Origin of the sequence: Paenibacillus fonticola DSM 21315, from assembly GCF_000381905.1 — a bacterium.
In the GTDB taxonomy this organism is placed as follows: domain Bacteria; phylum Bacillota; class Bacilli; order Paenibacillales; family Paenibacillaceae; genus Fontibacillus; species Fontibacillus fonticola.
On sequence record NZ_KB907283.1, the window covers coordinates 1 to 52223 of the forward strand.

Genomic DNA, 52223 nt, shown 5'->3' on the forward strand with positions numbered 1-52223 from the left:
AATATGCGTGATTCGTTTGCACTAGGTTTGCCAAGAACTGAACGTGCGTTTCTAGCTTGCAAAAGCTCTCCTTGACGAAGGCATAACATGTGGTACCCAACCCACGGATAGCAGCGTGCCGACCGTCGCTCGCATTTTTGCTCTCGCGCCACGTGCTCAGGCAGAAAAAATAGAGGGTTTGACAAAAACGTTCATAGCAACGAATCTCAGACACTCTATTTGCGGTTTATCCTCTGTTTGGAGCAGTAGAGACTGAAATAACGTTACCCAGCTTCGTTACATTTTGAGAAGGGTTATTTTTACACAGATAGCGATCATCAGCTTCGTTATAAAATTTCGTTCACGTTCTGAGTCACATTTTGGCAACAGGGGGTTATACCCCAAGAGCAAACCACCCGTTGGACGGATGGTCATGATTGATATAAGAAAGTAGAAAATCCGATGCCTCCGCTTCCTTATATCGTAAGAAAAACAATCACTATATCGCAACAAAACTATCACTAGTGGCGGTCTGTCTTCCTAGAAAAAACGCCAATAGACGTTTTTCTTACGGCTATTTTTCTTATCCAGAAAATTTAGCCCCATTGTTTTTTAACGATCATAAAAGGTGTATAATGGATACAGAGTAGTACAGATTTGAACGGGAGGTGTAACAGTTGCAAGGGCATGAGGAAAGCGTAACGAAGCACGAACAACTGCTACAGTATATCGAAGGACTGAAAATCGGCACGAAAATTTCCGTTCGCAAGCTGGCAAAAAGCATGGGGGTCAGTGAGGGAACAGCTTATCGTGCGGTAAAGGAAGCGGAAAATCTCGGGATCGTTATTACGAAAGAGCGGATCGGTACGGTGCGGGTAGAGAAGAAGCCGCGTAACATTTCGGATCAGCTGACGTTTGGCGATGTCGTAGAAATTGTGGAAGGCCACGTGCTGGGCGGGGGAGAAGGACTGGACAAGACGCTGCATAAATATGTGATCGGAGCGATGAAGATCGATGCGATGGCCAGGTATATCGATGCAGGCAGTCTGCTCATTGTCGGGAACCGGGAGGATGCGCATTCCCTGGCACTGGAGCAGGGATCCGGCGTGCTTATTACCGGGGGCTTCGGCACAAGCCGTGAAGTTAAGGCGCTCGCTGACCGCCTTAACTTGCCGATTATTTCCTCCAGGCATGATACATTTACGGTGGCCTCGATGATTAACAGGGCGCTGTTTGACCGTCTGATTAAGAAAAAAATTATGCTCGTAGAAGATATTATAGCGGCTAAGCCAAGGCCGAATATGCTTAAAGTGAACAGCAATATTTCCGATTTTGACCAGTTGTCCCTGGAAACCGGGATGCAGCATTTTCCGGTCGTGGATGAATGGAACCGGGTCATCGGCATCGTCAGCCGGAGAAATGTCGAAGAAATCGGCGGAGGTGACCACCATATTGAGAAGTGTATGGTACGCCATCCGATTACGGTCGGGCTGCAGACCTCCCTCGCTTCCGCTGCGCAAATTATGGTGTGGGAAGGCATTGATTTCTTGCCGGTCATCGATCGCAACCGGAAGCTTGTCTCCTCCGTAACTCGAAAGGAAGTGCTGCAGGCGATGCGGGACGCGCGCAATGAGCCGCAGCTTGGAGAGACGTTCGAGCATTTGATGTGGAACGGCTTTGTAGAGGAACGGGACGATGAAGGGCGGCTGTTTTTTCATGGCATAATTACACCGCAAATGTCGACGGATATCGGAACGATATCCCATGGGGTGCTAACCTCAATTATGACTCACGCGGCATTAAGCGCTGCGAAGGATGTCGGTGGCGGGGATTATGTGGTCGATCATTTGACGACTTATTTCGTCCACCCGGTTCAGATTGAGAATGCGATCGTCATTACTCCGGTCGTTCTGGAAACGAGCCGCCGCGCTTGTAAAATGGAAATTATTATTACCCACCAGGAGATGCTCATCTCCAAAGCCGTCATGACGCTCCAGTCGATCGACCATGCTTAGTTTGCGTCCGGTTTCGGCTCGCTGCGTACTAAGACGAGAAGAGACGAGAAGAGACGAGAAGAGCAGAGCAGAGCGAGAGTGGGATAAGAACGAAAAGGTAAAGGTAAAGATTAAGATAAAGGCAATAGTTAATTGGGAACGGGAGCAAGAACTTGAGCAAGAACAGGAGCAAAAAAAGCAGCAGGAACAAGTACAGGTGCAGGGCCGATAATAGTAATGGGTATGAGTGCAATTAAGGAAATAGGGATGGGGATCATGCAACAGAATTATTGGCGATAAACAGAAAAGGACAGTTTCCTGGCGTTTTATACGCAGGAATGTCCTTTTTTTCGTTATCATCTTTGCTTATGATTTATTAGATTCCGTCTTGTGACGTGCCCATAGTCCGAGATTGCGTATACCAGCAAAAATATTAAAAGCACCCAGCACCATAAACAGTGCGCCGATGACGACACGGATAGATGAACCGCTAAATATGAACATCTGGATTATAGCGAGAATAAGCAGCATACTGCCCATGCTAATATTCATTTTGGCCGAGGAGAGTCCGCGGACTTTGCCATCCAGGGAACGCCTGGATTTAATGCTGAAAAACACGGAAAAAATGCAAGAAATGATGAGTCCGGCATACAACACATACTGAATGCTTTCAATCATGGAACGGGAACAGCTCCTTTTCACAATAAGCTTGAAATTTTAAGGAAAAACATAGCTATTTGTAAGCAATATCATGGAAAATCGCTAATATCAAACTATGCAATATTATTGTATACGTATCGTCTTGAAAAGTCAGCCCCTCATGTCCAGTCCCTAAACGTGCTCTTGATATGACTCCAGATATGACTTCAGATATCCAGTTCTTGATATAACACCAGATATCCGGTTCCTGATATGACTTCAGTTACACAGCCCCCGAAATGACTCCCACATCCAGATTCTGAAGGCATCCGGTGTCAGCTTCTGACATAGGGGCGCATTTCTATCCATACCTGCAATACCCCTTCACTAACGAGCATCGTTTTAATCTGAATGGTGTATTCCTTCTCACGTACGGCATAAATCTTCCGGTTCAGCAGAGTACGGGCCATCTTTCCGTCCGAGTCAATCTCGAAAATATTTCTGCCGCGCAGCACCTCGAGCTCCTCATGCAGCTGCTGGACGACCTCCTTTACGGCGAGTGAATCGAGCGGAGGGTCCCGTTCTTCGACACGAATTTTGATTTCTTTGATCACAGTGGATCTTTTATTGTATTTTTTCAGCGTTTTGTTATCTTCTTCTGCTTGATAAAGTTGAATTTGCAAATCCTTGTTCTGAATCCAGAGCGTATTGTAGCTGGTTTGATAAACGACGTTATATATGATACTTCCGATAACCATACCGAGAATGAATACCGCCGTCAACTGCATGAATCTTCTAAACTGCTGGGCCGTCGGCCAACGGATCGGGCTCATCCCCGGCTGCCTCCACACATCCAGCGCACCAGTTCCGAACCCATATGCGCCCCTATAAAGGCGAATAACAAATATAGAATCTGTTTGATCGCCGGCGACAGGTTCCCGTCAAAAAAATTGCTCTCGATAACCCGCATCGGATCGATCGTTCCCCCAACCGCTGCAGCAAGCGCCCAAATTTTGATCCGATCCGCAACGTCCAGCATCGTTTGGGTGGGCGGCTGGAGGGACAGGACGGCTCCAATCCCCCCGACCAAAGCTCCGCCCAGTACAATGCCGAAAGCGATAAAGAAGTCCATTACCGCTTTTGTCAGAAACGTGCTCATGCTTCAATTTCTCCTCTCTTACGGCCAGCATTTATGAATGGCAAGCTTTGCTGCCGCTTGTCCTTCTTTACCATTGTATGGGCGCCTACCAGTCTTATATGATAAAATATTTATAGAGGTAGTTAAAAAAAACACCTTTTGATCACGAAGCGAATCGGGAAGTGACTCGGCGTCAAGTTTATTGATATATATAGTTTGATTGTCTTGGAAAGGAAGGAGACGCATGGACGAATTTGTTCATTTGCACGTGCATAGCGAGTACAGTCTGCTGGATGGTGCCGCCAGACTTCAAGAATTAGTTGCCAAAGCGGCCGGCTTCGGGATGAAGGCGCTTGCGCTTACCGACCATGGAGTCATGTACGGGGCGGTTCCTTTTTACAAATATTGCAAGGCAAACGGCATCAAACCGATTATCGGATGTGAAATGTATTTTACAGCAGGCTCGCGCAAGGAGCGGGGAACAAGGCAGGATCAGCCGATCCATCATTTGATTCTGCTTGCCAAGAACGAGACGGGCTACCGGAATCTTATGAAGCTGTCCTCGATCGGCCACCTTGAGGGCTTCCACTATAAACCCCGCATTGATTGGGAGGTGCTTGAAAGGCATAGCGAAGGGCTTGTATGCCTCAGCGCCTGCCTAGGGGGGGAAGTGCCGCAGCACCTGCTGCATGGACGGTATAATGAGGCCCGGAAGGCTGCACAGCGTTATCAGTCAGTCTTTGGCGATGACTTTTATATTGAGCTGCAGGATCATGGCATTCCGGAGCAGAAAAAAGTGCTCCCCGAGCTGATCAAGCTTGCCGGAGAACTTAATGTTCAATTAGTCGCGACAAATGATGTGCATTATTTAGAAAAAGAGGATGCAGAGGTACAGGATGTACTTATTTGCATCGGCACCGGCAAAACGGTCGAAGATGAGGAACGACTACAAATTCCAACCGATCAGCTGTATTTAAAAAGCGGCGCAGAAATGGCGGCGCTGTTCCCTTATGCAGCTGAAGCCGTAGCAAATACGGCCGTCATTGCGGACAAGTGCAATCTTGAACTGCAATTTGGACGGCACATTTTACCAGCCTATAGGCCCATTCCGGAAGGGATGAGCGCCGAAGCTTATCTCGCCTCGCTATGCGAGCGAGGGCTGGAGGAGAGGTATGGGCATCTTGAAATTTGGCAGCAGGAGCATACGAGAGAGCCGCTGAAACAGAGGTTAAATTATGAGTTGAGTGTTATCGGCAATATGGGCTTCGCGGATTATTTCCTGATCGTCTGGGACTTCATCGCCTATGCCCACCGGCAAGGTATTGCTACAGGCCCGGGGCGCGGTTCCTCGGCGGGCAGCCTCGTCGCTTATGTGCTCAACATTACGGATGTCGATCCGATGAAATACAATCTCCTGTTTGAGCGGTTTTTGAACCCGGAGCGGGTGACGATGCCGGATATCGATATCGATTTCAGCGATGAGCGGCGGGATGAGGTCATTGTCTACGTGGCGGAAAAATATGGTGCCGAACATGTAGCGCAAATTATAACTTTCGGAACGATGGCGGCCAGAGCGGCGGTACGGGATGTGGGACGTGTGTTGAACGTCCCCTTCGGCGAAGTGGACAAAGTAGCGAAGCTTATCCCTGGCAGCCTGGGCATGACGATCGAGCGGGCGATGAAGGAAAGCCCTGATCTGAAGGGGCTCTATGAGTCGCAGCAGCGTGTTCAAGGCCTCTTGGACATGGCGCGGAAGGTAGAAGGAATGCCGCGCCACGCCTCCACCCACGCGGCTGGCGTCGTCATTTCCCGCGATCCGTTGACGGACACGGTTCCGCTGCAAGCGGGGGGGGAAGGTACGCCGCTTACCCAGTACTCGATGGAGCATTTAGAATCGGTCGGCCTGCTGAAAATGGATTTTCTCGGGCTGCGGACGCTTTCTATTATCGAGCGATGCATGAACTGGATTCGGGAGCAGGATGGGGAAGCCCCCGATTTTCGCCATATTCCGGATGATGATCCGGCAACTTACGAAATGCTGGGCAGAGGAGAGACTACCGGTGTGTTCCAGCTGGAGTCGGCGGGAATGAGACGGGTACTGAAAGATCTGAAGCCCTCCGCGTTTGAGGACATTATTTCGGTTCTTGCCCTTTACCGTCCAGGTCCGATGGAATTTATTCCGAAATTTATCGCAGGCAAGCACGGCCAGATTACCGTGGAATATCCGCACCCGGATTTGACGCCGATTTTGCAGGATACGTACGGCATTATCGTCTATCAGGAACAAATTATGCAAATTGCCTCGAAAATGGCTGGATTTTCGCTCGGTGAGGCCGATTTGCTGCGGCGCGCTGTGTCGAAGAAAAAGCGCGAGGTGCTGGACGAAGAGAGAGGCCATTTTGTGGCGGGAAGCCTGACTCAGGGGTATGAAGCGGAGGATGCGAACGCAGTTTATGATATGATTGTGCGCTTTGCCGACTACGGATTTCCCCGGGCGCATGCTGCGGCCTATGGAGTGTTGGCATTTCAGACCGCCTATTTGAAAGCCCATTACCCGGTTCATTTCATGGCGTCGATGCTAACAGCAGTTATGGGCAGCCACCGCAAGGTCGCTGAATATATTGTCGAGTGCCGTCGGATGGGGATTACCGTACTGCCGCCTGATGTCAATGAGAGCGGCGTCTTGTTTACTCCTCGTTTGCTGAAAATACCGCGTGAAGCAGTGCATCAAGGTGCGGCTGAAGCGAATTTAGAGTCAATTGAAGAGTCCCTTGCGTACTCTTTTGCAGACTCTCTCGCAGGATCTTTTGACGAGTCCGATATCAGGATTACTGATCTAGGAAGTACTGATCTAGGGAATGCTGATATTGGAAGTTCCGATCTAGGAAATGGTGCTATAGGGAATGCTTTGAAGGAGGATGGAGCAGCGTTTTTTCATGACTCTCATAGCACATCTTCCGCCTCTGCTGCTATAGAAGATGGCGGTGTTGTCCAAGGGGTTATCAGGTTCGGCCTGGCGGCGATCAAAAATGTCGGTATCCAGGCGATGGATAGTATTTTGCGCGAAAGGAAAGAGCGCCCATTCGACAGTTTGCTCGATTTTTGTCGACGAGTTGATTTGCGGACGTGCAATAAACGGGTCATTGAATCGCTTATTCAGGGCGGAGCCTTCGATTCGCTGCCGGGCCACCGTGCGCAACTGCTTGCCATGCTGGACGAAACGGTGGAAGCGGCGCTGAAATGGCGCAAGGAGCGCGAGGATTTGCAGATCCAGCTGTTCGATTTTGTGGAGACGCCGAACTGGGATATCGCCTATCCGGAAATTCCGCCGTTTAGTGCGGGACAGCAGCTGGATTTGGAGCGGGAACTGCTCGGCTTGTACTTATCCGGTCATCCGCTGGATGATTATGACGAACTGCTTGCCGGCGAGGGCATCGATCGGCTGATGGAACTGGCCGAAAGTGCTGATGGCAGCAAGACGATTGTAGCCGGAATGGTCGTTTCGGTGAAGACGATCACGACGAAGCAGGGCAAGGCGATGGCCTTCATGGAGCTGGAGGATCAGATCGAGCGCTGTGAAGTCGTGCTGTTCCCGGAAGTGTGGCGCCGCAGCGGAGAATTCGTCGCCAAAGGCGCGCTCCTCGCGCTGCGCGCGACCGTCCAGCAGCAGGACGAAGGCTTCAAGCTGCTGGCGGACGAGCTCGCGCCGCTTAGCGCCGCGAGCCTCGCGCAGCTTCGGCGCAGCCGCGGGGCATCCCCCCGCGGCGCGGGCGGGGCCTCGGCGCAGCCGAAGCCTGCAGCCCGGCGCGCGGGCGACGCCGCTATGGCGGCGTCACCCCGCACGGCTGCAGCGCAGCGCAGCGAGGCCCCGGGGGCTGCGCCGTACCGGCCGCAGCCCGAAGCCCGGGCGGCCGCGCCTGAGGCCGGCGCCCGCATTGCGAAGACGCCAGCGCAGCGCGTCTTCATCAAGATCACGGCGGCGGCGGAGAACGCCCACCTGCTGGAGAAGCTGAAGCAGCTGCTCCAGCTTCATCCAGGCCCTATGGGCACCGTGCTCTACTATGAGAGTACGGGCAAGCTGCTGGCGCTGAATGAGCGCTATAGCATTAAGCCCTCTCCAGAGCTGTTTCAGCAGATGGAGGACATGCTCGGTTCCGGGACAGTGAAGGTGAAGTAGACCAATAGCAATCGATAAGCGGCATTAACCGACATTAACCGTAATTAACCGTCATTAATCGGGAGGGCTGTATTCCATCGCACTTGGAATATGGCCTTCTTCGTATTCGTTTTTTAATAGAGTGTTTACGAACATTTTTAGAGACTCCCGCATAAACTTAGGAACACCAATACAAACATTGTCCAAAATCATTGTCTATAAAATTTTTCAAATAGAGGCAGCGCAAGCTTAGTGGCAAACGCAAGCTGAACAGGTTGTGCAGGAAGCCTGCATAAGGCTCTATAGGCGACGAATTGGCTCTAAGGCTGTTTGCTACTCATCAGGCGTCAAAAGCGGTCTGGGAGCAAGCCAGAGGGTCTAGCCAGGCATCAAAGGCAGTCTGGGAGCAAACCAGGACCTTTGTGTCAGTCATATAATGTGCGTCATGCCAATCATATGCGTCAGCTTCTTTTTGGATGCGGGAGGAGACGGGAATGTCATTTGAAATTGTTAAGGCTCAGCTGACTCGCAGAGGCGTTGCTCTGGAGGACATTGCGGAGATTGTTTATTCACTCCAGGCTGTTTATCATGCCGATTTGACGATGGAGAAATGTCTGGACAGCGTGAAGGCCGTCTTGCAGAAACGGGAAGTTCAATATACGTTATATACAGGGATTGCCTTGGACGAATTGGCGGAAAGAAAACTTCTGCCAGAGCCGCTGCAGACGATCATGGAGGCGGATGAGCCGCTCTACGGGGTCGATGAGACGATGGCGCTGGGGATTACAAGCGTGTTTGGCATGATTGGCTTGACGAGTTTCGGTTATCTGGACAAGGTTAAGCCGAAAATCATAGGCAAACTGAATGTGAAAGGGGAGCGGGTTCACGTGTTCCTCGATGATTTGGTCGCGGGGCTTGCGGCTGCGGCTTCCGCCCGGATCGCCCATAAAAGCGACTCCGCGAACAGCTATTCCGCAGATTGAAGCCCGCGTTTTACGAGTTCCCGTGTTGACCGTCAATTAGCTTCCGGCCTTTTGTTGCGGGATTTTTGAAAATTATGTTATCATTACTCTATTATACGGGCTCAAAACGAAAGGTTAGGGGGCTATGTTAAGGACATGTGGACTGTAATGTATATTGCGCCTACCGCGAAGATTGCGGATATGATTAAAGCGAGACTTATGGAAGAAGGCTTTCTCGTCCAAACACGTCCTGTCAATTTATCTAAACAGCAGTTTGAAATTTTGGTTCCGTCGGGAGAGCTCGAAGAGGTTCAAGAAGTGCTGAATTCCATTTTGCATCCTTAAGAACAAGGTGAGGGCAAATCAGTAAAGCGATATTCCTTGACTGTAGGCGCGGCGCGGCCTTATAAATTAACGGCTGAAGAGGTGTAGTTGTGTTTAAAGATTTGTTCCATAAAAAAAGAAAATACGCGACCATTCCTTCGGGAGGTCTGGTGAGCGAAGACAGTACACAGCCGGAGGAAAGGCCCAAGCGCGAAATTCCGGAAGGCCTGATGAATAAATGCGGCAAATGCGGTAGCATCCAATACAGCAAAGAGCTGGAGAAAAATTTGAAGGTATGTGCTTCCTGCGGATATCATATGCGGCTGAATGCGTTTGAACGGATTCGGATGACGCTGGATGAGGGCAGTTTCGTAGAATATGATGCCGATCTGATCTCTGTGGACCCGTTGGAATTTCCGGGCTACGCCACGAAGCTGGAGCAGCAGACGCTGAAATCGGGGCTCCGCGAAGCGGTAGTTACCGGACAAGGCACGATCGAGGGCCTGCCTGCCGTCGTGGCCGTCATGAGCTTTGATTTCTTTACAGGCAGCATGGGATCCGTCGTCGGCGAGAAAATTACCCGGGCGATCGAGGCGGCGACACGGCAGCGGCTTCCGCTGATCATTTTCTCGACATCAGGCGGGGCCCGCATGCAGGAGAGTATTCTCAGCCTGATGCAAATGGCGAAGACAAGCGCTGCCCTAGCTAGGCTGAACGAACAAGGCGGTCTTTACATTTCAGTCATTACGGACCCGACCACAGGGGGCGTATCGGCTAGTTTTGCTATGCTTGGAGATATTATTATAGCAGAGCCGGGAGCGGTTTTCGGCTTCGCAGGCCGGATCGTTATCGAGCAGACAATTCGCCAGAAACTGCCGGATGATTTCCAGACTGCGGAGTTCAATCTGCAGCATGGACAGCTGGACATGGTCGTCCACCGCAAGGAGATCAGGTCGACGCTAAGCAAGCTCCTTGATCTGCACGGCGTGAAGGGAGGAGTATAAGTGGCAGGAGAATTGCCTTTTGAAACGTCCCTCGTGAAGCTTCGCGAGAAGATTCAGGAGCTGGAGCAATTCGGCAATGAGAAGGGAATCGATTTCACAGAGGAAATCGCGCGGCTGGAAGAGCGCTACAAGCAGCTTGAAGATGAGATTTACAGCAACATCTCGCCTTCGCAGAAGATGCATTTGGCACGGCATCATCAGCGTCCTACGTCGCTTGATTTAATAAAGCTGATTTTTACCGATTTCATCGAATTGCACGGTGACCGGGTATTCGGTGACGATCTGGCCATTGTGGGCGGATTGGCCAAGTTGAACGGCGTCCCGGTGACGGTAATCGGCCAGCAGCGGGGGAAGGATACGAAGGACAACATCGCCCGTTTCTTCGGAAGCCCGCATCCAGAAGGATTCCGCAAGGCGCTGCGCCTTATGCAGCAGGCCGACAAGTTTAAGCGGCCGATTATTACGTTCATCGATACGAAGGGAGCTTATCCTGGTATTACTGCCGAAGAGCGGGGCCAGTCCGAAGCGATTGCCCGGAACCTTCGCGATATGGCGATGCTGCGTGTGCCCGTTGTGTGCGTAGTTATTGGTGAAGGCGGCAGCGGGGGGGCTCTTGCGTTAGGCGTGGGAAATCGGGTGATCATGCTGGAGAACGCGATCTATTCCGTTATCTCCCCGAACGGGGCGGCCTCCATTTTATGGAAGGATGCATCCAAAGCCGACCAAGCGGCTGAAGCGATGAAGATTACGGCCCAAGACCTGCTGTCCATGGAGGTTATTGAGCAAATCGTTCCTGAGCCCAGAGGCGGAGCACACCGGGATTACGAGTCTACGGCGGAGTCAATCAAGACTGCGCTCGTGTGGCAGCTTGAGGAATTGTCCGGGTTGAATACGGACGAGCTTCTCGAGGACCGGTATATGAAATTCCGGAAAATAGGACATTTTGCCGAAGCGCGTAAATCCGGGCAGCAACCGGAGGGAACGACTGCGGAAGACTGTATAGCAATTGCGGAAGATATCCATAACTCCGCTGATGAAAGCGAGCAAAGCATCGAAAAAAACACCGTAACAGACGCTGCGACAGTGGGTAATGAATAGTATAAAATGTCCTAGATCTTGACGATATGACAAACTTCCTATACAAAATGGGAAAACTATAGTAAATTTAGATGTTGGAAAAGACGATATAGAGAGAACTAAATAAAACGGAGGAAACCCAAATGCGCAAAACAAAAATCGTATGTACTATCGGTCCTTCAAGTGAATCGTTAGAGAACACCAAGAAACTGATCATGGCCGGAATGAACGTCGCTCGCCTCAACTTTTCTCACGGAGATTTTGAGGAGCATGGCAATCGAATTAAAGTGATTCGCCAAGCAAGCGAAGAGCTGGGGAAATCTATCGCCATACTGCTGGATACGAAAGGTCCAGAAATCCGCACCGGCAAATTGAAGGAAGAACCGATTGAGCTAGTGCAGGATGAGTTCATTACCTTGACGACCGAAGAAATTCTCGGTGACAAGGATCGCATCTCCATCACTTATCAAAATCTTCCGCATGACGTGGAAGTCGGTTCAACCATTCTGATTGATGACGGGTTGATTGGCCTTACCGTAGTTGATATTCAAGGTACGGAAATTAAATGCCGTGTCATCAATGGCGGTCCGATTAAGAGCAAGAAAGGCGTTAACATCCCTGGAGTGGACATCTCCCTTCCGGGCATCACGGAGAAAGATGCTAACGATATTCTTTTCGGGATTGAACAAGGCATCGATTTCGTTGCCGCATCCTTCGTACGTAAAGCTAGCGACGTTCTTGAAATACGTCAATTGCTGGAACGGAACAATGCAACTCATATTCAAATCATCTCGAAAATCGAGAACCAGCAGGGCATTGACAACCTGGATGAAATCTTAGAAGTTTCCGACGGCTTGATGGTTGCCCGCGGAGACCTTGGCGTGGAAATCCCAGCTGAAGATGTGCCTTTGGCCCAGAAGAAAATGATCGAGAAATGCAACCGTGTAGGCAAACCAGTCATTACGGCGACGCAAATGCTCGACTCGATGCAGCGTAACCCTAGACCTACCCGCGCGGAAGCGAGCGACGTGGCAAACGCAATTTTTGACGGCACCGATGCGATTATGCTGTCCGGTGAGACTGCGGCAGGCAGATATCCGGTTGAATCCGTATTGACGATGTCCCGCATTGCAGAGAAAGCAGAATCAGCGCTGGAGTATCGCGAGTTTTTCATTAAACAAAGCAATGCTCAGCAAACGACAGTCACCGAGGCGATCAGCCAGTCTGTTGCGAATTCTGCGCTCGAATTGAATGCCAAAGCGATAATTACTTCGACGGAAACCGGATATACCGCACGTATGGTATCCAAATACCGCCCGAAAGCGCCGATTATCGCTGTTACGACACAAGATCAGACGCTGCGCCGTCTAGCGTTAAACTGGGGAGTTACGCCGGTCAAAGGCATCGTAGCTTCCTCGACAGATGAAATGTTCGACAAGGCGATGAAGGGCGGACTTGACTCCGGTCTCGTAAAAGAAGGCGATCTTGTTGTGATTACTGCAGGAGTGCCGCTTGGCCGCTCCGGTTCAACGAACCTGGTTAAAATCGGTCAAGTTCGCAAATAATGAACGAAAGCTTATGTACGATGAGGCATAAATGAACAAAGGCAATGGGATTTCCGGTGACGGATACCATTGCTTTTTGTTTCATATACCGGAGGAGGAGGCTGTATATGTACGTCAGTGAGCAAACGATCGTCCCAAAGTATTTCGAATTTGACATGATGGGGATTATTTATCACGCTTATTATTTAGGCTGGTTTGAACAGGGGCGCACTAAATTATGCGAGGAACTGGGCTTCAAGTATATCGACATGGAACGGGCTGGGTATATTTCCCCTGTTCATGAAATAAGCGTAAAGTATCATAAAGGGATTACATACGGGGACGAAGTCGTGCTAAAGACCCGCATTTTGGACAATGGCGGCGTCAAGACGGTGTACGGATATGAGCTTTTCAACGGGGAGGGCATGCTTTGCGTCGAAGGAAATTCTTCTCATTACGTAGTTAGGCGTGAGGATTTCAAGCCCGTTGCTTTCAAAAAAGTTTTCCCGGAATGGCATGCTGCATTTGAAAAGGCGAGCAAACTTTGAAATTATGCGCTTGAAGCTGTAAAATACTTTTTAAATACAGGATCAAACAAGTTCAAACTGAGCTGATTGATTACGTTCGATGCTTTGTGGAAAAGGAGTTATTACATGCGCAAATGGATTCCCGTCATAATCGCTCTGATTACAGTCGCCGAATTTTGGGCTTACGTCGTAGTGGGTGAACGACTCGGAGTTGGAAAAACGATATTCCTCACCCTAGCCACCTCGATTATCGGGGGGCTGATGATGCAATTTGAAGGACGTAAGGTAATGGCTGATGCAAAAGCCCAGATGAACGGAGGGCAAATTCCGGGCCGGACTATGCTGGACGGGATGTGCGTGTTTGCGGGAGGCATCCTCCTGCTGGCTCCTGGATTTATAACTGACCTCATCGGATTTACATTGATCTTCCCCTTAACGAGACCCATCTATCGTGTATTTCTGATGAAATGGATCGGGAAGAAAATTAAGGAAGGCAAGATTACCTTTTTTCGCCGATAGGCGTTTTACGACAAAGGCAGGAGCTGTACAATAAGTCCCTAAAATAAAAGTTAGACGGAAAACACAGCGTTGGTAGTTCCTCTTAAAGTTAGAGTGCACAATCTAACCTTAAGGGGCAGCACCGTTTTTTCGTCGAACTTTTTTTACATACCTGCCTTTGCTGGTGTGAGGGAGTAGTTGTTTGCTGTCTGGCTTGGTTGGCTGCCGGTGCTTGCTTGCTGTGCGGCCTTTGGCAGCTGGTTGGTAGCTGTATGGCATGGGTGGCTGGTTGCTTGCTTGCTGTGTAGCCTCTGGTAACTGGTTGGTAGCTGTATGGCATGGGTGGCTGGTTGCTTGCTTGCTGTGTAGCTTCTGGTAACTGGTTTGGTAGCTGTATGGCATGGGTAGCTGGTTGCTTGCTGTGTGGCCTCCTGGTCTGGGGATATGCGAGCAAGCCCCAACGGACACAGGGGTCGCTATTTGTGAAATAACGAGGAGTTAGGAGTGCTAACGGACCTACGTTCCGCTATTACTCCTAAAAACCTGTTTATTGCAGTCCATTTGGTCGAATAACGGAACCAGTGTCCGTACGCATAGCGAAACAGGCCTATTTTCAACAAATAGCGGATCTGCAGTCCGTTAGCGGGTAACCAGTCCCACGAGTTCAGCCAATTAACTCCATCAACTCCATCAATTTCATCACTTTCGTCAATTCACCCACACAGTTCGTTCACAAAGTTCAGTCTCACAGCTCACTCTCACGGTTCACCCACACAGTTCGTTCACACAGTTCAGTCTCACAGCTCACTCTCACGGTTCACCCACACAGTTCGTTCACACAGCTCACTCTCACGGTTCACCCACACAGTTCGTTCACACAGTTCACTCGCACAGCTCACTCTCACGGTTCACTCACACAGTTCAGTCACACAGCTCACTCTCACGGTTCACTCACACAGTTCACTCACACAGTTCGTTCACAAAGTTCAGTCTCACAGCTCACTCACACAGCTCACTCACACGGTTCACTCACACAGTTCACTCACACAGTTCAGTCTCACAGCTCACTCTCACGGTTCACCCACACAGTTCGTTCACACAGCTCACTCACACAGCTCACTCACACAAATTCAGTCAGCCTCACAATGCACTTTCATCAATTCAGTCACATCAATCACTCTCATCACTGTCACCAATTCTACTAACCCAAACGGCTCACTGCAGATCAAGCGGTTGACAAGGAAGTCAGTTTTTACTGACTGTCTGGACAGCTCTTTGCCCTTTAGGTGGGGGGGATAAGCTAGCGGAGTCTTCCGCTCACAATATAATTCCGTAAATCCCGTACCACCCCTGCTCGGATCATCGCGCCGGCAATGACAAAGGACACCGGTCCGACGATCAATCCAAGCACCCCGAACAACTGAAGTCCAGCGAACATGGAAATCAGTATGGATAATGGCTCAAGTCCTACACTCGTTGCGAGCACCTTGGGTTCAATCAGCTGCCTGGCCACAAGGATAACCCCGTACAGGATCGACAATCCGATTCCTAAAGAGAAATCCCCACTCATATACGCATAAATAAGCCAGGGTACCATTATGGTACCGACCCCCAAATAAGGCAGAAGATCGACGAAACCGATCAGAAGCGCGTAGGTGAATGCCGACTCGACCCGAAGAAGCAGCAGCCCAATCAGAACGATGATTGCGGTAATCGAAATCATAATAAATTGGGCCAGCAAATACCCGAACAAAGCTTTTTGCAGATCTAGCCAAACTTGCCGGGCTGATTGCCGGAACGGTCCGGGGATGAAGCGGGCGAGATAAGCGATATTTTTGTCCCAGTTTTTACTCATAAAAAAAGCGGCAAGAAAAATGACGATCAAAATAATAGCGAAGCTTGGCAGGGAGGCCAAAACATTTATAACTCCGCTCAGAAAGCTGGTAATCATGCGGGATAACGCAGAGCTGACGTTTAAGGCGGCAGAGTTTATATTTTTATTGATCGTATTCGAATAATCGGGATGGGTCGCAATAAAGCGATTGATCTCATTCATCATATTTTGGAACCCTTCATTTTGGCTCCATTCCAAAATGATGTTTTTCCACTCCTCTATTCTAAGGTCGAGAGATTCCGTGACATGGATCAATTCTTTTACTAACCGGGTCATCGCCGCGGTGAAGATGATGACGGCACTGCCGATATATACTAACAGCGCTAAAGTAGCGGCTAACCAGCGAGGCAGGCGAAGGCTGACCAGCCAGTCCACAAAAGGGTTCATAACATAGGCAATAAGCCAGGCGATGAGAAAAGGGTACAGTAACGGAATCAGCCAGCGGAAAGCGGCCGCAAGCAGAATCAGCAAGGAGCATACCCAGGTGCCGCGCAGCAGTCGCTTTACGACTACGTTATCCATCGCCTTTCCTCCCCTCAATGAATAGCTTGAATCAAACCTTCCAGCTGAAGGAGGAGATTCAGACCATTCTAGTACAAGTCTTATAAATATTTTATTGTGGCTGTTTTCCGGGTATGACGTAAAATAAGAAATTTTATTTCAAAGTGATAAAAATCATTGCAATCTGCAATCGTTTACAAAAAAACTTTATCACAACTATAAAACATTTTGATAATCAGGTTTACTAATAGAATATTCCCTTGCTCCCCGAAATCCAGTATGATGATTTAGGGGGTATTTTGAGCGGCTTCATAATTATTCGGGCATTCTAGAACCCTATTTCCCAAATTTTAATCTTTAAAATTGTAAATGTTTTCATTGATTAGTTTGATCATAATTTCGTAACAAAGGAGAGATATACTATGACAGCTACTAAAGGCCTTGAAGGTATTGTGGCGGCTACTTCCTCGATTAGCTCCATTCATGACGGCGTGCTCGCGTATCGCGGCATTAACATTGACGATTTGGCAGAGCGTGCTAGTTATGAAGAGACCGCTTATTTACTTTGGTATGGCAAATTGCCTACGAGAACGCAAATGCAGATGCTAGAGCAGCAATTCAGTGACAATGCAGCGGTACCGCAAGCGGTATTGGAGCAAATGAAGCTGTACCCAAATGATGCCAATACGATGGCTGTACTGCGGACCGCCGTGTCGGCTCTTGCATTGTATGATGAGAGTGCAGACGACAACTCCCGAGAGAGCAATCAATTGAAGGCGATCAAGCTGCAGGCTCAGATTCCTACCCTTATTGCCGCTTATGCCCGCATCCGGGACGGCAAGGAACCTATCGCTCCGCTGAAGGGCGTGTCGCTCTCATACAATTTCCTTTACATGCTGTCTGGCGAGCAGCCGGATGAAGTCGCCGTGCGCGCTTTGGATCAGGCTCTGGTGCTGCACGCGGATCATGAGTTGAACGCTTCTACTTTTTCAGCTCGCGTTACGATTGCTACCTTATCTGATATTTATTCCGGTATCACTTCTGCAATTGGCACCTTGAAGGGGCCTTTGCATGGCGGAGCGAACGAAGCGGTTATGCGTATGCTCAGCGAAATCGGCACTTTGGATCAAGCCGAGTCATACATTCAGAAGAAGCTGCAAAATCGGGAGAAAATTATGGGCTTCGGCCACCGCGTTTACAAAAATGGCGATCCCCGCGCCAAGCATTTGCAGAAAATGTCGCGCGAGCTTAGCGTTCTGAAAGGCGATTCGACATTATACGATATTTCGGTTAAAGTAGAAGAGCTTGTCACCGGACAAAAGGGATTGAAGCCTAACGTGGACTTCTATTCCGCGTCTGTCTATACGTTGCTTGGCATTCCTAGCGACTTGTTTACCCCGATTTTTGCCATCAGCCGTCTTTCAGGCTGGACTGCCCATATTTTGGAGCAGCTTGATGACAACCGGATCATACGTCCGCGCGCGGACTACACTGGTCCGACGAATCAGCGGTATATCCCAATCGATATGAGATAATATAATACAGCTTTCAGGCTTATAATTTAAGTAACCGGTCTTCAATCTGTGATAGAATGGAGACCGGACAAGTATATTAATTCAAACGAGGAGGAAACCATCAACATGTTGAAATTGGAAAAATTTGATTTGCCAACAGAAGGGCAAAAGATTGAAATTCAGAACGGCAAGCTTCAGGTGCCTAACAACCCCGTCATTCCTTTCATCGAAGGAGATGGCACGGGCCGTGATATTTGGAAAGCTTCTAAACGTGTACTGGACGCTGCAGTAGAGAAAGCTTATGGCGGCGACAAAAAGATTGCCTGGTATGAAGTGTTCGCAGGTGAGAAGGCCTACAATACATACGGAGAGTGGCTGCCAGCCGATACGCTGACTGCGATCCGCGAGTATATCGTAGCGATTAAAGGGCCGCTTACGACGCCGATCGGCGGCGGAATCCGTTCCTTGAACGTGGCTCTTCGCCAGGAGCTCGATTTGTACGTCTGCTTGCGCCCTGTCCGTTATTTCGACGGCGTTCCGTCTCCGGTTAAACGCCCGGATTTGGTTGACATGGTTATCTTCCGTGAAAATACAGAAGATATTTATGCTGGTATAGAATATCAAGAAGGTTCAGAAGAAGTGAAGAAAGTCATCTCGTTCCTGCAAAATGAAATGGGCGTAAGCAAAATCCGCTTCCCTGAAACGTCTGGTATCGGAATTAAGCCGGTATCCTCGGAAGGATCGAAGCGTCTTGTTCGCGCTGCGGTTGAGTATGCAATCAATCACGGCCGCAAGAGCGTAACGCTTGTGCATAAAGGCAACATCATGAAGTTCACGGAAGGCGCCTTCAAGAACTGGGGCTACGAAGTGGCGGAAGAGGAATTCGGCGATAAGGTGTTCACATGGGCACAATACGACCGGATCAAAGAAGAGTCCGGAACGGAAGCTGCCAATAAAGCGCAGCAAGAAGCTCAGGATAGCGGCAAAATCATTATCAAGGATGCAATTGCCGACATCGCTCTGCAGCAAGTGTTGACCCGTCCGACCGATTTCGATGTCATCGCGACGTTGAACTTGAACGGCGATTATCTTTCTGACGCGCTTGCAGCTCAAGTAGGGGGCATCGGTATTGCACCGGGAGCCAACATTAACTACGTTACCGGCCATGCTATTTTCGAAGCGACGCACGGTACGGCTCCTAAATATGCGGATCTGGACGTAGTGAACCCTGGTTCCGTCATTTTATCCGGCGTAATGCTGCTTGAGCATTTGGGCTGGCAGGAAGCGGCTGACCTTATCTATAAAGGGCTTGAAACATCCATTAACAATAAGACTGTTACTTATGACTTTGCACGTCTGATGGAAGGCGCAACAGAGGTTAAATGCTCTGAGTTCGCGAACGAAGTAATCAAAAACATGTAAGAACAGGAGGTTTTGATTCCGTGGCGATTAGTCGTAAGAAAATTACCGTTATCGGTGCCGGATTTACCGGTGCGACAACCGCGCTCATGCTGGCACAGAAAGAACTTGGCGATGTCGTCCTGCTCGATATTCCCCAATTGGAGAATCCGACAAAAGGTAAGGCGCTAGACATGCTGGAAGCAAGTCCGGTGCAAGGTTTTGACAGCAACATTGTAGGCACATCCTCCTACGAAGATGCTGCGGATTCCGATATTGTCATCATTACGGCGGGAATCGCCCGTAAGCCGGGAATGAGCCGGGACGATCTTGTTAACACGAATGCAGGTATCGTGCGCTCTGTGTGCGAGAACGTGAAGAAATATTGCCCGAACTCAACCGTCCTTGTTTTAAGCAATCCAGTTGATGCTATGACTTATGCAGCATATCAAGCGCTCGGCTTCCCTAAAAATCGCGTTATCGGTCAATCCGGAGTTCTCGATACGGCCCGTTACTGTACGTTTATCGCGCAAGAGCTTAACGTATCCGTCGAAGACGTTCGCGGCTTCGTGCTTGGCGGGCATGGCGATGATATGGTTCCGCTTGTGCGTTATTCCAGCGTTGGCGGAATTCCAATCGAGACTCTAATTTCTAAAGAGCGCATTGACGCGATCGTGCAGCGCACCCGTGTGGGCGGTGGAGAAATCGTTAATTTGCTTGGGAACGGAAGCGCATACTATGCACCGGCGGCTTCCCTTGTGCAAATGACAGAAGCGATATTGAAAGATAAAAAACGCATTCTTCCCGTAATCGCGCTCCTTGAAGGCGAGTATGGCTATAATAACCTGTTCATGGGTGTTCCGGTCATTTTGGGCGGAAACGGAATCGAGAAAGTATTTGAACTGGAATTGACCGCAGAAGAGAAGGCGGCGCTGGATAAGTCAGCGGACTCTGTGCGTAATGTTATCGCTGTAGTTCAAGGATAACTTTTTAAATAGTGTCCCTTTTGAAACGATAGATGAGCAAACCTTTCCTTGGAGAAGGTTTGCTTTTCTTTTACCGGGGCAAGTATAGTAAAAAATGACCGCTGCTTCATATGCGGTCTGCTTACCGTGAAAACACGGCGATAGACGTTGTTCTTCTAATTGGAGACAGCTATAATAGATCTTATGTAGTAATAAATCTAATTGACAAATGGAAGGCGGTTGCGGTATGTCAAGCTTCATGTATTTTCTTCACATCATTGGTGCTCTATCCCTCGGATTTTACTTGGTTCTGCCATTCGTATTCGGCGCAATTCGTAAATTGTCTTTGGCGGCTCAGGAAGGAATGCTCTCTGCGATTAAGACGTTAAATCGCTATGCCCAATTCGGTTTAATTATTCAATTGCTGACCGGAGGTTATTTGGTCGGAAAAGGCGGTTATTCCGTACCGTGGATGATTGTGGTCGTTGTCTTGTTCCTGGCCATTGGTGCGCTTGGCGGAATTATGGCTAAGCCTTTGAAGCTGGCCTTGAGCAGTATTCAGAACAACAATAGCATCGCCGCAGAAACGGGGAAGCTCCGAACTCTAAGTGCTTTACTTTCCGTCAGCGTTTTGCTTATTTCATTTTTGATGGTATTCTCGAAAATAATTTAACACTGCTTAATGAAAACCTCCGGTCTGGATTTATCCAGTCCGGAGGTTTTTTTGATATAGATCGCGAATTATTTAGAATGGAGAAATATCAGGAGCTATTATCACTTTGAATATCGTCCAAGTGCGCAAATATCATCTTGATTGTGTCCAGTGCCAGCTGCTTCTCTTTTGCAGACCGGTGTATCATGATTTGATTAATTTGGTTCAGAAAGTGGTCGTCATTGATTTCAATTGAATCGTGGAGCAAGTAATCGACGGTTACGCCTAATTGGTTTGCAAGTTTGACAAGAGTTTCTAAAGACAAGCTCCTTTCTCCCCGTTCAATTTGACCTATATATGCATCGGAAACTTCAATCTTCTCAGCAAGCTTTTCCTGGGTCAAATGCATTTTGTGACGTTCTTGACGCAGCCTTTTGCCCAATGATCTATAGTCCATAACACCCCTCCTATAATTAACCATAGTGAGTATGAGAGGTAAAGATAATATACTATTAGTTTTGTTTGTATTTACTCCAAGTGTTAAATGGGTTAAAATGTAATCAATGATTATTTTTTTCTTAATTTCCATTCAGTATTTTATTATGGCCATTTATAAGGAGAGAAATCATGTCCGCTCAACCTATTCTTGTATCCGTAATAATTGCGGTGCAGAACGAAGGAATTGATTTACAGACAACGCTGGAATCCATGAAGGTGTCTCAAGTCAGCTTTCAATATGAAGTCATCATTGTTGACGAGGGATCTGTGGACGGCTGTTGTGATTTTTTGATGAATTTCAAATTTGATAAGCCGCTCCGCAAGCTGAAGGGACAAAGCGGCGTATCTTCCCGGCAGTTGGGCGCCTCCTATGCCCTCGGAAGCTATATTATTTTTTGCAGTCCGCGGCTTTATTTTGAAGATGGGTGGATGGAAGCGCTGCTTGAGCCGATTCAGCAGGGGAAAGCGGATTGCTCTACACCTTGCTTTACAGCGCAGGGCCGGCTGGAGAACTTATCCCGCTGCGAACTGCAGGGCGATGGGTTATTGGCATCGATTTATAATTTTCCATCGGTGACAGAGCAGGGCGAAATTCCTTGGCTTTCCTCGGATTGCTTCGCGGTCAGCGCCCAAACCCTCAAGGAGCTGGGGGGGATCGAGAGCGGATTTTACACGAAAGAAATAGAAACCGCGGAGTTTTCTTTAAGAGCCTGGCTGCTTGGCCGGGTATGTTATTTTGTGCCCCAGATTTGTTTGACGCTTGTGTTTAGACACAACTATCCCCCTGACTCACGAGCGGCCTATTGGGGCTACGATATGATCACTTTGGCCTGTATGCATTTTACGAGAGAAGTCAGCAATAGAATTCGCAATATAGTTTTGGAGAGTGAACGGGAGCATGCTGCCGTCAACCTCATCCGCGAAGATATTACAGAAGCCAGGGAAAAGTACCTGGAGCAGCGAAAATATGGGGAGGAATGGTTTGCAAACCGGTTCGGCATTCAGCTGTAGTTGACTTCATGCGGCTTCATTTGTGCTTATTTCTTGTTTAAGCCTTCGCTCGTTGTGGTAAATTTCCAATGACTGTACCCTGCCAAATGAATGTTTATGTTTATGTTCTGCAAGACATCAGCATAAGCAGAGCGTCAGGGGTTATTCTAACAGGGTAAGGAAAACAATGACTAGACGAGGAAGGAGAATGCAAACATGTCAGGAAGTGGAGCAACCAAGCAGACCATGCCTGCACAGCACCAAAATCAGCAGCCCGGAATCGAAGAGGATATGACTCCGCGCCCTAAGTATGAAGGCGCCTATAAAGCAGCAGGCAAATTACAGGGTAAAGTCGCGCTAATTACTGGCGGCGATAGCGGTATCGGCCGTGCTGTAGCGATTGCTTACGCTAAAGAAGGAGCAGACGTAGCTATCGTATATCTAAATGAAAATGAGGATGCGAGGAAGACACAGCGTGAGGTAGAGCAGGAGGGACGCAAGTGCTTGCTTATTGCCGGTGACTTGGGGGATGAAGTGTTCGCGCAGCAGGCTGTTCAGCAAACCATCGACCATCTTGGCGCGTTGGATATACTGATCAATAACGCAGCCGAGCAGCATCCGCAGCAGGACATTACTGATATTACGGCCCAGCAGCTAGAAAAGACGTTCCGGACGAACATTTTTGCCATGTTTTATGTGACCCAGGCCGCAATGCCGCATTTGAAAAAGGGGAGCGCAATTATCAACACAGCCTCAATTACGGCATATCGGGGGAATCCGCAGCTGATCGACTATTCGGCAACGAAAGGGGCGATCGTGAGCTTTACACGGGCACTGTCGATGAACATCGTCGGCAAGAAAGGCATTCGCGTAAATGCTGTAGCCCCGGGGCCGATCTGGACGCCTCTCATTCCATCAACTTTCGATAAGGAGCAGGTGGCGAAGTTCGGAGGAGACACACCGATGCAGCGCCCGGGTCAGCCGGAGGAATTGGCGCCTGCTTATGTATATTTAGGCTGCGATGATTCGTCATATATGAGCGGACAAGTGCTGCACATCAACGGCGGGCAGATCGTGAATGGATAGACCGCTAGGCGCTCTACAACTTTTCCTGGAGAGCGGTAGGAAGGAATAAATCACTCTCATCGCTCTAAGGGTGGCAGCTGCATTGAGCAGCTGCACAATTCCCTTAGAGCGACTTTTTACTCATCAATATGCGGGGGAGCTGAATGGGATGCGCCTTGCTCGGATAGCTCATCCAGCGTCATTTCGAAGCTTTGGGCCAAATGCTGCAGGAAATAATCAACCTCCGGGAGGTTAAGACATTTCAGCTTCTCCAGCAGCTGATTTTTGGCAACGGCAAATTCCCGATTGCCTGATGTTAGCTCCCAGGCGCATTTCAGATAAGCGTCGAGACTGTCGGCCGCTTTGACATATTGAAGCAGCCGTTTATCTTCATCACGCATGTTGGAATGGCTGCCCGGGGATAGCAGCGGCCCATAAGCATTTTGCAGTTCTGGAGGAACCATGGACAGCAGGCGTTCGGCGGCTATGGCCTCCATCTCGCGAAAGCTGGACAATAAGCGGGGATTATGATGCTTCACAGGGGTCGGGATATCGCCGGTGAACACTTCGGTTGCATCGTGAAACAGGGCGAGGGTCGCTCCGCGGCCTGAATCGAGGGTGCGCCCATACAAGCTGTTGCCGATTTCACAGAGCAGATGGGTAAGTAAGGCTACATGGAACGAATGCTCCGCTACATTCTCGGCGGCCGTGCTGCGCATCAGGCTCCAGCGCTTAATAGAACGAAGACGGTACATATAGGCAGAAAAATGATAATTCATTTGTAAGCTACCTCTCCTCTTGGCGGGTAAATTTGAACAAAATATGTCAACCTGTAACTATGTTTATGTTATTATAAGACTAATGAACAGGTTAATCCATCAGTAGATTCACGGTAATTTTATGTCAGACAGTTACTCGAAGACAAGAGAGGGGATCTTGGATTATGCGGCAGTTTGAACAAAGTGTATATGAACTTATTGTAGAGACTTCTACCAATCTCCCTGGAGATGTGCGGCGAGCGGTTAAACGAGGAACACTTGCGGAGAATGAAAATACTAGAGCAGGGCTCGCCCTGTCGACAATTACGACAAATATTAAAATGGCGGAGCAGCATATATCGCCTATTTGTCAGGATACAGGCATGCCTACTTTTATTGTCCGCACACCTGTAGGCGCTAATCAGATCGAAATGAAACGAGAAATTTTCTCAGCGATTCAAAGAGCGACCAAAGAAGGTAAGCTTCGACCCAACTCTGTCGATTCGTTGACGGGCGAGAACAGCGGGGATAATTTAGGCATCGGCACCCCTGTCGTGCATTTTGAGCAATGGGAGGAGAACTATGTAGATCTCCGGTTAATTTTGAAAGGCGGCGGCTGTGAAAATAAAAATATTCAGTACAGCCTGCCGGCTGAACTCGAAGGTCTGGGCCGTGCGGGGCGCGATTTGGATGGTATCCGCAAATGCATTATGCATTCGGTTTATCAGGCTCAGGGCCAAGGCTGCAGCGCCGGATTTATCGGCGTAGGAATAGGGGGAGACCGCACTACGGGTTATGAGCTGGCCAAGCAGCAGCTGTTCCGTACGGTTGACGATGTGAACCCGGTTGCGGAGCTGGAGCAACTGGAGAAATATATTATGGATAATGCCAATAAGCTCGGGATTGGGACGATGGGCTTCGGCGGGGAAGTGACGCTGCTTGGCTGTAAGATTGGAGCAGCCCATCGCCTGCCAGCCAGCTTCTTCGTATCCGTCGCGTACAATTGCTGGGCGTTCAGACGCCAAGGTGTGGCGATCGATGCGGCGAACGGTGAAATTTTGAATTGGCTGTATGAGCGGGGCTCTGATGTAAAGATGGAAGATAGGGAATCGGCAAGCGCTGTTGCAGCTGAACAAACGGCATCTTCGCCCCAACGTGAAGTGGTGCTGCACACTCCGATTACGGAAGAGCAAATCCGCAATTTGCGGGTGGGAGACGTGGTCGTCATTAAAGGGGAAATGCATACAGGGCGCGATGCCCTCCATAAGTATTTGATGGATCATGATGCTCCCGTTGATTTGAACGGTGCGGTCATTTATCACTGTGGTCCAGTCATGCTGAAGGATGAGGACGGCTGGCACGTCAAAGCTGCCGGACCTACGACAAGCATTCGCGAGGAGCCTTACCAGGGCGATATCATTAAGAAATTCGGTATTCGCGCCGTAATCGGCAAGGGCGGAATGGGCAAGAAAACGCTAGCTGCGCTTAAGGAACACGGTGGTGTCTATTTAAATGCGATCGGCGGAGCGGCCCAATATTATGCGGAGTGTATTAAGAAGGTTAACGGTGTGGATTTTATGGAATTCGGCATTCCCGAAGCGATGTGGCATTTGGAAGTGGACGGCTTCGCAGCCATTGTAACGATGGATTCGCATGGGGAAAGCCTGCATGAAGATGTTGAGAAGTCGTCTCTGGAAAAATTGGCTGCGTTTAAAGAGCCGGTATTTAAATAACGATGAAGACGTTTCGGACGAGGCTAACACTCATATTGATGAGCTTGATCGGTATTTCCATGCTTGCCGCCGGGCTGTCCATGGTCTGGGTGGTCAAGGACTCTCATATCCGGGCGCTGGAGGAAAATTTGGTTCGGGAAATAAATATTTTGGAGTATACATTCCCGTTTCAGCCCCTGGATAACAACTTGCAAGCGATGGAATATTATACCCGGGAAGCGAAGGAATTGGAGAAGCGCATTAACTCGCGGGTGACTTTTATTGATTTGAATGGGCAAGTGATTGGCGATTCAGAGAAAAATGCTTCAGACATGGACAATCATCTGGACCGGGAGGAGATTCTAACCTCCTCAGAGGGACGGTTCGGCAGCACAATCCGATATAGTGAAACGCTGGGCGAGGATATGCTCTATGTCGCTCATAAAGTTTACTCTGATCATGGTTTCGAGGGGTATATCCGATTATCTATGAGTCTTAGCGCCATTGGGGAAGGGCTGAACAAGGGCTGGACCTTCATGGCTGGCGGTCTTATTGTTCTGTTCCTTGCTGCCGCGCTGCTAAGCTACCGGATTGCAAAAGGGCTGACGAAGCCGCTGGAGCATATTACGCGCGTTGCCAACCGAATTTCCAGGCTGGATTACGACGCCCGTGTCAAGCTGCAGCGGAAGGATGAGATCGGACAGCTTGGGCTAGCGATCAACGGCATGGCAGACAGCTTGCAGCAGCAGCTTAAGTGGATCCGGGATAACGAGGATCTGATGCAGAGCGTATTAGCGAACATGACCGGCGGTATACTGATGGTCGACCGGGAAGGGCAAATTGCCCTTGTCAATCGGGAAGCGGAGCGGATTTTGCATATGCAGGGCGATCAGCTTCTTGGCAAGCCTTATCATGTGCTGAAACGGAACTATGACTTTATGAAGTTCGTCGAGGAAGGTACGCTGCATAAGGAATACTTACAAGACGAGCGTAATGTTTACGATCCGGAGGAGAGAACGCTCAATTTTGACGGTGTGCCGATGAGCGGGGATGACGGAAGCTACCGTGGGATGCTGTTTTTATTACAGGATGTGACCGATATACGACGGCTAGAAAGAATGCGCAGTGAATTCGTTGCCAACGTCTCTCATGAGCTCAAGACCCCAATAGCGGCAGTTAGAGGCTTTGCCGAGACACTGCTGGCCGGGGGGGTCAAAGATCAGGACACAATGCGTTCCTTCCTGCAAATTATTTATGATGAATCGGATCGGCTTAACCGGCTAATTGGGGACATTCTGGAATTGTCCAAAATTGAATCTAAGCGTATTCCGCTCGAATATGCTCCGATACATCTTAAAGAATTACTGGACAGTGTAAAGGAAGTTCTGCTTCCGGCGGCGAACAAAAAGTCCATTGCGATGCAGCTGGATATTCCTGAACATCTGTTCCTCGAAGGCGATGAAGACCGGCTTCGCCAAATATTCATGAATCTGATTTCAAATGCGATCAGCTATACACTGGAAGGCGGCAAAGTGAAGGTATCGGCAGAAGTGGTGAACGAGGGCGGGGAACATGAAACAATCCGATTCTCGGTTAGCGATACGGGGATCGGTATCCCCAAGAAGGATTTGCCGCGGATATTCGAACGCTTCTATCGAGTGGATAAGGCGCGATCGCGCGGATCAGGGGGGACAGGGCTCGGCTTGTCGATCGTTAAGCATTTGGTCGATTTGCACCGGGGAACGATTGGGGTAGTAAGCAAAGTCGGTGAAGGAACGACGTTCATCCTGGAGCTTCCGCTGATGCATCCTCCGCTGGATTAACATCGCGCTTAATAAACGGAATTAAATTCAGGCTAATGTGAAAATTGCTGAAAATTTTACACCGCGTTAACAATGCCATGATATGCTGGGCTTGTCTACTTAAAGTGCATGTTCAAAAATTCATTTTTGAATAAGCCCTTGGAGTCTGATTCGTCAACATCCATTATGTTTGCTAGAAAATGGGGGGTACTATGACGCAGCGGCTATTAGTAATTGAGGATGAGCCAACGCTCTCAAGGCTTCTGTCTTATAACCTGTCGAGTGAGGGTTATGAAGTTGTTGTTGAGGAGCATGGGCAGTCCGGGCTGGAAACGGCATTGAAGAACAATTTTAATTTAATATTGCTGGATTTAATGCTTCCCGGTATGAACGGATTTGAAATTATGTCCAGGCTCCGGACCGAAGGAGTAAAAACACCGGTGATCATGCTGACCGCAAAAAACGCTGAAGAAGAAGTGGTACAGGGTTTGAAATCTGGTGCGGACGATTACATTACAAAGCCTTTCGGAGTTGCAGAGCTGCTGGCCCGGGTAGCGGCTGTTCTTAGAAGATCCTCTGGCCTTGAAGAGCCGGAGAAACAGTTGCCGTCGCAGGAGGCGGGCTCACAAATTACATTAGGCGATCTTGTCATTTATCCTGAGAAATATGAAGTGACCCTGGGGAACGAGCCAATTACGCTCAGGCCGAAAGAATTTGAAGTTTTGCTATATTTGGCCCGCAAGCCAGGGGTGGTTATGACCCGGGATGATTTGATGAACGCTGTTTGGGGTTTTGACTACATTGGCGGACAGAGAACCGTGGATGTTCATGTCAGCTCTTTGCGCAAAAAGCTTGAGCTTGATCCGGGATCTGTCTATATCGACTCAATCCGTGGAGTTGGCTATAAGCTGGTCGTAAACAAGAGGAAAAACTCGATCACTGCAAATGAGCTATAGGAACAAAAAGTGAAAGATGAAAAACTTGTCGGTTAGACGACGAAAAATATACGAAGATTTTTGCTTGAAAAGAAGTTGTCCAGGTGTTTATCCGCTGCTTGGACAGCTTCTTTTTTATTTTTTATTTTTTTATTTTTGACCAGGATCAAAGTAAGAAATTGCTGATCGAAATACAATAAGATCAATCATAGTGAAAGGGAGGGTGTTCCGATGGCCATTAAATTGTATCAACTAGAAACGGTATCTTGTCCAAGCTGTATTGTTAAAATCGAAAAAATGCTCAGTAAGACAGCAGGCGTGCATTCGTCCGAGGTATTGTTCAACAGCTCTAGGGTAAGGGTATCATTCGATGACAATGAGATTAGCTCGGAAGCGATTAAGAGCAGCATCGTTAAGCTGGGGTATAAAGTTCTCGGAGAAAAATAAAGCAGGACAAAATCAGCCGGAAAGGATGACGTGCAATGTTATTAAAAAAACTGACCCAGAGTCAAAGAATGGCAGCGGCAGGGATGCTGGTAACCGCGTCGCTAATATTGAACAAAACGGTTGGCTATGAATGGATAACGATCGTTGTAATGATGGCTTCCACGCTGGTCGCGGGCGTCCCGATCATGCTCAATGCGGCAAAGGCGTTGAAATACAGAATCGTTGGCATTGACGCTCTTGTTACGATTGCGGTCATTGGCGCGTGGTTTATCGGTGAATATTGGGAAGCCGCAGCCGTCACCTTTCTATTTATGTTCGGCAATTATTTGGAATCGAAAACGATCGAGAAGACAAGATCTTCCATACAAGCATTGCTTGCTTTAGCACCGGATACAGCTCGGGTACGCCGGGAAGGCGGAGAAACAATAATAAGCCCGAAAGAGGTACAGATCGGCGAGGAGGTCATCGTTAAACCCGGGGAGAAAATTTGCGTGGACGGTACTATTATGGACGGTTCGGCATATATCAACCAATCCGCGATTACGGGAGAGTCTATTCCTGTAAATAAAGGGCTAAATGACACTGTCTTCTCGGGGACGATGATTGAATCCGGTTATTTAATCGTTAGAGCCGATAAAGTAGGAGAGGACACGACATTTGCAAGAATATTGCAAATGGTGGAGGAAGCACAGGATAACAAAGCGAAAACGCAAAAATTTCTCGAAAAGTTCGCCAGGTACTATACGCCGTTCATAATCATAATGGCAGTCGTCATTTACATGATTACACAGGATATCGTCATGGCCTTGACGCTCTTAGTAATAGCCTGTCCTGGGGCACTTGTTATTTCCGCTCCCGTTTCTATCGTGGCCGGAATAGGCAATGGGGCCAAACGCGGGGTGCTTTTTAAAGGCGGGGAGATGATGGAGAAATTGTATGCGGTCAAAGCGGTAGCATTCGATAAGACGGGAACGTTGACGATGGGCAAGCCTGCGGTTACCCGGATCATAACGTACGGCATCCCGGAGAAGGAGCTGTTAAAACTGGCGGCGATCGGCGAAGCTTATTCCGAGCATCCTTTGGCCAGAGCGATAGTAGACCAGGCGACGAAAAACTTTGGTACAATAAAGGAAGTTCCTGCCGATGTGGAAATAATAGCGGGCCAGGGCATTTCGTTTACCTATGAAGGTCAGCAGTTTTTTATCGGGAACAGGAAGCTCTTTGCCGCATATGGACTCCAATCGGATAAATATGAATACGACTTAGCAGCAGAGGAAGAGCAGGGGCAGACAGCGGTCATGATCGGGAATACGAAGGGTGTGCTCGGTATTATTTCCATTGCCGATCAGATCAGAGAGGATGCAGAAGAGGTAATCCATGACTTGAAATCAATGGGCATTCAAAAGGTCGTTATGCTGACAGGGGATAATACGAGAGCAGCTAAAGCGATATCGGATCAATTAAGACTGGATGAATATTACGGTGAACTGCTGCCGCAGAACAAAGTTCAGGTGCTGGAACAGCTGCAAGCCAAGTATGGAGTGGTAGCGATGGTGGGAGATGGAGTTAACGACGCTCCGGCATTGGCTTCAGCAGACTTAGGGATCGCCATGGGGGGAACAGGCAGTGATGTTGCGATTGAAACGGGAGATGTCGTGCTCATGTCAGGACAATTGAGCAAGCTGGCATATGCGGTTGCATTAAGCCGCACCACGGTTAGAAATATGAAGCAAAATATTTACTTTGCCCTATTGGTGGCCGCTCTTTTGCTGATCGGTGTACTTGTGAAGAAAGTCAATTTATCCTTCGGGATGTTCCTTCATGAGTTGTCCGTCCTACTGGTCATTGTGAATGCAATCCGATTGCTAGGCTACGGCAAAAGGCGACGGACTGGCAAAAGTATTGAATTTACTAACGTTGGGAGAGAAGTACAGTGAATTGTCACCTCGAGCAAGCAGGCCGATTTCATTGTGTGGAGCTTGTACCGATTTTTAGCAGCTTAAGCCGGGAAGAACTTGTGGAAATATCATCTATAACGACGGCGAAAACTTATGAAAAAGGAGAGATGATTTATTTAGCAGGGGATCAGGGGGAGAAGTTGTTCGTTATTCACACTGGAAAAGTTAAAATATCCCGGCTAAGTCCGGGCGGAAAGGAGCAGGTAATCCGTCTGCTGTCCCCGGGGGAGTTCATGGGCGAGCTCTCATTATTCAGCCCGCAGCCAAGAACGAACAATGCACAGGTGTTGGAAAATTGTACATTGTGTGTGATCGAAGGAGAGGAGCTGAAGGCATTGATGGCTAAATATCCGTCCATCGCCTTCAAAGTACTGGAGGAACTGAGCCGGCGGCTGGATAGCGCGGAGCGTCTGATTGAAGACATTAATTTGCATTCTGTGGAACAGCGGCTCGCTCAAGCCTTGCTGCAGCTGTCCGGAAACAAGCGCCGGATTGTACTAGAGATGACGAAGGGGGACTTGGCTTCACAGCTTGGCATGAGCCAGGAGACGTTGAGCCGGAAGCTGTCCTCCTTCCAAGAGCAGGGGCTTATAAAGCTGACTGGCCATCGGCAAATTACCATTTTGGAACGGGAAAAATTAGCTGAATATATGAATATATAAGGGTAACAGAGAGATCATCGCTCCTGTACGTTCAGTCTCACTGCATTTTTTCCCATCTCCTGCTTCACTTGCCAGCCCCATTGCTCCGCGACAAAAGCAAATGGAATCATCGTTTTTCCGTTCATGGAAAGCGGGGTACTGTTCATATCTATCAATTGATCACCGACTACAGCCTGCGTACTGCCCGCCGTTATGGAGATATCCTTCTTCCCCTTTGCCTTAAGAATGGTCGCCTTTGTTCCCTCATCCCAGATTGCTTCGCCGCCAAAGACGGCTGCCGCCTCCTTCACATAGACGAGAAACTGCTGCTTGCCGTCAATTATTTTTTGAGTGAATGTATGCTTCCTTCCGTTAATATGGACAATAACACGGGTTACATTTCCTTGCTCATCCAATGTTGCAGTGACCGTATCTTCCACAAGCTGATCATTCAGCTCCGCGATATTGTTGTCCGTCATCCGATACTTCGAACTGTCGCTCCCGATGGCTTGGGCAATCCAGGAGTTTACATCCTGGCTGTGATGCGACAGATCTTTGTATAAATCCAGATTAAACGTCTTCCCTGCCATAATCCAGCGCATTCGGTTAAGCGCAAAATAAACGATGAATACAATGGGCAAAAAAACGAAAATAAAAGGGTGCGAATTAAATAACATCTTATTCCCTCGCATCTACTCAATTGGTGTCAGTTCTTCATCAAAACCTATGTATAGCTTGCCGAAAAATGATGAGTCAAGAAAAGTACAAGCCCCCTTTGAGAGTTCATATGTCCAAGAAATAGTATACAGTATTATCCAGGTCAAGTACTGCCTAGATTAAAAAATAATGCTATCAAACTATTGACACTAAATAGACACAAAATGTTTTGAGTCTAAGGTAGCTATCGTGCGGTTTTAAAAGAACATTTTACATAGGTACAAAGTACTGTTAACACTCCGTTAACATAGTTCTTCTATGATTCATTCATAGATAAATGTTGTTTGGAAGAGTATAGGGATGCAGGGAGTGGTGAGAGTGAGTATTCAAGCTGTCGCTGAGCGAGAGGTTGTGGCAACAGGTCGTGATGCTTCTGCAAACGCTGGAAAAGAAGACAAGGAAGCCATTGTTGAAACCGAAAGTAAGCTGACTCCATCCGTAAACTTAAAAGAGCAGATCAGTATAGTACAAACCGAGGCGTATTGTAGAACTGTACCAAAAACTGGTTTTAAGGAATCGTGTCTGGGCGTTCTGAAGCTGTTTCGAAATGATGAAGACATTCCTTGTGTCGTAATGTGTGATGATATGGACAGGCCTTTGGGAATTTTGATGCGGGATACGTTCTATCGCCAATTGGCGGGGCGTTTCGCCGCGGATTTATTTTATGACAGGCCTGCTTTGATGTTTGCTGAGAAATCCCCGTTGATCCGCGATATTACGACATCCCCACGCGGGCTCATAGATGCTGCTCTCAACCGGGAAGCAAAGGTGTTCTACGATAGTCTGATTATTACAGAGCAAGGCAAGTTTAAAGGAATTTTGACCGTTCATGATTTAATGCTAATGTCGAGGGAACTGCAGCGTGAAGCGGATCATTTTCGTGAAGTGATTGTTAGCGAAAGCCAGGCCAAGGTGCTCGAGATCGATCAATCGGTAAAAGAAGTTTCGGTCACATCGGAGCGTGGGTTGCGGGATTCAGAGCAGATGAGCAGCTTTGCAGCAACTGGCCGGGCAGAGCTTGAAGCGGTTCAAGCTTCTTTTGGACGAGTACTGACGCTGACGAAATCGCAGGAGGAGCGAGTGTCAGCACTGCTCCAGCACGCCAGCAACATATCGTCCATCGCTTCTTCCATCCGCGAATTGGCGGATCGCAGCGGGCTGCTGGCCATGAACGCCACGATAGAGGCTGCTCATGCCGGGGAGCACGGCAAAGGCTTTGCTGTGGTGGCTAGCGAGATTAGAAATCTGGCTCAGCAGACAAAACAGTTCTCAGGCGAAATTGGCGAGACGCTGAATGTTGTATGCGAACTTGTGCAGCAAACAGCCGATGCTTCGTCTATAACTACCTTGGAAATGCAATCGAGCCACGATCGGGTGAGCAGTGCAGACCACACTTTTAAAATGCTGGTAGATTCGGTACGAAATACGGAAATGAGAGGCCGGGAAATGTTCGAGACGGCAGAGAATGCAGCTCATAAGACCGAAATTGTGCTGCGCGAGCTGGTGCAATTGTCTGCCAAGCAGGACATGAACGAGTGATCAATAGACATGTTAATGCCCGGAAGACATATTTTACACTGCGTTAACATTAGGGTGTAATATCTTTTACATAGAGAAGGTACAATGATTTTATGTTTGCATTTGGCCAAATGACGCAATCTAATGGGAGCAAGTCTAAATTGCAAACTAAAATGCAAAACTAAATGCATACTAATTGCAGGTAAAATTGAGATGGAGTAAAGAGCCGAAGGCTTTGTTATTATGCTGCTGAGATATGAAGGAGATATGACATGGAACCGATCATCCATATAAATAAATTAAATTTGTATTATGAGCAGTTTCAAGCGCTTAAAAGTATATGCTTGGATATTCCGGAGAAAGCGATCACGGCGTTTATTGGTCCTTCAGGCTGTGGGAAATCCACTTTGCTGCGGACGTTGAATCGGATGAACGATATGATTCCGGGCACGCGGATCGAAGGTTCTGTGCAAATTGGCGGCAAAGAAATTTATAGTGACGATGTTGAGGTCGAGGTTTTGCGCAAACAGGTCGGCATGGTGTTTCAGCAGCCGAATCCTTTTCCGAAATCGATATATGACAATGTCGCTTACGGGCCGCGCCTGCATGGTGTCAAAAATAAGGCCCAACTGGATCAAATCGTCGAGCAAAGTCTCAGGCAGGCTGTATTGTGGGATGAGGTAAAGGATTTCCTGAAGCGTTCCGCCCTTAGCTTGTCCGGCGGCCAGCAGCAGCGTCTCTGTATCGCCCGGGCGATTGCTGTTCAACCCGACATTTTGTTAATGGATGAAGCGACTTCCGCGCTCGACCCGATTTCAACGCTTAAAATCGAAGAATTGGTTCAAGAGCTGAAGGCCAGGTATACGATTGTGATGGTCACTCATAATATGCATCAAGCGGCTCGTATTTCCGATCGAACCGTATTTTTCCTGAATGGTGAAATTGTTGAGTCAGATGACACGCGTACACTGTTCTCTACACCACAGGATGCCCGTACCGAGGATTATATATCAGGACGTTTTGGTTAACAGAAGGGAGCAGTGAGGTATGATCCAACGAAGAGAATTCGATCAAAATTTGGAGGAACTCCGGCAGCTGTTAAGAGAAATGGGAGAGCATGTCGAGCGTGCCCTCAGAGAGTCCATTACATCGCTGCAATCTTTGGATGTAAACAAAGCCAAGGGAGTTATTGCCCAGGATTTGAAGCTGAATGAAATGGAAGAAGAAGTGATGGATATCGGCTCCAGATTGATCGTTACGCAGCAGCCGGTAGCTAAAGACCTTCGCCGCATTATCGTTGCCTTCAAAATTTCAAGCGATCTGGAGCGGATGGGTGATCTGGCGGTCGATATTGCCAAAGTGACGCTGCGCCTGGAAGGCCAAACATTGTTAAAGCCGCTGATCGACATACCGAAGATGGCGGAGCTAGTAGAGCTCATGGTGGAAGAGTCGCTTCAGTCTTATTTGGACGAGAATACGGATTTGGCCTACAAGATGGCAAAGGATGATGATGAGGTTGATCATTTGTACAGTCAAATGATCAGCGAACTGTATTCGATTGTCGTTCATCATCCGGATTCCATGCAGCAGGTGATGCTGCTTACGCTCGTGGGAAGATATATTGAACGGATTGCCGATCATGCTACGAATATCGGGGAGAGCGCGGTTTATCTTGTAACCGGCCACCGTCCCGACTTAAATCAATAATAGAACAAGCAGCAAGTATTGAAAGCAACTCCCCATAATCGAATTATTTTCATCCAGCCAAGCGCCGGCTCCCGCCGGCGTTTTGCTGTTTGTATGACTAGTTTTCTATGCGCACCGCGGTCACTCCTCTCCCGATGAACGGACTTGGTTTAAAATAACTTTATGGAGTTATCGTATTGTTTTTATATAACAGGGGAGCATGTGTTAGAATAATAGTCAGGAGTATGCTAAAGAACGAGGTGCTGTATGGATAAATTAATTCTTATTGACGGAAACAGTATTATTTACCGGGCGTTCTTTGCTATGCCGCCGCTGAATAATTCTGGCGGTTTACATACGAACGCTGTGTATGGATTTACGAATATGCTTCTTAGACTCCTTCAGGAAGAGAAGCCAACTCATGTTATGGTTGCGTTTGACGCTGGAAAAGTAACGTTTCGCCACGAGGGCTACGAGGATTATAAAGGGGGGCGCGAGAAGACGCCGCCGGAATTGAGTGAGCAGTTTCCGCTTACCCGTGAATTGTTAGAGAGCTTTGGCATATGCTGGTTTGAGCTGCCTGGCTTTGAGGCGGACGATATTATCGGCACGATCAGCAGGCAGGCTGAGGAGGCCGGTAAGGAAGTGCTCGTCGTCACAGGGGATAAAGATATGCTTCAAGTTGTCAGCGACAAGGTTAAGGTTGCGCTGACCCGGAAGGGAATCAGTGAAGTCGAGCCATATGGGCCGCAGGAAATTAAAGAAAAATACGGCCTTGCTCCAGAGCAAATTATTGATTTGAAAGGCTTGATGGGCGACCCCTCAGATAACATCCCCGGTGTTCCTGGGATTGGAGAGAAGACGGCGCTGAAGCTGCTGCATCAATTCGGGTCTGTGGAAGAAGTTCTGGCACGGACGGACGAGCTTAAGGGCAAGATGAAAGAGAATTTGGTGAATCATGCCGAGGACGCCAGATTAAGCAAGCAGCTTGCCACGATCCATCGCGAAGTTCCTATCGACCGTTCTTTTGAAGATATGATTTTTCAAGGATTGAAGGAAGAGACGGCTGCGCCGATGCTGCGCAAGCTGGAATTCAAATCCTTAATCGAACGGCTGTCGTTCGGTGATGGGCCGGGTAGAACGGAGGCGGGGGAAGGGACATCACAGGAACAAGCTGAAATAGATGTTACTATGGTTGACGAAGCTGCACTAGATGAGTTGGTTCAGCAAATCCCCCGTATTGAAGTAATGTATGTGGAATCTCACGGAGACAATCCGCATCAGGCTGAGGGTATGGGGCTGATTTTGTCCACTACGGAACGGCATTATTTCGTGTCGTTTCCATTTTTGCTTAGTGAGGCGGCAAAACCGATTAAAGACTGGTTAAGCGACTGGAAGATTCCGAAGTGCGGCTATGATTTGCATCGCGCCGATTTAGTGCTGCATTGGCTGGGAATTCCGTTCGCTGGTGCTGAACATGACATACAGCTGGCGGCTTATCTTCTCGACCCGACCGACAGCAACCTGACGATAAGCGGTCTGGCTGCAAAGTATGGTCTGCCTTACCTGTCATCGGATGATGAAGTTTATGGCAAGGGGGCAAAATTCAAAGTACCTGAGCCGGAAATACTTAGCCGCCATTTAGCCCGGAAGGCAGAGGCGATGCTGCGGATTATTCCTCATCAGAAAGAGGAACTGGAGTCCAACGAGATGAATCAGCTGTTCTATGAATTGGAAATGCCGCTCTCGCGCATTTTAGCCGATATGGAGAAGCAGGGGATCGCTGTTAACCGTGAAGCGCTTGCTGACCTGGGCAAGGAGTTCGAAGCGCAGATTCAGAAACTGGAATCCCGTATTTATGAACTGGCCGGAGTGGAATTCAATCTGAACTCACCCAAGCAGTTGGGCGAAGTGTTGTTCGACAAGCTGGAGCTTCCGGTCGTTAAGAAGACAAAGACAGGTTATTCTACAGATGCTGAAGTTCTCGACAAGCTGGCGCCTTACCACGAAATCGTTCAATTTATATTGGAGTATCGGCAACTGGCCAAGCTGCAATCCACTTACGTAGAAGGTCTGCTCAAGGAGATTCGCCCGGATACGGGCAAGGTGCATACGTTCTATCGGCAAACTGTAGCGGCTACGGGAAGGCTGAGCAGCCAATATCCGAATTTGCAAAACATTCCGATTCGGCTTGAGGAAGGACGCAAAATACGGAAAGTGTTCGTTCCATCGGAAGCGGGCTGGTCGATATTTGCCGCAGACTATTCACAGATTGAATTGCGTGTATTAGCTCACATTTCGGAGGATAAAGGGCTGCAGGAAGCATTCCTGCATGATATGGATATTCACACGAAAACCGCCATGGACGTCTTTGGCGTTTCTCATGAACAGGTAGATGCGGATATGCGCCGATCGGCAAAGGCAGTCAACTTCGGGATTGTGTACGGAATAAGTGATTATGGACTGTCTCAGAATTTGCATATTACCCGTAAGGAAGCGGCTCAATTTATTGAGCAGTATTTCCAGGCCTTCCAAGGGGTGCGCCGTTATATGGACGATATCGTCAAAGAGGCCAAGCAAAACGGTTATGTAACTACACTGTTGGAGCGCCGGCGCTACCTGCCGGAAATTAACGCTTCTAATTTTAATTTACGTTCCTTCGCTGAACGGACCGCAATGAATACGCCGATTCAAGGTACGGCTGCCGATATTATCAAACTGGCGATGGTGCTTATGGACGAAGCGCTTCGCGAACGCGGTCTGAAGAGCCGGATGCTGCTGCAGGTGCATGATGAATTGGTGTTTGAGGTACCGCCGGAGGAGCTCGAGACGATGGGCAAGCTTGTGCCGGAAACGATGGAGAAGGCTTTGGCGCTTTCCGTACCGCTTAAGGCGGAGGTAAGCAGCGGGGCCAACTGGTACGAAGCCAAATAGTTAGAGGAAGTTCAAACAGATCGCTTTTGATCACGAAGTATTTCGGAGAAGTGGTTTCGGCGTCGAATCTTGCACTCACCCTCGAAGTCCGGTGCTCATGTAGGTTACTCCTACACTCCGCTCCTCCTTCTTCGGGTTCGTGCAACCTTCTCGGTGCTGAAAAGCGACTTTTTGAACCTTTATTGAAGAGGAAGTTCAAAAAGATCGCTTTTGATCACGAAGTAATTCGGAGAAGTGGTTTCGGCGTCGAATCTTGCACTCACCCTCGAAGAGCTTATGCTTCCGTAGTATGTTTCCTTCGGAAACATTGTAGGTGCTCATGTAGGCTTCTCCTACACTCCGCTCCTCCTAAAAGTTTTGCAAAGCAAAACTCACATCGGAAGCAAAGGCAACAGGGTTCGTGCAACCTAAAACGTTTTGAAAAAACGTGCATCGAAAGCTTAGGCTTCGGTGCTGAAAAGCGACTTTTTGAACCTTTATTGAAGAGGAAGTTCAAAAAGACCGCTTTTGATCACGAAATTAAAAAGCAATAAAATAAAGCTTGAGGTGAAGCAACATGCCGGAGTTGCCGGAGGTGGAGACCGTTCGAAGAACGTTGTCCGGTCTCATCGTAGGAAAGACAATTGAATCGGTAACTGTATCATTACCGCGCATCATTCAGCGGCCCGACGATATTAAACGGTTCGAACTGGAACTCACTGGCCATACTATTGTGGAGGTAGGTCGCCGAGGGAAATTTTTAAGAATTGTAATGGATCAGTTGGTTCTGGTTTCCCATCTGCGGATGGAAGGCCGCTATGGACTGTATGACCGGAACGATGCGCTGGAGAAGCACACACACGTAATTTTCCGTTTTACAGATGGAACGGAACTGAGATATAAAGATGTTCGGCAATTTGGAACGATGCATTTGTTTGTTCCGGGAGAAGAGTTCAAGGAGAAGCCTTTGGTTAAACTAGGGATAGAGCCGCTAGAGTCGACTTTTACGGCGGACGCGCTTCGCGAATTGCTGTTTAAGCGCTCTACCAAAATCAAGGTTGCACTCTTGAATCAGGAATATGTCGTTGGACTTGGCAATATTTATGTTGATGAAGCCCTGTTCCGGGCGAAAATACATCCCGAGCGGCCAGCGAATACATTGACAAATCAAGAATGGATTGTACTTCACGAGGCAATCATCACTACGTTGTCTGACGCTGTAGAGGCAGGGGGATCCTCCATTAAGTCCTATGTTAACGGGCAGGGAGAAATGGGAATGTTTCAGCATTCGCTGCAGATTTACGGCCGTAAGGATGAGCCGTGTACAAATTGTGGACATCCTATCGAAAAAAGCGTCGTAGGCGGACGGGGCACTCACTATTGCCCCATTTGTCAAGCGGGACCGGACAAGTGCTGATGGAGGACGGGTTTTTTTGCGAATGCCCTCTTGCCGCCTCCCCTATAAAATATGGTGCACGGGGAATATACTTGGATAACGAGGTGAAGCGATGAATGTTGGACTGACGGGCGGAATTGCAACGGGAAAAAGTACGGTTTCCCAAATGCTGGTGAAGCGGGGGGCCATACTGATTGACGCTGATGTCATCGCCAGAGAAGTCATGGAACCAGAACATCCGGTATTCCAGGCAGTACAGCATCGATTTGGGCCTGGCATTTTAAATGAGGACGGGACGTTGAATCGAAAAAAATTAGGAGAAATCGTTTTTTCGAACGAGGAGGAGCGGAGAGCGTTAAATGGGATTACTCATCCGGCGATCCGTGCGGAGATGAAAAGAAGAATGGCAGATTATGAGGCGCAGCAGCCTGAACGTCTTGTCGTTGTAGATATTCCACTGCTCTACGAATCTGGACTTGAACAGCTATTTGAGCAAGTCATGGTCGTATATTTGCCAAGAGAAGAGCAGCTTGCCAGGCTTATGCAGCGGGATGGACTGACTTATGAACAAGCCCAATCCAGAATAAGAGCCCAAATGGATATAGAACAAAAAAAAGAAAGGGCGGATATTTTGATTGACAACAGCCTTGGCGTGCAGGAGACGGAGGCACAGATTGAACAATTTTGGCGCAATATGAGGCTGCTATGAGGCTGCTTCGGAAAAAGAGAGTGCTGCTTCTGTTGTTTCTGGGGTTTACGGTAATACTTTTCTTTAATTCAAAATGGCTTACGCTATTTTACCCCATTTATTATAAAGATGAAATTCGTTATCACGCACAAAATAATGACCTTGATCCGCTGATGGTGGCGGCGATTATACGTGTAGAAAGCAACTATAAGACCGGGGCCGAGTCAAAGAAAGGGGCTCTCGGAATTATGCAAATTATGCCGGATACAGCGAAATGGGTCATCGAACAATCCAAGCTTCCGGATGTATCCCTGGAGAAGGTGAAAGCGGAAAGTGATGTGAATATCGCTATCGGCACATGGTATTTAAGATCGCTTAGCGATCAATTTGAAGGAAACCATATCGCGATGATAGCAGCCTATAACGCTGGGCCGACGAATGTGCGGAACTGGCTGCGCAGCGGCAAATGGGACGGGAAGCTTGATTCTGTCAAAAACATCCCTTTTGGTGAAACCAGGCATTACGTACAAAGGGTAACGCATTATTACGATCAATACTCCGGTATTTATGACAGCTTGTAAAAAACTGCCTGATGGGGCATTATGATAGAAAAGCATTGGCGAGGCTGGGACCTGCACCAATGCTTTCCTGATTGGATGATCATTATTGGAATTGACCAGCCAATTGTTGCTCAGCCATAGTTACCAGACGTTTGGTGATAAAGCCACCAATCGAACCGTTTTCGTAAGAAGTCAGGTTACCAGCATATCCATCTTGTGGAAAAGAAATGCCAAGCTCCTGAGCCACTTCATATTTCATTTGCTCCAGAGCGCCGGAGGCTTGTCTAACCACCAGGTTATTTGAAGAATTATTATTTTGGGCCATGATATATTCACCTCCTTGTGGTTGGTAAAAGTATTATGTACCGAAATAGAGAAGTTCATTACAATTATTTTAGTTATTTCTTGGAATTGCTCTATAATCATGCATATGAAAAAAGGGGGTAAAAGCATTTTGAAATGCCCATATTGTGATTATTCCGGTACGAAGGTGCTCGACTCCAGACCGGCTAATGAAAACCGCTCTATCCGCCGCAGGCGGGAGTGTGAGAAATGCAGCCGCCGGTTCACAACATTTGAAATGGTGGAGGAAATGCCGCTTATTGTCATTAAAAAGGACGGAAGCCGTGAGGAATTTAACCGAGAGAAGCTGCTTAGAGGATTGATCCGTGCTTGTGAGAAACGACCGGTATCCGTGGAACAGCTGGAATCGATCGTCTCAGCGGCAGAGCGGTCGCTTCGCCAGTCAGCGAATACGGAAGTAGAGAGCCGTCAAATCGGGGAGTTAATTATGGAGCAGTTGTATCCGGTTGACGAGGTCGCCTACGTCAGATTTGCTTCCGTATACCGCCAGTTTAAAGATATCAATATGTTTATGAAAGAACTGAAAGGCCTGCTCTCGAAAGGTACGGGCCCGGAAGATCCTTTGTAATTTCAATCGATATTTCAATTGAAGAACGATGGAGGAGTACGCAGATGAAATGGGATACTAAGGCCGCTATGGCGGCAGGTTTTCTTGCCGGAACTACATTTGGCAGTGGCATCGGGTTTCTTCTGCACTGGCAATCGTACGATTTGGTAACGATCGTTAGCGTAAGCGGTGTTGCGGGTGCTATTGGCGGAATAGGTGCTGTCCGATGGTATCGCCGTAACTTCTCTAGTGGAAATTGAACCAAATGAATTTTAATAATAATAAAGCAGGAATAAAAAATGCCCATCTAATTCACTTTAAGTGAGAAAGAGCGGGTATTTTTTTATTTTTAACACAGAGTTTACAAAACTCATACACGGGTTTGATATTCGATTTCTATAATCAACTTATAAATAAATAAGGGGGAAACCTTAACAATGAAAAAGAGTTTGATGTTAGTTTTGACTTTGGTATTAACTTTCATGTTGGCCGCTTGCGGTCAAAACAACACTGCGAAGTCCAATAACAATCCGGCGGAATCCGGAAACGCTAATAGCGGCAACACGTCAAGTGAAACTCCGGCGTCAGAGTTGTCCGGTTCTATTCTCGCAGTTGGATCTTCTGCACTTCAACCTCTGGTGGATCAAGCGTCCAAGAAATTCATGGACCAAAATCCAAAAGTGTCGATTCAAGTTCAAGGCGGCGGTAGTGGTACAGGTTTGACACAAGTATCTGGAGGACAAGCTGATATCGGAAATTCTGATGTTTTTGCTGAAGAGAAGCTGGATGCGGATGCTGCGGCCGAATTGGTCGACCATCAAGTAGCGATCGTTGCGATGGCAGCCGTTATTAATCCGGATATTGCCGTTGATTCTCTCACAAAAGATCAATTGGTTGAAATTTTCACTGGTAAAGTTACGAATTGGAATGAAGTCGGCGGACCGGATCAAAAAATTCAAATTGTAAACAGACCGTCAAGCTCGGGTACACGGGCGACGTTTGAGAAATATGCATTGGGAACAAAGACGGAAGACCTTGAAGGTTCCATTCAAGAGGATTCATCCGGTACAGTTAAAAAGCTCGTTAAAGAAACTCCAGGTGCGATCGGCTACCTTGCCCTGTCCTACTTGGATGATTCGATCAAAGTTCTGAAATATGATGGCGTCGAAGCGAACGAAGAGAATGTTACTAACGGGAGCTATCCTGTCTGGGCATACCAGCATATGTATACTAAAGGCGAGCCAAACGAAGTGGTTAAAGCATTCCTAGATTACATGGCTTCAGAAGATGTGCAAAACAACGACGTTATCGAGCTGGGATATATTCCTGCCTCGAAAATGCAAGTGAAGCGCGACGTGGATGGTAATATTACGAAATAATACCGACATCATATCAGCAAGAAAAGAGGCGGATTTCTCTGCCTCTTTCTGTGCTGTGTAAAGGGAGAGGTTTCATGGCTCAGACCGGCAGAAGACAAAAACCTAAACAGCATATTATTGAGGAATGGACCGGTAAAATATTAACATCAGTATGTATTATTTTCCTGGTAGTGACCATTTTTTCGATGGTTTATTTTGTTGCTACGAAAGGGCTAAGCTCATTTATTAAAGATGGAATCAGTTTTGGAGAATTATTTGGCGGGGTCAAGTGGAAACCGGATGGAGAACCTCCAATCTTTGGGGCTCTTCCCTTTATTATTGGGTCTTTCAGCACATCGCTGCTTGCTGCGCTTATATCCGCTCCATTGGGAATTTGTGCCGCATTGTTCATGATTGAAATTACGCCGAAGTTCGGAAGGAAATATTTACAGCCGGTCATTGAGCTCCTTGCAGGCATTCCCTCGGTTGTGTACGGGTTTATTGGACTCAGCGTCATCGTGCCGTTTTACCGTGATGTCTTTCCTGGACAAGGACTTGGTATTGCCGCGGGGGCAACCGTTCTGTCGATCATGATCCTGCCGACGATTACATCGATCGCAACGGATGCCATCGCCGCTCTTCCCACTGGTTTAAAGGAGGGCTCGTACGCTCTTGGCGCCACGAGATGGCAAACGTTATACCGGACAGTACTGCCTACAACGCTGCCCGCCTTAATGACAGGTGTAGTGCTCGGCATGGCACGTGCTTTCGGAGAAGCGCTGGCCGTTCAAATGGTTATAGGTAATGCTCCGCATATTCCTGGCTCGCTCTTTGAGTCGACTTCAACCTTAACGAGCGTGATTACATTAAGTATGGGCAATACCGTCATGGGCTCGGTTCAGAACAACGTATTATGGACGCTCGCTCTTATATTGATGATGATGACCTTCATCTTCGTCTTCGTTGTACGGTGGCTTGAAAGGAGGGCTAATCGATGAGCGCTAAGACAGCAGACAAAATTGCTACAGCCGTCATCGTCACGCTGGCCGGCGTCATTGTTCTCATTTTGGCCGGACTGCTTGGCTTTATTTTCGTTCGTGGAATCGGGCATATCAGCTTTGATTTCCTGACCTCTCCGCCGGAAACGATCAAAGAGGGGGGCGGAATTGGGCCTCAATTGTTCAATTCCTTATTTTTGCTCGTATTAACGTTATTGATTACTATTCCGCTTGGTTTAGGTGCCGGTATTTATATGAGTGAATACGCTAAACCCGGAAAGGTTACTGATTTTATACGTCTTATTGTAGAGGTACTGTCATCGTTTCCTTCCATTGTGGTAGGATTGTTCGGCTTGCTTGTTATCGTGCATTTCTTTGGCTTTGGATTCTCTCTGTTCTCTGGGGCGCTGGCTCTCACGGTATTTAATTTGCCGCTTATAGTTCGTATTACGGAACAAGGGATGAAAAGTGTGCCTGTGGCGCAAAAGGAAGCAAGTCTCGCTCTCGGTCTGTCAAAGTGGAAAACGATCAGATCGATTATGCTGCCGATCGCTTTGCCCATCATTTTGACGGGGACGATTCTTGCGGCTGGCCGTGTATTCGGTGAGGCGGCTGCCCTGCTGTTCACAGCGGGCATGAGCAGCCCGAGGCTCGATTTTACGGACTGGAATCCGTTCAGCCCCATGTCGCCGCTAAATCCGTTCCGGCCTGCTGAAACGCTGGCGGTTCATATTTGGAAGATCAACTCGGAAGGTTTAGCTCCGGATGCTCCGGAAATAGCTGCGGGCGCTTCTGCCGTACTCATTCTTACTGTGCTTGCGTTCAATCTCTTGGCCCGCTGGCTGGGACGTGTCATGCACAAGAAATTTACAGCAACGAAATAGGGAGGAGCCTCTATGAGCAATATCGAACTGTCTGTTAAAAATTTGAGCGTGTACTATGGACAGAAGCAGGCGGTAAAGGAAGTTTCGCTTGATTTTGAATCCAAGCAGGTAACGGCGTTGATCGGGCCGTCAGGCTGCGGTAAATCTACATTTCTACGCAGCCTTAACCGGATGAACGATCTTATTAGCGGAGCGAAAATTACCGGGGGAATATGGATTGGCGATGAGAACATTAATGATCCTAAGACAGATGTTGTTTTACTCCGGCAGAAAATCGGCATGGTTTGGCAGAAACCCAACCCTTTTCATAAATCGATATACGAAAATATTGCCTTTGGACCGCGTTACCATGGAATTAAAGATAAGAAAAAGCTCGATCAAATTGTTGAGGAGTCCTTAACCAAGGCGGCGCTATGGAATGAAACAAAGGACAGGCTGCATCGGTCGGCCTTGTCCTTGTCTGGCGGACAGCAGCAGCGCCTTTGCATCGCCAGATCAATAGCGGTAAGCCCGAGCATTATTTTGATGGATGAGCCGGCTTCGGCTCTCGATCCAGTATCCAGCTCCAAAATTGAAGAGCTCATTGCAGAACTGAAGAAAGAATACTGTATCATTATCGTAACTCATAATATGCACCAGGCCGCCCGGGTTTCTGAAAAAACAGCGTTTTTCCTTATGGGGGAAGTGATTGAATTTGATCAGACGGACAAAATTTTTACGAATCCGAAGGAAAAAAGAACAGATGATTATATTTCCGGACGGTTTGGTTAATGTTGATCCAGTTTTAACGCAGGCGTGGATAATTGATCCTCGCCTGTTTATATATTGGAGCGTAACGCGACTTTACGAAGCAGCGTGGATCAACTGCCGATGCTTGATTTTACGGAATGGCAGGGGTGTCCTGTTGGAGCTTTGAGTTGAACTAAATTTGAAACAGATTAGGGCCCGTGGTATTGTAAGTAAGGAAATGGATTTTGAAGAAGGAAAGGCCAATCGTAAACCTCCGATGATGATCGGACGTTCCAGTCCGACAAGGAGTTGACTACAATTCAAAAGTTATTGGACAAACTAAATACAACAGAGTTTTCGTTATGAGCAAGAACCGGACAGGCTCTGTCATCTCAGCCCGGTTCTTTACTGATAAAATGCTTACAGCGGCTGCTACGTATGCAGCAAGGTAATGACGAGCAATTCATAAAGAACTAACGGGAGAATGACATTGTTGAAGTAGCTGGAGCCATACAATCCTCGGCTGTACGGGGCATAAGCGTAATCCTGAAAACGGTATGGGGCAGGGGCGGAATATCCCGGGGAACCATGTTGACCGTAATGCCAGTTAGCTCCAGACTGAGTATGACCGTCGTGTCCGAGATGCTCATAATGTCTGTGTTGGCCATGATGCTCATGATGCTGCCCGTGATGTCCATGCTCGTAAAGTTCATGATATCCATGATGCCCATAATGCCCATGATGTCCGTGATGCCCGTGATGCCCATGATCCCCATGATGCCCATGATGCCCGTGATGTCCGTGATGCCCATGATGCCCATAGTGATCATAGTGTCCATATGGCGGGTTTCCGCCAGTCTGCTGGCCGGGGATGACGAGGAACAGCAGGCCGTCTTCTGTGTGTGATAATATGCCTTCATAAATTACTCCGTCAACCTTTTGGATGCGAACGGGACGATTCGCATATTGCTTACAAATTTTATGCAGTTGTTCCTTCATGTTTTTTATCGTTTGGACAGCATTCGGATTGGCTTGATAGACCACTTGTTTATTATCTGCATTGGATGCCATGCGCTTAACCTCCACTCATCCTGCAATGTACATTACTGATGTCATCCTATGCTATAGCCCAATTAGAGGTGCTTACATTTTTTTTGAACCGAAAATAAAGATTGTTCTTGTTACAATCATTTTGGTAACATAAATTAATGGAATATTACATGCAACCATTTCGATGTTGGCCGGAATAAGGAGATTTCAGATGAATGTCATAGAGTGGATTGAGCTGATGTTCAAGCAGTATGGCTATTTGGTATTGCTGATTGGACTTCCTATAGATTTCATTGCCTTGCCGTTGCCTCCTGGGCAGACGACGCTTACGTTTACGGGTTATTTAGCCTACAAAAAGGTATTGGGCTTGCTCCCGGCAGCGGCAGCGGCGTTGGCAGGAGCGGTTATCGGGATCACCGTCACGTATTTGATCGGTTACAAGATAGGAGCACCGCTTGTGGAGCGGTATGGGAAATGGATTTTTCTTAAACCTTCCCAGATTGAGAAAACAAGACGTACTTATGATAAATATGGAAACAAAATGCTGCTAATCAGCTTTTTCGTACCTGGCGTCCGGCAATTTTTCGGTTATTTTGTTGGAATAATTCGGATTCCTTTTCGAACATTCGCGATATATGCCTATACAGGGGCAGCGATATGGATCCTTGTATTTGTCGGCATCGGTTATGTGTTCGGCGAGCAGTGGCAGTACATATTTTCACTTGTGGAGAATTATTTGAAATACATATGTACGGGAATCGGAGCGCTGCTGATATTCTGGTTTATTTGGAAATGGCGAAGACTGCGGTTAAAGGAAACGAAGCAGCCGGAGTAATCACTCAGTTCATCCTCGAGCCCAGTAAGGATTTAGGCGGGTAACGGCGAGGGATATTTTTAATCCAGGCATACTAAAGGCACGAGGTGAATTTTACTTCGGCCTTTTTTAGTCTTTTTCTGCGACGGTAGTTTTGCTGATTCAATATGATTATGCTTGGAATTTGAGCTGATCGAGCTGACTCTCGTTCAGAGACACAAGGGCATTATTTTTATTTTTGATTAAAGCCTTGGCACTCTGTTATCATATGACTAGGTATTTTAATAGTACGGCGACAGGATAATGAGTAATATTTTCATGGAAGGGACAGAGAAATGAGCTTTCAGTTGACGACTAGGGTCATCAAATTGCTGTGCGGCGAGGTAAATTATAAGCAGGGTAACGCCTATATTCGAGATGGGCGAGTACTTCTTAATGGCTCTGATCCCGATCCGGAAGCATCGGAATATGCGGCTACGGTTCAGGGGACGGAGAATTACAGCGTTCATATAAAAATCGATAGCGATGGGGATATAGAGGCAAACTGTTCTTGTACGGCATACGGGAGTGATGTTAATTATTGCAGGCATATTGCCGCAGCATTAATTACAATTCACAATCTGAAGCATGAAGGATCTGCACCTGTCCGGACGTATAGCATGAACGATAATCTGGAGAAAACAGGTGTGCTGCAAGCGAGAAACACAAATAGCACTAGAAATTCGATGGGAATAGTAAACTCTCCGGATTCCGCGAAAACCAAGGGAATGGGCCCCTTAAGCAGAGCTTATGAAAGGCAGAGAATTGGACGGGATTCTTTTTCCGCCCGCGATATGGGCGTTACGAAAGGGATGCTGAAAATATTCGATGACAGGCAGCAAGGGCGGTTCGTCCGCACCAGGCACCTGGCGGATTTGAAAACGCCGCTTGAGATCGAAATCATTTGCAAGCTGCATCCTTACCGTTCCCAGAAGTATTTATTTGGCATGGAGCTGAAGGTCGGTACGAAGCGGTTGTATATCGTGCAAAAAATCCGCGAATTCCTGAATTGTGTCGAACGCGGGGAACCATATGAGTTCTCCAAGCATTTCACGTATGTACCGGAGCTTCATTACTTTCAGCCAGAGGATGAAATTGTTATCCGCCAGCTGCTGCAGATCTGTCGCAACGAGCGGATGTATCAGGAGACCAGCTCCAAGCTTGGTGCCTATTCGGCGTATGACAAGCTGATCAGCGATGATCGCCTGCTGCTAGTTCCGCCGTTTGCCTGGGATGCGCTGCAGCCCTTGCTATCGGGAAATGCCGCGGTACAAATTATGCGGGAGTATCATAGGACGCACGCTTTCGAAATTTCCAGCGAGCGGATTCCGCTTCATTTTGAATTCGATGAGTATGATTCGGGGGGATACCAGCTGCGGATTGAGGGGCTGGAAGAGCTGGTCGTCTTGGAGGCGTATGGGCTCGTGCTGGCCGACGAGAAGCTGATCCCGCTGCCTGCCGAGCAGTGCAGCCGTTTATCCGAGCTGAAGCATATGCTGTATTATTCGCGAAGCGAGGAGATTTACATTTCGGCCGAGCAGATGGAGCCGTTCATTGAGAAAGTCGTTCCCGGTCTTAGGAAGCTGGGCACTGTTCAGATGAGCGAAGCGATTTCGGGGCAAATCGTCCATGCAGCGCTGACGGCTCGGCTTTATTTGGACCGGGTGAGAGATCGGCTGTTGGCTGGACTCGAGTTTCAATACGGGGACATCGTCTTTAATCCGTTAGCGCCTCATGACGAACGGCGCGGCGAAAGCCGCATCATTATGCGCGACGGCGACAAAGAAGGGCAGATCTTAAGCCTGATGGAGAGCGGGGTGTTTGCGCAAACGGAGAGCGGCTATTTTCTGGACGATGAGGATGACGAATACGAGTTCCTGTACCGCGTCCTGCCGGAGCTGGAGAAGCTGGTCCATGTGTACGCGACCTCAGCGGTCAAGACCAGGCTGTATACAGAGCATCCGCCGCCGCAAATCCGCATCGATGTGGATGAGCGAACGGACTGGCTCGAGTTTAAATTCGAGATGCAGGGCATCCCGGAAGCGGAAATCAAAAATATACTCAGCGCGCTGGAAGAGAAGCGAAAATACTACCGGATGCCAGACGGCGCATTGCTGCCGCTGGAGAGCAGCGAGTTTCAAGAGATGGTTAAGCTCATGAACGAGGTAGGGGTCCGCAGGGCTGATTTGCATGGAGCGGAAGTGAAGCTGCCGGCTGTTCGGGGACTGCATTTCATGAATTATGCAGGGACGGGCAATAACGTGAAGCTGGGCAAGACGCTGCGGCGTCTGCTGGATCATATGCGAAATCCGGACCATCTGGAATTTACAGTTCCACAGCAGCTCGACCCCGTACTCCGTGATTATCAGAAATACGGCTATCAATGGATGAAGACGCTGGCGCATTACCGGTTCGGCGGGATATTGGCCGATGACATGGGGCTTGGCAAAACGCTGCAAAGCATCGCCTTCATCGTATCGGTGCTTCCGGAAATCCGCCAGCAGGATCTCCCGGCTCTGATTGTCGCGCCGGCTTCCCTCGTGTATAACTGGCGGAATGAGCTAAAAAAATTCGCTCCGGACATTAAGGCGGCCGTTGTGGACGGGAGCCGGACGGAACGGGGGAGGGCGATGCGGAATTTTTCCGATATCGACGTTATCATTACGTCCTATCCTCTCTTGAGGCGGGATGTCGATTTATACGAAGGGCGCTCGTTCCATACGCTCGTGCTGGATGAGGCGCAGGCCTTCAAAAACCACACGACCCAGACGGCTCAGGCGGTAAAGTCGATATACGCGAAGTACCGGTTTGCACTGACCGGGACGCCGATCGAGAATTCGCTAGAGGAGTTATGGTCGATTTTTGAGGCGGTATTTCCAGACCTGTTCCCGGGGCGGAAGGAATTTAATGAATTGTCCCGGGAGACGATTGCCCGGCGAATTCGTCCATTCCTGCTCCGCCGCTTGAAAAGCGACGTATTGAAGGAGCTGCCGGAGAAGATCGAGACGCTGCAGGCCTCCGAGCTGCTTCCTGAGCAGAGGAAGCTGTATCTGGCCTATTTGGCCAAGCTGCAGCAGGAGACGCTTAAGCATCTGGATCAGGATGAATTCAAGCGGAACCGGATAAAGATTTTGGCCGGTCTAACCCGGCTGCGCCAGCTCTGCTGCCATCCCGGATTGTTCGTGGAGGACTATAACGGAAGCTCAGCCAAATTCGAGCAACTGCTGGAGATCGTGGAGGAGTGCCGGAGCGCGGGCAAACGGATGCTGATTTTCTCGCAGTTTACACAAATGCTGGGCATGATCGGCCGGGAACTGGGGTACGAAGGCGTGCCCTTCTTCTACCTGGATGGCAGCACGCCGGCAGCAGATCGGGTGGAGCTCTGCAATCGGTTCAACGAGGGGGAGAAGGACGTGTTCCTGATTTCCCTGAAGGCCGGTGGCACAGGGCTCAATTTGACTGGGGCGGACACCGTCATTTTATATGACCTGTGGTGGAACCCCGCCGTTGAGGAGCAGGCTGCTGACCGGGCGCACCGTATGGGGCAGAAGAACGTGGTCCACGTCATTCGCCTGGTCTCGCAGGGTACCGTGGAGGATAAAATGTACGAACTGCAGCAAAAGAAGAAAAATTTGATCGATGAGGTCATTCAGCCGGGGCAGGAGGCGTTGTCCTCGTTAACGGAGGAAGAAATCCGCGAAATTTTGATGATCTAGCGCTGGTCTGAATACAGGAGCGTGAACGAGATAATACCAGAATCGTGATCGGAAATGGAACCTAGAGCGAGATGAGAATGAGATGAGAATGAGTACGAGATGAGAGCGAGAGCGAAAGCGAAAGCGAAAGCGAGAACTAGATGCGAACGAGAGCGAGGGAGGGTGCGAGAACGAGAACGAGAACGAGAAAACGTGACCGAAACCAGAACAGAGATCGAAAATGTGACCGGGAACGTAACCGAAATTTTATAACGAATCTTACGAGCGCTATTTGTGTAAGAATAACCTTTTTTAAAATGTAACGAAGCTGGGTAACGTTATTTCAGCCATTACTGCGCCAAATAGATGATAAACGGCAAATAGAGTGTCTGAGATTCGTTAGAGCTAAAATCATTGCGAATATGAGCAAATAGCGTGGATGAGATTCGTTGCTATGAACGTTTTTGTCAAACCCTCTATTTTTTCTGCCTGAGCACGTGGCGCGAGAGCAAAAATGCGAGCGACGGTCGGCACGCTGCTATCCGTGGGTTGGGTACCACATGTTATGCCTTCGTCAAGGAGAGCTTTTGCAAGCTAGAAACGCACGTTCAGTTCTTGGCAAACCTAGTGCAAACGAATCACGCATATTCTCTCCCGAACCTTCGTTTGCTCCCGGGCCTCGTGCTCCGGCGTGAG

The 52223-nt window shown here is 48.4% G+C and carries 45 protein-coding genes; 36 read left to right on the forward strand and 9 right to left on the reverse strand.

The annotated features are described in order from the left end of the window. Window positions 1–656 precede the first annotated feature (656 nt). Complete coding sequence (locus G358_RS0126575; RefSeq protein WP_019640306.1) at window positions 657–1994, forward strand: DRTGG domain-containing protein; 1338 nt, start codon at window positions 657–659, stop codon at window positions 1992–1994. 345 nt (window positions 1995–2339) lie between these two features. On the opposite strand, the gene G358_RS0126585 is transcribed toward G358_RS0126575, so the two are convergent. The 3 genes from G358_RS0126585 to G358_RS0126595 form a co-directional block, all read right to left on the reverse strand. Next, the gene (locus G358_RS0126585) at window positions 2340–2651 is read right to left on the reverse strand and encodes a YtpI family protein (protein WP_019640308.1); all 312 of its coding nucleotides are present in this window, start codon (window positions 2649–2651) and stop codon (window positions 2340–2342) included. A 296-nt stretch (window positions 2652–2947) separates the two neighbouring features. Then, on the reverse strand, window positions 2948–3436 hold the full coding sequence (locus G358_RS0126590; RefSeq protein WP_026342491.1) for a sporulation membrane protein YtrI: 489 nt from the start codon (window positions 3434–3436) through the stop codon (window positions 2948–2950). 5 nt (window positions 3437–3441) lie between these two features. Then, a complete protein-coding gene (locus G358_RS0126595) occupies window positions 3442–3771 on the reverse strand; it encodes a YtrH family sporulation protein (RefSeq protein ID WP_019640310.1) in 330 nt (109 codons plus the stop codon). A gap of 223 nt (window positions 3772–3994) precedes the next feature. On the opposite strand from G358_RS0126595, the gene G358_RS0126600 reads away from it, so the two are divergent. The 8 genes from G358_RS0126600 to G358_RS0126635 all read left to right on the forward strand — a co-directional run bounded on the left by G358_RS0126600 (window position 3995) and on the right by G358_RS0126635 (window position 13863). After that, a complete protein-coding gene (locus G358_RS0126600) occupies window positions 3995–7927 on the forward strand; it encodes a DNA polymerase III subunit alpha (protein WP_019640311.1) in 3933 nt (1310 codons plus the stop codon). Between the two features lie 473 nt (window positions 7928–8400). Then, window positions 8401–8889 carry a phosphatidylglycerophosphatase A family protein gene (locus G358_RS0126605; RefSeq protein WP_019640312.1) on the forward strand — a complete coding sequence of 163 codons (489 nt, stop codon included), beginning with the start codon at window positions 8401–8403 and terminating at the stop codon, window positions 8887–8889. Window positions 8890–9024: 135 nt separating this feature from the next. Beyond that, window positions 9025–9213 carry a hypothetical protein gene (locus G358_RS0126610; protein ID WP_019640313.1) on the forward strand — a complete coding sequence of 63 codons (189 nt, stop codon included), beginning with the start codon at window positions 9025–9027 and terminating at the stop codon, window positions 9211–9213. Window positions 9214–9302: 89 nt separating this feature from the next. Further along, window positions 9303–10196: an acetyl-CoA carboxylase, carboxyltransferase subunit beta gene (accD, locus tag G358_RS0126615; RefSeq protein ID WP_019640314.1), complete on the forward strand. Its 894-nt coding sequence runs from the start codon at window positions 9303–9305 to the stop codon at window positions 10194–10196. After that, on the forward strand, window positions 10197–11294 hold the full coding sequence (locus G358_RS0126620) for an acetyl-CoA carboxylase carboxyltransferase subunit alpha (RefSeq protein ID WP_019640315.1): 1098 nt from the start codon (window positions 10197–10199) through the stop codon (window positions 11292–11294). Window positions 11295–11416: 122 nt separating this feature from the next. Beyond that, entirely contained in the window at window positions 11417–12838 is a 1422-nt protein-coding gene (pyk, locus tag G358_RS0126625) for a pyruvate kinase (protein ID WP_019640316.1), read from the forward strand. 107 nt (window positions 12839–12945) lie between these two features. Beyond that, complete coding sequence (locus G358_RS0126630; RefSeq protein WP_019640317.1) at window positions 12946–13365, forward strand: acyl-CoA thioesterase; 420 nt, start codon at window positions 12946–12948, stop codon at window positions 13363–13365. Window positions 13366–13470: 105 nt separating this feature from the next. Beyond that, a complete protein-coding gene (locus tag G358_RS0126635) occupies window positions 13471–13863 on the forward strand; it encodes an FxsA family protein (protein ID WP_019640318.1) in 393 nt (130 codons plus the stop codon). A 1279-nt stretch (window positions 13864–15142) separates the two neighbouring features. Here G358_RS0126635 and ytvI read toward each other — a convergent pair. Further along, window positions 15143–16258: a sporulation integral membrane protein YtvI gene (ytvI, locus tag G358_RS0126640; RefSeq protein ID WP_019640319.1), complete on the reverse strand. Its 1116-nt coding sequence runs from the start codon at window positions 16256–16258 to the stop codon at window positions 15143–15145. A gap of 401 nt (window positions 16259–16659) precedes the next feature. Here ytvI and citZ point away from each other — a divergent pair, with 401 nt between their 5' ends. The 4 genes from citZ to G358_RS0126660 all read left to right on the forward strand — a co-directional run bounded on the left by citZ (window position 16660) and on the right by G358_RS0126660 (window position 20787). Next, the gene (citZ, locus tag G358_RS0126645) at window positions 16660–17772 is read left to right on the forward strand and encodes a citrate synthase (protein ID WP_019640320.1); all 1113 of its coding nucleotides are present in this window, start codon (window positions 16660–16662) and stop codon (window positions 17770–17772) included. 105 nt (window positions 17773–17877) lie between these two features. Then, a complete protein-coding gene (icd, locus tag G358_RS0126650) occupies window positions 17878–19173 on the forward strand; it encodes an NADP-dependent isocitrate dehydrogenase (protein ID WP_019640321.1) in 1296 nt (431 codons plus the stop codon). A gap of 20 nt (window positions 19174–19193) precedes the next feature. Then, on the forward strand, window positions 19194–20135 hold the full coding sequence (gene mdh / locus G358_RS0126655) for a malate dehydrogenase (protein ID WP_019640322.1): 942 nt from the start codon (window positions 19194–19196) through the stop codon (window positions 20133–20135). 226 nt (window positions 20136–20361) lie between these two features. Beyond that, a complete protein-coding gene (locus G358_RS0126660) occupies window positions 20362–20787 on the forward strand; it encodes a hypothetical protein (protein WP_019640323.1) in 426 nt (141 codons plus the stop codon). 88 nt (window positions 20788–20875) lie between these two features. Here the strand turns inward: G358_RS0126660 and G358_RS0126665 are convergent, their stop codons facing one another. After that, the gene (locus G358_RS0126665; RefSeq protein WP_019640324.1) at window positions 20876–21223 is read right to left on the reverse strand and encodes a helix-turn-helix domain-containing protein; all 348 of its coding nucleotides are present in this window, start codon (window positions 21221–21223) and stop codon (window positions 20876–20878) included. Window positions 21224–21393: 170 nt separating this feature from the next. On the opposite strand from G358_RS0126665, the gene G358_RS31965 reads away from it, so the two are divergent. Both G358_RS31965 and G358_RS0126675 read left to right on the forward strand, forming a co-directional pair. Beyond that, complete coding sequence (locus G358_RS31965) at window positions 21394–22275, forward strand: glycosyltransferase family 2 protein (protein ID WP_019640325.1); 882 nt, start codon at window positions 21394–21396, stop codon at window positions 22273–22275. Between the two features lie 195 nt (window positions 22276–22470). Then, the gene (locus G358_RS0126675; RefSeq protein WP_019640326.1) at window positions 22471–23340 is read left to right on the forward strand and encodes an SDR family oxidoreductase; all 870 of its coding nucleotides are present in this window, start codon (window positions 22471–22473) and stop codon (window positions 23338–23340) included. Between the two features lie 116 nt (window positions 23341–23456). On the opposite strand, the gene yfbR is transcribed toward G358_RS0126675, so the two are convergent. Next, window positions 23457–24098, reverse strand: a complete 642-nt coding sequence (gene yfbR / locus G358_RS0126680) for a 5'-deoxynucleotidase (protein WP_019640327.1) — start codon at window positions 24096–24098, stop codon at window positions 23457–23459. Window positions 24099–24262: 164 nt separating this feature from the next. Between yfbR and G358_RS0126685 the strand changes: the two genes are divergently transcribed. The 6 genes from G358_RS0126685 (at window position 24263) to G358_RS0126715 (ending at window position 31593) form a co-directional block, all read left to right on the forward strand. Next, complete coding sequence (locus tag G358_RS0126685) at window positions 24263–25810, forward strand: fumarate hydratase (protein WP_019640328.1); 1548 nt, start codon at window positions 24263–24265, stop codon at window positions 25808–25810. Between the two features lie 2 nt (window positions 25811–25812). Next, window positions 25813–27612 (forward strand): two-component system histidine kinase PnpS, encoded by a 1800-nt coding sequence (pnpS, locus tag G358_RS0126690; RefSeq protein WP_026342492.1) that lies wholly within the window; start codon window positions 25813–25815, stop codon window positions 27610–27612. 191 nt (window positions 27613–27803) lie between these two features. Next, window positions 27804–28547 (forward strand): response regulator transcription factor, encoded by a 744-nt coding sequence (locus tag G358_RS0126695; protein ID WP_019640330.1) that lies wholly within the window; start codon window positions 27804–27806, stop codon window positions 28545–28547. A gap of 210 nt (window positions 28548–28757) precedes the next feature. Beyond that, window positions 28758–28973, forward strand: coding sequence for a heavy-metal-associated domain-containing protein (locus G358_RS0126705; RefSeq protein WP_019640332.1), 216 nt, complete (start codon window positions 28758–28760; stop codon window positions 28971–28973). A gap of 35 nt (window positions 28974–29008) precedes the next feature. Next, entirely contained in the window at window positions 29009–30910 is a 1902-nt protein-coding gene (locus G358_RS30950) for a heavy metal translocating P-type ATPase (RefSeq protein WP_019640333.1), read from the forward strand. Beyond that, window positions 30907–31593 carry a Crp/Fnr family transcriptional regulator gene (locus G358_RS0126715; RefSeq protein ID WP_019640334.1) on the forward strand — a complete coding sequence of 229 codons (687 nt, stop codon included), beginning with the start codon at window positions 30907–30909 and terminating at the stop codon, window positions 31591–31593. Before G358_RS30950 ends, G358_RS0126715 begins: the two co-directional genes overlap by 4 nt. A 14-nt stretch (window positions 31594–31607) precedes the next feature. Here G358_RS0126715 and G358_RS0126720 read toward each other — a convergent pair whose 3' ends face one another. Then, the gene (locus tag G358_RS0126720) at window positions 31608–32249 is read right to left on the reverse strand and encodes a copper amine oxidase N-terminal domain-containing protein (protein WP_019640335.1); all 642 of its coding nucleotides are present in this window, start codon (window positions 32247–32249) and stop codon (window positions 31608–31610) included. A gap of 358 nt (window positions 32250–32607) precedes the next feature. On the opposite strand from G358_RS0126720, the gene G358_RS0126725 reads away from it, so the two are divergent. The 7 genes from G358_RS0126725 to G358_RS0126760 all read left to right on the forward strand — a co-directional run bounded on the left by G358_RS0126725 (window position 32608) and on the right by G358_RS0126760 (window position 41071). Further along, window positions 32608–33828, forward strand: coding sequence for a methyl-accepting chemotaxis protein (locus G358_RS0126725; RefSeq protein ID WP_240480114.1), 1221 nt, complete (start codon window positions 32608–32610; stop codon window positions 33826–33828). Between the two features lie 251 nt (window positions 33829–34079). Beyond that, window positions 34080–34835: a phosphate ABC transporter ATP-binding protein PstB gene (gene pstB / locus G358_RS0126730; RefSeq protein WP_019640337.1), complete on the forward strand. Its 756-nt coding sequence runs from the start codon at window positions 34080–34082 to the stop codon at window positions 34833–34835. Between the two features lie 19 nt (window positions 34836–34854). Beyond that, complete coding sequence (phoU, locus tag G358_RS0126735) at window positions 34855–35514, forward strand: phosphate signaling complex protein PhoU (protein WP_019640338.1); 660 nt, start codon at window positions 34855–34857, stop codon at window positions 35512–35514. A 246-nt stretch (window positions 35515–35760) separates the two neighbouring features. Further along, window positions 35761–38427, forward strand: a complete 2667-nt coding sequence (gene polA / locus G358_RS30955) for a DNA polymerase I (RefSeq protein WP_019640339.1) — start codon at window positions 35761–35763, stop codon at window positions 38425–38427. A 556-nt stretch (window positions 38428–38983) separates the two neighbouring features. Continuing rightward, complete coding sequence (mutM, locus tag G358_RS0126750; protein ID WP_019640340.1) at window positions 38984–39823, forward strand: DNA-formamidopyrimidine glycosylase; 840 nt, start codon at window positions 38984–38986, stop codon at window positions 39821–39823. A 91-nt stretch (window positions 39824–39914) separates the two neighbouring features. After that, window positions 39915–40511, forward strand: coding sequence for a dephospho-CoA kinase (gene coaE, locus G358_RS0126755; RefSeq protein WP_019640341.1), 597 nt, complete (start codon window positions 39915–39917; stop codon window positions 40509–40511). Continuing rightward, window positions 40508–41071, forward strand: a complete 564-nt coding sequence (locus G358_RS0126760) for a lytic transglycosylase domain-containing protein (protein ID WP_019640342.1) — start codon at window positions 40508–40510, stop codon at window positions 41069–41071. The genes coaE and G358_RS0126760 overlap by 4 nt, the downstream gene beginning before the upstream one ends. 82 nt (window positions 41072–41153) lie before the next feature. Here the strand turns inward: G358_RS0126760 and G358_RS0126765 are convergent, their stop codons facing one another. Continuing rightward, entirely contained in the window at window positions 41154–41375 is a 222-nt protein-coding gene (locus G358_RS0126765) for an alpha/beta-type small acid-soluble spore protein (RefSeq protein WP_019640343.1), read from the reverse strand. Window positions 41376–41504: 129 nt separating this feature from the next. Between G358_RS0126765 and nrdR the strand changes: the two genes are divergently transcribed. From nrdR to pstB (G358_RS0126795), 6 genes are all read left to right on the forward strand, one after another. Continuing rightward, on the forward strand, window positions 41505–41981 hold the full coding sequence (gene nrdR, locus G358_RS0126770; protein WP_019640344.1) for a transcriptional regulator NrdR: 477 nt from the start codon (window positions 41505–41507) through the stop codon (window positions 41979–41981). 44 nt (window positions 41982–42025) lie between these two features. Beyond that, window positions 42026–42220, forward strand: coding sequence for a hypothetical protein (locus tag G358_RS0126775; RefSeq protein WP_019640345.1), 195 nt, complete (start codon window positions 42026–42028; stop codon window positions 42218–42220). Between the two features lie 177 nt (window positions 42221–42397). Further along, entirely contained in the window at window positions 42398–43339 is a 942-nt protein-coding gene (locus tag G358_RS0126780) for a phosphate ABC transporter substrate-binding protein (protein WP_019640346.1), read from the forward strand. Window positions 43340–43413: 74 nt separating this feature from the next. Continuing rightward, window positions 43414–44316 (forward strand): phosphate ABC transporter permease subunit PstC, encoded by a 903-nt coding sequence (gene pstC, locus G358_RS0126785; RefSeq protein WP_019640347.1) that lies wholly within the window; start codon window positions 43414–43416, stop codon window positions 44314–44316. After that, entirely contained in the window at window positions 44313–45200 is an 888-nt protein-coding gene (gene pstA, locus G358_RS0126790) for a phosphate ABC transporter permease PstA (RefSeq protein ID WP_019640348.1), read from the forward strand. The genes pstC and pstA overlap by 4 nt, the downstream gene beginning before the upstream one ends. 12 nt (window positions 45201–45212) lie before the next feature. Then, on the forward strand, window positions 45213–45971 hold the full coding sequence (gene pstB, locus G358_RS0126795; protein WP_019640349.1) for a phosphate ABC transporter ATP-binding protein PstB: 759 nt from the start codon (window positions 45213–45215) through the stop codon (window positions 45969–45971). 431 nt (window positions 45972–46402) lie between these two features. Here the strand turns inward: pstB (G358_RS0126795) and G358_RS34670 are convergent, their stop codons facing one another. Further along, the gene (locus tag G358_RS34670) at window positions 46403–46849 is read right to left on the reverse strand and encodes a hypothetical protein (RefSeq protein WP_157274496.1); all 447 of its coding nucleotides are present in this window, start codon (window positions 46847–46849) and stop codon (window positions 46403–46405) included. A gap of 341 nt (window positions 46850–47190) precedes the next feature. Between G358_RS34670 and G358_RS0126805 the strand changes: the two genes are divergently transcribed. Continuing rightward, window positions 47191–47814: a DedA family protein gene (locus tag G358_RS0126805; protein WP_019640351.1), complete on the forward strand. Its 624-nt coding sequence runs from the start codon at window positions 47191–47193 to the stop codon at window positions 47812–47814. A gap of 314 nt (window positions 47815–48128) precedes the next feature. Then, the gene (locus G358_RS0126810; RefSeq protein WP_019640352.1) at window positions 48129–51548 is read left to right on the forward strand and encodes a DEAD/DEAH box helicase; all 3420 of its coding nucleotides are present in this window, start codon (window positions 48129–48131) and stop codon (window positions 51546–51548) included. Window positions 51549–52223 lie beyond the last annotated feature (675 nt).

Coding starts and splice junctions, on each gene's coding strand:
- G358_RS0126665 (WP_019640324.1), bottom strand. CDS start 21,223: ATGGACTATAGATCATTGGGCAAAAGGCTGCGTCAAGAACGTCACAAA.
- G358_RS0126780 (WP_019640346.1), top strand. CDS start 42,398: ATGAAAAAGAGTTTGATGTTAGTTTTGACTTTGGTATTAACTTTCATG.
- pstC (WP_019640347.1), top strand. CDS start 43,414: ATGGCTCAGACCGGCAGAAGACAAAAACCTAAACAGCATATTATTGAG.
- G358_RS0126630 (WP_019640317.1), top strand. CDS start 12,946: ATGTACGTCAGTGAGCAAACGATCGTCCCAAAGTATTTCGAATTTGAC.
- G358_RS0126775 (WP_019640345.1), top strand. CDS start 42,026: ATGAAATGGGATACTAAGGCCGCTATGGCGGCAGGTTTTCTTGCCGGA.
- G358_RS0126675 (WP_019640326.1), top strand. CDS start 22,471: ATGTCAGGAAGTGGAGCAACCAAGCAGACCATGCCTGCACAGCACCAA.
- pyk (WP_019640316.1), top strand. CDS start 11,417: ATGCGCAAAACAAAAATCGTATGTACTATCGGTCCTTCAAGTGAATCG.
- G358_RS0126685 (WP_019640328.1), top strand. CDS start 24,263: ATGCGGCAGTTTGAACAAAGTGTATATGAACTTATTGTAGAGACTTCT.
- citZ (WP_019640320.1), top strand. CDS start 16,660: ATGACAGCTACTAAAGGCCTTGAAGGTATTGTGGCGGCTACTTCCTCG.
- pstA (WP_019640348.1), top strand. CDS start 44,313: ATGAGCGCTAAGACAGCAGACAAAATTGCTACAGCCGTCATCGTCACG.
- pstB (WP_019640337.1), top strand. CDS start 34,080: ATGGAACCGATCATCCATATAAATAAATTAAATTTGTATTATGAGCAG.
- G358_RS0126705 (WP_019640332.1), top strand. CDS start 28,758: ATGGCCATTAAATTGTATCAACTAGAAACGGTATCTTGTCCAAGCTGT.
- G358_RS0126610 (WP_019640313.1), top strand. CDS start 9,025: ATGTGGACTGTAATGTATATTGCGCCTACCGCGAAGATTGCGGATATG.
- G358_RS0126695 (WP_019640330.1), top strand. CDS start 27,804: ATGACGCAGCGGCTATTAGTAATTGAGGATGAGCCAACGCTCTCAAGG.
- pstB (WP_019640349.1), top strand. CDS start 45,213: ATGAGCAATATCGAACTGTCTGTTAAAAATTTGAGCGTGTACTATGGA.
- G358_RS0126595 (WP_019640310.1), bottom strand. CDS start 3,771: ATGAGCACGTTTCTGACAAAAGCGGTAATGGACTTCTTTATCGCTTTC.
- G358_RS0126585 (WP_019640308.1), bottom strand. CDS start 2,651: ATGATTGAAAGCATTCAGTATGTGTTGTATGCCGGACTCATCATTTCT.
- phoU (WP_019640338.1), top strand. CDS start 34,855: ATGATCCAACGAAGAGAATTCGATCAAAATTTGGAGGAACTCCGGCAG.
- G358_RS31965 (WP_019640325.1), top strand. CDS start 21,394: ATGTCCGCTCAACCTATTCTTGTATCCGTAATAATTGCGGTGCAGAAC.
- G358_RS0126600 (WP_019640311.1), top strand. CDS start 3,995: ATGGACGAATTTGTTCATTTGCACGTGCATAGCGAGTACAGTCTGCTG.
- G358_RS0126635 (WP_019640318.1), top strand. CDS start 13,471: ATGCGCAAATGGATTCCCGTCATAATCGCTCTGATTACAGTCGCCGAA.
- mutM (WP_019640340.1), top strand. CDS start 38,984: ATGCCGGAGTTGCCGGAGGTGGAGACCGTTCGAAGAACGTTGTCCGGT.
- icd (WP_019640321.1), top strand. CDS start 17,878: ATGTTGAAATTGGAAAAATTTGATTTGCCAACAGAAGGGCAAAAGATT.
- yfbR (WP_019640327.1), bottom strand. CDS start 24,098: ATGAATTATCATTTTTCTGCCTATATGTACCGTCTTCGTTCTATTAAG.
- G358_RS34670 (WP_157274496.1), bottom strand. CDS start 46,849: ATGAAGGCATATTATCACACACAGAAGACGGCCTGCTGTTCCTCGTCA.
- G358_RS0126660 (WP_019640323.1), top strand. CDS start 20,362: ATGTCAAGCTTCATGTATTTTCTTCACATCATTGGTGCTCTATCCCTC.
- ytvI (WP_019640319.1), bottom strand. CDS start 16,258: ATGGATAACGTAGTCGTAAAGCGACTGCTGCGCGGCACCTGGGTATGC.
- G358_RS0126720 (WP_019640335.1), bottom strand. CDS start 32,249: ATGTTATTTAATTCGCACCCTTTTATTTTCGTTTTTTTGCCCATTGTA.
- G358_RS0126760 (WP_019640342.1), top strand. CDS start 40,508: ATGAGGCTGCTTCGGAAAAAGAGAGTGCTGCTTCTGTTGTTTCTGGGG.
- G358_RS0126810 (WP_019640352.1), top strand. CDS start 48,129: ATGAGCTTTCAGTTGACGACTAGGGTCATCAAATTGCTGTGCGGCGAG.
- coaE (WP_019640341.1), top strand. CDS start 39,915: ATGAATGTTGGACTGACGGGCGGAATTGCAACGGGAAAAAGTACGGTT.
- pnpS (WP_026342492.1), top strand. CDS start 25,813: ATGAAGACGTTTCGGACGAGGCTAACACTCATATTGATGAGCTTGATC.
- G358_RS0126805 (WP_019640351.1), top strand. CDS start 47,191: ATGAATGTCATAGAGTGGATTGAGCTGATGTTCAAGCAGTATGGCTAT.
- G358_RS30950 (WP_019640333.1), top strand. CDS start 29,009: ATGTTATTAAAAAAACTGACCCAGAGTCAAAGAATGGCAGCGGCAGGG.
- polA (WP_019640339.1), top strand. CDS start 35,761: ATGGATAAATTAATTCTTATTGACGGAAACAGTATTATTTACCGGGCG.
- G358_RS0126605 (WP_019640312.1), top strand. CDS start 8,401: ATGTCATTTGAAATTGTTAAGGCTCAGCTGACTCGCAGAGGCGTTGCT.
- G358_RS0126765 (WP_019640343.1), bottom strand. CDS start 41,375: ATGGCCCAAAATAATAATTCTTCAAATAACCTGGTGGTTAGACAAGCC.